Annotated in this window: 50 protein-coding genes (1 of these 50 running past the window's edge); 21 read left to right on the forward strand and 29 right to left on the reverse strand. The window is 56.8% G+C overall.

Translation table 11 applies throughout. The features are described 5' to 3' along the window. Positions 1-170: 170 nt before the first annotated feature. Together KXG62_RS22630 and KXG62_RS22635 are read right to left on the reverse strand one after the other, a co-directional pair. A complete protein-coding gene (locus tag KXG62_RS22630) occupies positions 171-1,325 on the reverse strand; it encodes a glycoside hydrolase family 88 protein (RefSeq protein ID WP_218094290.1) in 1,155 nt (384 codons plus the stop codon). Between the two features lie 111 nt (positions 1,326-1,436). Next, positions 1,437-3,932 (reverse strand): glycoside hydrolase family 2 TIM barrel-domain containing protein, encoded by a 2,496-nt coding sequence (locus KXG62_RS22635; RefSeq protein WP_218094291.1) that lies wholly within the window; start codon positions 3,930-3,932, stop codon positions 1,437-1,439. 218 nt (positions 3,933-4,150) lie between these two features. On the opposite strand from KXG62_RS22635, the gene KXG62_RS22640 reads away from it, so the two are divergent. Then, complete coding sequence (locus KXG62_RS22640; RefSeq protein WP_218094364.1) at positions 4,151-5,020, forward strand: AraC family transcriptional regulator; 870 nt, start codon at positions 4,151-4,153, stop codon at positions 5,018-5,020. Positions 5,021-5,157: 137 nt separating this feature from the next. Here the strand turns inward: KXG62_RS22640 and KXG62_RS22645 are convergent, their stop codons facing one another. Continuing rightward, positions 5,158-6,033, reverse strand: coding sequence for a helix-turn-helix domain-containing protein (locus KXG62_RS22645; RefSeq protein ID WP_218094292.1), 876 nt, complete (start codon positions 6,031-6,033; stop codon positions 5,158-5,160). Positions 6,034-6,424: 391 nt separating this feature from the next. On the opposite strand from KXG62_RS22645, the gene KXG62_RS22650 reads away from it, so the two are divergent. After that, positions 6,425-7,234 carry a hypothetical protein gene (locus KXG62_RS22650; RefSeq protein ID WP_218094293.1) on the forward strand — a complete coding sequence of 270 codons (810 nt, stop codon included), beginning with the start codon at positions 6,425-6,427 and terminating at the stop codon, positions 7,232-7,234. Between the two features lie 147 nt (positions 7,235-7,381). Beyond that, positions 7,382-7,828 carry an SHOCT domain-containing protein gene (locus KXG62_RS22655; protein ID WP_218094294.1) on the forward strand — a complete coding sequence of 149 codons (447 nt, stop codon included), beginning with the start codon at positions 7,382-7,384 and terminating at the stop codon, positions 7,826-7,828. 101 nt (positions 7,829-7,929) lie between these two features. Here the strand turns inward: KXG62_RS22655 and KXG62_RS22660 are convergent, their stop codons facing one another. Both KXG62_RS22660 and KXG62_RS22665 read right to left on the reverse strand, forming a co-directional pair. Beyond that, on the reverse strand, positions 7,930-9,495 hold the full coding sequence (locus tag KXG62_RS22660; RefSeq protein ID WP_218094295.1) for an extracellular solute-binding protein: 1,566 nt from the start codon (positions 9,493-9,495) through the stop codon (positions 7,930-7,932). Continuing rightward, the gene (locus KXG62_RS22665) at positions 9,492-10,037 is read right to left on the reverse strand and encodes an RNA polymerase sigma factor (protein ID WP_218094296.1); all 546 of its coding nucleotides are present in this window, start codon (positions 10,035-10,037) and stop codon (positions 9,492-9,494) included. Before KXG62_RS22665 ends, KXG62_RS22660 begins: the two co-directional genes overlap by 4 nt. A gap of 299 nt (positions 10,038-10,336) precedes the next feature. Here KXG62_RS22665 and KXG62_RS22670 point away from each other — a divergent pair, with 299 nt between their 5' ends. From KXG62_RS22670 to KXG62_RS22680, 3 genes are all read left to right on the forward strand, one after another. Continuing rightward, positions 10,337-10,597, forward strand: coding sequence for a GlsB/YeaQ/YmgE family stress response membrane protein (locus KXG62_RS22670; protein ID WP_218094297.1), 261 nt, complete (start codon positions 10,337-10,339; stop codon positions 10,595-10,597). A 203-nt stretch (positions 10,598-10,800) separates the two neighbouring features. Further along, entirely contained in the window at positions 10,801-11,235 is a 435-nt protein-coding gene (locus KXG62_RS22675; protein WP_218094298.1) for a YtxH domain-containing protein, read from the forward strand. A gap of 180 nt (positions 11,236-11,415) precedes the next feature. Beyond that, positions 11,416-12,018 carry a class I SAM-dependent methyltransferase gene (locus KXG62_RS22680; RefSeq protein WP_218094299.1) on the forward strand — a complete coding sequence of 201 codons (603 nt, stop codon included), beginning with the start codon at positions 11,416-11,418 and terminating at the stop codon, positions 12,016-12,018. Positions 12,019-12,189: 171 nt separating this feature from the next. Here the strand turns inward: KXG62_RS22680 and KXG62_RS22685 are convergent, their stop codons facing one another. The 7 genes from KXG62_RS22685 to KXG62_RS22715 all read right to left on the reverse strand — a co-directional run bounded on the left by KXG62_RS22685 (position 12,190) and on the right by KXG62_RS22715 (position 17,985). After that, positions 12,190-13,314 (reverse strand): hypothetical protein, encoded by a 1,125-nt coding sequence (locus tag KXG62_RS22685; RefSeq protein WP_218094300.1) that lies wholly within the window; start codon positions 13,312-13,314, stop codon positions 12,190-12,192. A gap of 247 nt (positions 13,315-13,561) precedes the next feature. Beyond that, the gene (locus KXG62_RS22690) at positions 13,562-14,917 is read right to left on the reverse strand and encodes an Nramp family divalent metal transporter (protein ID WP_218094301.1); all 1,356 of its coding nucleotides are present in this window, start codon (positions 14,915-14,917) and stop codon (positions 13,562-13,564) included. 257 nt (positions 14,918-15,174) lie between these two features. Continuing rightward, the gene (locus tag KXG62_RS22695) at positions 15,175-15,654 is read right to left on the reverse strand and encodes a PCYCGC domain-containing protein (RefSeq protein WP_218094302.1); all 480 of its coding nucleotides are present in this window, start codon (positions 15,652-15,654) and stop codon (positions 15,175-15,177) included. Positions 15,655-15,775: 121 nt separating this feature from the next. Continuing rightward, complete coding sequence (locus KXG62_RS22700; RefSeq protein ID WP_218094303.1) at positions 15,776-16,549, reverse strand: sigma-70 family RNA polymerase sigma factor; 774 nt, start codon at positions 16,547-16,549, stop codon at positions 15,776-15,778. After that, positions 16,546-16,995, reverse strand: coding sequence for an anti-sigma B factor RsbW (rsbW, locus tag KXG62_RS22705; RefSeq protein WP_218094304.1), 450 nt, complete (start codon positions 16,993-16,995; stop codon positions 16,546-16,548). The genes KXG62_RS22700 and rsbW overlap by 4 nt, the downstream gene beginning before the upstream one ends. Positions 16,996-17,024: 29 nt before the next feature. Continuing rightward, positions 17,025-17,378 (reverse strand): STAS domain-containing protein, encoded by a 354-nt coding sequence (locus tag KXG62_RS22710; protein WP_218094305.1) that lies wholly within the window; start codon positions 17,376-17,378, stop codon positions 17,025-17,027. Between the two features lie 112 nt (positions 17,379-17,490). Continuing rightward, complete coding sequence (locus KXG62_RS22715; protein WP_218094306.1) at positions 17,491-17,985, reverse strand: DUF948 domain-containing protein; 495 nt, start codon at positions 17,983-17,985, stop codon at positions 17,491-17,493. Positions 17,986-18,231: 246 nt separating this feature from the next. Between KXG62_RS22715 and KXG62_RS22720 the strand changes: the two genes are divergently transcribed. Beyond that, the gene (locus KXG62_RS22720; RefSeq protein WP_246627594.1) at positions 18,232-18,702 is read left to right on the forward strand and encodes a Dps family protein; all 471 of its coding nucleotides are present in this window, start codon (positions 18,232-18,234) and stop codon (positions 18,700-18,702) included. A 76-nt stretch (positions 18,703-18,778) separates the two neighbouring features. Here the strand turns inward: KXG62_RS22720 and KXG62_RS22725 are convergent, their stop codons facing one another. From KXG62_RS22725 to KXG62_RS22735, 3 genes are all read right to left on the reverse strand, one after another. Further along, a complete protein-coding gene (locus tag KXG62_RS22725) occupies positions 18,779-19,864 on the reverse strand; it encodes an acyltransferase family protein (protein WP_218094307.1) in 1,086 nt (361 codons plus the stop codon). A gap of 111 nt (positions 19,865-19,975) precedes the next feature. Next, complete coding sequence (locus tag KXG62_RS22730; RefSeq protein WP_246627595.1) at positions 19,976-20,443, reverse strand: bactofilin family protein; 468 nt, start codon at positions 20,441-20,443, stop codon at positions 19,976-19,978. Positions 20,444-20,469: 26 nt separating this feature from the next. Next, the gene (locus tag KXG62_RS22735; protein ID WP_218094309.1) at positions 20,470-21,456 is read right to left on the reverse strand and encodes a M23 family metallopeptidase; all 987 of its coding nucleotides are present in this window, start codon (positions 21,454-21,456) and stop codon (positions 20,470-20,472) included. 195 nt (positions 21,457-21,651) lie between these two features. On the opposite strand from KXG62_RS22735, the gene KXG62_RS22740 reads away from it, so the two are divergent. Further along, positions 21,652-22,755, forward strand: coding sequence for a ParM/StbA family protein (locus KXG62_RS22740; protein ID WP_218094310.1), 1,104 nt, complete (start codon positions 21,652-21,654; stop codon positions 22,753-22,755). A 164-nt stretch (positions 22,756-22,919) separates the two neighbouring features. On the opposite strand, the gene KXG62_RS22745 is transcribed toward KXG62_RS22740, so the two are convergent. Then, entirely contained in the window at positions 22,920-23,174 is a 255-nt protein-coding gene (locus KXG62_RS22745; RefSeq protein ID WP_218094311.1) for a MerR family transcriptional regulator, read from the reverse strand. Positions 23,175-23,415: 241 nt separating this feature from the next. On the opposite strand from KXG62_RS22745, the gene KXG62_RS22750 reads away from it, so the two are divergent. From KXG62_RS22750 to KXG62_RS22760, 3 genes are read left to right on the forward strand one after another with little or no spacing between them, the layout of a single operon-like run. Next, positions 23,416-25,026, forward strand: a complete 1,611-nt coding sequence (locus KXG62_RS22750; RefSeq protein WP_218094312.1) for a flavin monoamine oxidase family protein — start codon at positions 23,416-23,418, stop codon at positions 25,024-25,026. Between the two features lie 15 nt (positions 25,027-25,041). Further along, a complete protein-coding gene (locus tag KXG62_RS22755; RefSeq protein WP_218094313.1) occupies positions 25,042-25,602 on the forward strand; it encodes a RidA family protein in 561 nt (186 codons plus the stop codon). Positions 25,603-25,640: 38 nt separating this feature from the next. Continuing rightward, on the forward strand, positions 25,641-25,844 hold the full coding sequence (locus tag KXG62_RS22760; RefSeq protein ID WP_218094314.1) for a twin-arginine translocase TatA/TatE family subunit: 204 nt from the start codon (positions 25,641-25,643) through the stop codon (positions 25,842-25,844). Positions 25,845-25,936: 92 nt separating this feature from the next. On the opposite strand, the gene KXG62_RS22765 is transcribed toward KXG62_RS22760, so the two are convergent. The 4 genes from KXG62_RS22765 to KXG62_RS22780 all read right to left on the reverse strand — a co-directional run bounded on the left by KXG62_RS22765 (position 25,937) and on the right by KXG62_RS22780 (position 28,250). After that, on the reverse strand, positions 25,937-26,386 hold the full coding sequence (locus KXG62_RS22765) for an ATP-binding protein (protein WP_218094315.1): 450 nt from the start codon (positions 26,384-26,386) through the stop codon (positions 25,937-25,939). Further along, positions 26,383-26,718: an STAS domain-containing protein gene (locus KXG62_RS22770; protein WP_218094316.1), complete on the reverse strand. Its 336-nt coding sequence runs from the start codon at positions 26,716-26,718 to the stop codon at positions 26,383-26,385. Before KXG62_RS22770 ends, KXG62_RS22765 begins: the two co-directional genes overlap by 4 nt. A 29-nt stretch (positions 26,719-26,747) precedes the next feature. Beyond that, entirely contained in the window at positions 26,748-27,302 is a 555-nt protein-coding gene (locus KXG62_RS22775) for a hypothetical protein (protein WP_218094317.1), read from the reverse strand. Positions 27,303-27,368: 66 nt separating this feature from the next. After that, positions 27,369-28,250: a helix-turn-helix domain-containing protein gene (locus KXG62_RS22780; RefSeq protein ID WP_246627596.1), complete on the reverse strand. Its 882-nt coding sequence runs from the start codon at positions 28,248-28,250 to the stop codon at positions 27,369-27,371. Positions 28,251-28,428: 178 nt separating this feature from the next. Between KXG62_RS22780 and KXG62_RS22785 the strand changes: the two genes are divergently transcribed. The 3 genes from KXG62_RS22785 (at position 28,429) to KXG62_RS22795 (ending at position 31,433) form a co-directional block, all read left to right on the forward strand. After that, a complete protein-coding gene (locus tag KXG62_RS22785) occupies positions 28,429-29,751 on the forward strand; it encodes an ABC transporter substrate-binding protein (RefSeq protein ID WP_218094319.1) in 1,323 nt (440 codons plus the stop codon). 37 nt (positions 29,752-29,788) lie between these two features. Further along, positions 29,789-30,721, forward strand: coding sequence for a glycerophosphodiester phosphodiesterase family protein (locus KXG62_RS22790; protein ID WP_218094320.1), 933 nt, complete (start codon positions 29,789-29,791; stop codon positions 30,719-30,721). Between the two features lie 211 nt (positions 30,722-30,932). Then, positions 30,933-31,433, forward strand: coding sequence for a DinB family protein (locus KXG62_RS22795; RefSeq protein ID WP_218094366.1), 501 nt, complete (start codon positions 30,933-30,935; stop codon positions 31,431-31,433). Positions 31,434-31,569: 136 nt separating this feature from the next. Here the strand turns inward: KXG62_RS22795 and KXG62_RS22800 are convergent, their stop codons facing one another. The 9 genes from KXG62_RS22800 to KXG62_RS22840 form a co-directional block, all read right to left on the reverse strand. Then, positions 31,570-32,754 (reverse strand): glucose-1-phosphate adenylyltransferase family protein, encoded by a 1,185-nt coding sequence (locus tag KXG62_RS22800; protein WP_246627597.1) that lies wholly within the window; start codon positions 32,752-32,754, stop codon positions 31,570-31,572. Between the two features lie 217 nt (positions 32,755-32,971). Next, positions 32,972-40,648 (reverse strand): cadherin-like beta sandwich domain-containing protein, encoded by a 7,677-nt coding sequence (locus KXG62_RS22805; protein WP_218094321.1) that lies wholly within the window; start codon positions 40,646-40,648, stop codon positions 32,972-32,974. 461 nt (positions 40,649-41,109) lie between these two features. After that, on the reverse strand, positions 41,110-42,312 hold the full coding sequence (locus KXG62_RS22810; protein WP_218094322.1) for an ATP-binding protein: 1,203 nt from the start codon (positions 42,310-42,312) through the stop codon (positions 41,110-41,112). Between the two features lie 11 nt (positions 42,313-42,323). Next, positions 42,324-43,190 carry a CheR family methyltransferase gene (locus KXG62_RS22815; RefSeq protein ID WP_218094323.1) on the reverse strand — a complete coding sequence of 289 codons (867 nt, stop codon included), beginning with the start codon at positions 43,188-43,190 and terminating at the stop codon, positions 42,324-42,326. 61 nt (positions 43,191-43,251) lie between these two features. Further along, positions 43,252-46,911, reverse strand: coding sequence for a response regulator (locus tag KXG62_RS22820; protein ID WP_218094324.1), 3,660 nt, complete (start codon positions 46,909-46,911; stop codon positions 43,252-43,254). A gap of 84 nt (positions 46,912-46,995) precedes the next feature. Next, the gene (locus KXG62_RS22825) at positions 46,996-48,153 is read right to left on the reverse strand and encodes a PP2C family protein-serine/threonine phosphatase (RefSeq protein WP_218094325.1); all 1,158 of its coding nucleotides are present in this window, start codon (positions 48,151-48,153) and stop codon (positions 46,996-46,998) included. Positions 48,154-48,418: 265 nt separating this feature from the next. Next, positions 48,419-49,276 (reverse strand): sugar phosphate isomerase/epimerase family protein, encoded by an 858-nt coding sequence (locus tag KXG62_RS22830; RefSeq protein WP_218094326.1) that lies wholly within the window; start codon positions 49,274-49,276, stop codon positions 48,419-48,421. Next, positions 49,273-50,361 carry a Gfo/Idh/MocA family protein gene (locus KXG62_RS22835; protein WP_218094327.1) on the reverse strand — a complete coding sequence of 363 codons (1,089 nt, stop codon included), beginning with the start codon at positions 50,359-50,361 and terminating at the stop codon, positions 49,273-49,275. The genes KXG62_RS22830 and KXG62_RS22835 overlap by 4 nt, the downstream gene beginning before the upstream one ends. A 200-nt stretch (positions 50,362-50,561) precedes the next feature. Next, positions 50,562-51,314: an IclR family transcriptional regulator gene (locus KXG62_RS22840; protein ID WP_218094328.1), complete on the reverse strand. Its 753-nt coding sequence runs from the start codon at positions 51,312-51,314 to the stop codon at positions 50,562-50,564. A gap of 269 nt (positions 51,315-51,583) precedes the next feature. On the opposite strand from KXG62_RS22840, the gene KXG62_RS22845 reads away from it, so the two are divergent. The 7 genes from KXG62_RS22845 to KXG62_RS22875 all read left to right on the forward strand — a co-directional run. Continuing rightward, positions 51,584-52,468: a helix-turn-helix domain-containing protein gene (locus tag KXG62_RS22845; protein ID WP_218094329.1), complete on the forward strand. Its 885-nt coding sequence runs from the start codon at positions 51,584-51,586 to the stop codon at positions 52,466-52,468. A gap of 132 nt (positions 52,469-52,600) precedes the next feature. Further along, complete coding sequence (locus KXG62_RS22850; RefSeq protein ID WP_246627598.1) at positions 52,601-54,172, forward strand: spore germination protein; 1,572 nt, start codon at positions 52,601-52,603, stop codon at positions 54,170-54,172. Beyond that, entirely contained in the window at positions 54,169-55,296 is a 1,128-nt protein-coding gene (locus KXG62_RS22855; RefSeq protein WP_246627599.1) for a GerAB/ArcD/ProY family transporter, read from the forward strand. Before KXG62_RS22850 ends, KXG62_RS22855 begins: the two co-directional genes overlap by 4 nt. A 23-nt stretch (positions 55,297-55,319) precedes the next feature. Then, positions 55,320-56,537, forward strand: coding sequence for a Ger(x)C family spore germination protein (locus tag KXG62_RS22860; RefSeq protein WP_246627600.1), 1,218 nt, complete (start codon positions 55,320-55,322; stop codon positions 56,535-56,537). Further along, on the forward strand, positions 56,534-56,758 hold the full coding sequence (locus KXG62_RS22865) for a hypothetical protein (protein ID WP_218094330.1): 225 nt from the start codon (positions 56,534-56,536) through the stop codon (positions 56,756-56,758). Before KXG62_RS22860 ends, KXG62_RS22865 begins: the two co-directional genes overlap by 4 nt. Before the next feature lie 205 nt (positions 56,759-56,963). Beyond that, positions 56,964-57,536 carry an RNA polymerase sigma factor gene (locus KXG62_RS22870; RefSeq protein WP_246627601.1) on the forward strand — a complete coding sequence of 191 codons (573 nt, stop codon included), beginning with the start codon at positions 56,964-56,966 and terminating at the stop codon, positions 57,534-57,536. Continuing rightward, positions 57,523-57,671, forward strand: partial view of a hypothetical protein gene (locus tag KXG62_RS22875; RefSeq protein ID WP_218094331.1) — the 5' portion only. 1,141 nt of this gene lie beyond the right edge of the window; 149 of the gene's 1,290 nt are visible here — the first part of the coding sequence; the start codon lies at positions 57,523-57,525; its stop codon lies beyond the right edge, outside the window. The genes KXG62_RS22870 and KXG62_RS22875 overlap by 14 nt, the downstream gene beginning before the upstream one ends.

Consider the following 57,671-nt stretch of genomic DNA (forward strand, 5'->3'; position numbering starts at 1 on the left):
CTGCATCTGTTTATTCCTTTTTTGTTGTTCGGTAGGACTTACAACAATACAGGATTAGCAGATGTTTTTCCATTTTCAACCTATGAATTTTCTGTCAAGCGCTGATCTCGGCATTGAGCCATCCTCCTTACCGGGAAGATAGCCGTTTGCCGTTTCGTATGGAGCGTGTCTTAGAAAATACGGTTTTTCCAGCCGAGCAGCTTCGCCAGCGCTTCGACGTAGTAGTAGTCGCCGTAGATCAGGGAGACGTCGACGTTTTGTCCGGCCGGCTTGTTGCCGGTCCCTTCGATCAAGATGCCTTCGTGCGCCGGGTTATCCCACGTGCCGTAATGCTGCGTCAGTGCGAGCAGCATGCGCTCGGCGGCGCGGCGGTACATGGCGCCTTCGACGCCCGGCAGCGCGTCCGCGATCTCAAGCAGGCCGGAAGCGGCGCAGGAAGCGGCCGACGTGTCGCGCGGCTCGCCGTCCAGCGGATCGGCAGCGCGGAAATCCCAGTGCGCGACGTAGTCTTCCGGTAGGCACGACAGGAAATAATGCGCGACCCGCTGCGCGGCACGCAAGTAGCGCGTATCGCCGGTGTAGCGGTACGTGTTCGCCATCCCGTGCAGCGCCCAGGCAGCGCCGCGGCTCCATGAGGAGTGCGGCCCGGCGCCTTGGCCGCCGAGCGATTCGATCAGCTCGCCGGTGCGCGGGTTGAAGCTCAGAATATGGTTCACCGAGCCGTCCTCGCGGATGAACTTATCTACCACCGTATCGGCATGGGCACGGGCGATATGCTCGAACCGAGGGTCGTTAATTTCTTGCGCGGCCCAGAACAAGATGGACAAGTTCATCGACGAGTCGACGATCGACCAGCCGATCTTCTCCTGGTTCCATGCGCGCAGGAACGATCCTGCGATGTTGAAGCGGCCCGCCAGGAAGTTCGCTGCAGCCAGACCGCGACGCTTCGCGTCCTTATCGCCGGTCAGCTTGTACTTGATGACCGACGTCGGCAAAAATTGAAACCCAACGTCGTGGTGGAAGTTGTTGTCCTGGATCGTTTTGTTCTCGAACTTCTCGTCCCAGCCCCAGGCCGCTTCCTTATAGTGGTCCTTCCCCGTCATCTCGTGCATAATCCACAAAATGCCGGGCCAAAATCCGGCCGTCCACCAGTCCAGGCGCATGTCATCGTAAATGCCGTCCGCCTTGGCGACATGCGGCGATTTGTCCCCTAATTGTTCGATCATCCGGTCGACTTTGCCCTGCAGCGCTTCCCAGATCGCCGGGATCGCCTCCTGCAGGCTTGCCGCTTGGTCCCACGGGCTTGTATCCACTTTCGTTGTCATCGTATACGCCTCCTTCGTTTCGTTTCCTGCCTTTTCCCTCTTGTCCAAACGTAAAGCCCTTTTTATATGAACGTCAATCTGGTTGCTGTATGGAACTCGTACCCGCCGTACTTACAGGGTTAGCGTATAGAACGCTGTCGGCATGCTTTCTCCCGCCGCGCTGACGACCGACACCGGCAAATAACCGGATAGGCCGGCGCTTCCGTTCAGCGAAGCGGCGGGGCCGCCTGCGGAGACAAAATCCGTCACAGAGATGCCGGCGGGCAGCCCGCCGTACGGATCGACGTAAATCCCTGCACGTCCGGAAGCCAGCTGCACGAGGCGGGAGCCGCGAATCGTGCCGAGGTTGTCGATCAGGCGGCCGTCACCGGCAAGTCCGAAGCGGACGAAGCCTGCCGCATCCGGGCACAACACGCCATGCGCATCATAAGCGCAGGCTTCCACGTAAATCCGGCCGTCTTCCTGCTTCTCCGCCGTCAGCTTGAGGCTAACCGGCGCTCCCCATGCTTCCGTCTGGTACTCGAACGTCAGTTCATCCTCAACCGTAACGCCGGCCTTGCGAGCAACGACCTTCACATGGTTCGTTCCCGGCATGAGCTTCGTCTCCCAGCGCAGCCCGGCGGCCGGGAAGTTTTGCGAGTCGCGCTGCTTTACGCCAAGGCTGACGCCGTTCAGGAACAGCTCCGCCTCGGGGCAGTTCGAGTACACTTTGATCGTTTTGAGCTCGTCCGCCGCGCCCCAGCGCACCGGCATCGTATGGCCGTAAATGCGCGCCATCGGCGCTTGACCCCAGTACGATTGGAACACGTAATACGCATCTTTTTTCGTAAAATCCCGCTCGATAATGCCCTTCATGTTCAAGTACGGAATCGGCGAATCGGGACGCACCGGCGTGGAGAAATCTTTGAACGCCCACTGCGCCGCGCCGGTCAGCCAGTCCATTTGCTCCTGGCTTTTCAAATACCAGTCGATCATCTCGCAGAAGTACGTCTCCGACCAGTCACCGTCGCGGGATACGCGCGGCTCGCCGCCGGTCAGCAAGTAGTCGCCATCCCGCTCGTCCGTCGCGCCTACGCCGCGCGGAATGAATTCGAAGCCGGTGAACGTCTTCTCGACATGGCGGGTCGCCAGATTGTCCGCGCCCCATTCCATATGGAAGAACGATCCGACATTCTCGAACGCGCTGCGGGAGCTGGATTCGTAATCGGTATAAATGCCGCGATACCAGCCCGCCCAGATGGACGGCGAGTACACATCGATAATGTCTTTGCAAAATTCGCAGCGGCGAATCGCGGTCAACCGGCTCGGATCGAGAAGGTGAGACAAGTCGTGCAGCTCTTTCATGAACGCGCGAATGTCCTGCTGGTCAAAGTAGTCGAAGTCGCACTCCCAGTCGTTCTCGTTGCCGAGTCCCCACAGGATGACCGACGGGTGGTTGTAATGCTGCCCGATCATCGCCGTCAGCATATCGCGGCACTGCTGTCGGTACGATTCGCCGCCAAGGCCGCCGCGGCACCACGGAATTTCCTCCCACACGAGAATGCCGAGCTCGTCGCACAGCTCAAGCACGATGCGGGACTGCTGGTAGTGGCCCAGACGAATGAAGTTGGCCCCCATGTCCTTGATCAGCTGCATTTCATGGCGGATCATCTCTTCGGTCATCGCAGGGCCGACGCCGGCATGATCTTCGTGGCGGTGCGTGCCGCGAAGCAGCAGCCGCTCCCCGTTCAGCTTGAACGGGCCGTGCTGCACGAATTCGAAGTAACGCACGCCGAACCGCTCGGACAGCGACGTCTCGCCATGTGCGCTGCTCAGCGCAACCTCGCATGTATACAAATACGGCGCGGCGGTCGTCCACAGCTGCGGGTTCGCCAGCTCGTACACGGCCAGCTCCTTCTCGCCTTCCCATGGCGCGGAGGTGACGGCCGATTCCGCGATCACGGCGCCCTTCGCATCCTTGATCCGGATCGTCAACGTCAAGCTGTCGCTCGCGGACGCAGGATTGTACAGCTTCGCCTTCACCGTTACGCCGCATGCCGGCGTGCCCGCTTCCAGCTTGGCCGTATCGGTCGCCACATGCACCTGCGCAAGCGATACCGCCGGCACGTACACGAGGTTCAAGTAACGGTAGATGCCCCCGTTCAAGTTAAAGTCGCTCGCGTCGGACGGAATCGTCTCCAGCTCACGGCTGTTGTCGCAGGCGACCGCTACCGGCACCAAGCCTTTATACCGCTCGATTCGGGCCGCTTCCGCCGCAGCTTCGGTCATGTCGACGGTAAATTCGTCATAGCCCCCAAGATGGGAACCGATTTTATTCGTGTAAACGTATACATCGGTTCGCTGTCCTGCGCCTTCGAAATGCAGCAGTATCCGTCCGTTCGGGTACGGATTGTCGACCGCGAGCTTCGTACGGTACCAGCCTTGCCCCTGGTAATATTTGCTGTCCGGGTCCATGACGTCGAGTCCGTTGTAGCAGTGCGGCAGCTCCACCGCGTGCCACGGCACATTGTAATGGTTTTTCAGCTTGTCCGCGCGCCATACTTCCCACGGACCGCCGAGACTGCCCGTATAATGCTCCCATTGATCGTTCAACCGCCGCTTCAACATCGGGATATTCGCTCCTTTATGCTTAACCTTGTCGGAAAATGAAAATCGGTATCCATTTCATATCTGAACCGCAGGCGGCAGGCAACCTATTCGCTGATCGCCCGTCTTCGCCTTATGCATAAGCATAGCAAAAAAAACGCCCGCATAGTTTGGCGCTCTTATGATAAAATGTTGTTATATTACGGTCAGCCCGAAAGGAATGAACTCACGTGAAGCTGATGAACTACTTGAACTTGAACCAGCATCCGGTGCAGCTTTCGTATTACAAAGACCGTACGCATGAATTTGTCGAGATTTACCACGCCCATCAGGGGATGGAGCTGCTCTATGTGCATGAAGGCCATGGAACCGCCATTGTAGAACAACAAATTTTCGAGATGTCCCCGGGCACATTAATGTACTTCAAGCCGTTTCAGCTGCATCGCATCCGCATCAACGCCGATGCCGAGAAGCCGTACATTCGCTCGCTGTTCGTATTCGAGCCGACCGTCCTGGACGAAGCATTCGCCCCGTTTCCCGCGCTGCGGGCTTTTTGGGGCACGCTCTGGAAAGATCCGCTCGCCCCGCAGCTGTTCCGCAGCCCTGAGCCGGAGAAGACGGAGGCGCTGCTCCGTGCTTATTTGCCACTGCTTGCGCAGCCGTCGGCCGAGCTGCTGCTGGAGGAGCAGCTGCTGTTTCTGACCGCGTTCGTTCACCACTGGAAGACGATCGCCGACCTGTCGATGCAGAGCAGCCCCGCTCCGCTCAAGACTTCTTCCACTGCCGAGAAAGTCATGGGTTGGATCGAGGCGCATTATATGGAGCCGTTCTCGCTGGAGCGGCTCGCGCACGAGGTGCACCTGTCGCCGAACCACGTGTCCGCGGTATTCCGCCAATCGGTCGGCAGCAGCATCACCGAATATTTGACCGCCCGGCGCATCCGTCAGGCGTGCTGGCTGCTGCGGACAGGCGATATGTCCGTGCAGGACATCGGCCAAGCCGTCGGGCTCGGCAACTTCTCTTACTTTTGCCAGCTGTTCAAAAAGCATGTCGGCATGACGCCGAACCAGTTCAAGAGGCAGCCGAATGCGGCGCCAGAGCGGGCATGAAGACGGAGCTGCCCTATTTACCGGACAACCGCGGAACGGGCCGCCTCTGCCCTGAACACCCGCAGCTCCCTTCTCCTATGTCCGCTCCCCCTTTTTCCCGGCTGCGCTGAACCGCAGGCGGCCTGCCTGTGCTCCTTTTACCGTAAGACATCTCCATCGCTTGCTTCCTGTGCATGGCGTCTCTCCGTATACTTGCGGTATTCGGTCGGAGACAGGCCGCTCTGTTTCTTGAACAGCCGGGAGAAATAATACAGCTCCAGACCGATCCGATCCGCCACGTCCGTCACCGACAGGCCGGTCGACATGAGCAGCTCCTTCGCTTTGTCCATCCGTTTGCGGTTAATGTAGGCGATCGGCGACAGGCCGAGCATCGTTTTGAAATATTGCATGAAATAGTTCGGGTGAAAATGCACGAGCCGGGCCAGCTCCTCGACCGTCATCTGCTCCTGCAAGTGCTCCTCGATATATTCCAGCACCGTATTGATTTTGCCGGTCTCCGCCGTCGGCGCCAGCCGGAGCCCCCGATCCGGACCGAGCGAAGCTTCCATGTAATCCGAGACGAGCTCGAGCAGCAGCGATTTGATCCGCAGCGGCGAGGTGAGCGACGACGGGTTCTGGTACAGCGCAATGAGCGTCTGGAACTTCTTCTCCAGCGCGGGCTCGTCCTGCACGTCGATGCAGCAGGGCAGATCGAGCATTTGAAACAGATTGACTTCCCCGACCGTTGCCGTAAAATGGCACCAATATTTCCCGAATCCGTTGTCGTTCAGCCGTCCGAACGCCAGCCGCACGCCGGCGGGCAGCAGCAGCAGTTGTCCCGGCTTCGGATGGTACAGCTTGTTGCGCACCCGGATCCACCCTTCGCCTTCGCGGATATAATAGAGCCGGTTCACATCCGTCAGGTTGAAGTCGAATTTCCAGCCCGCGTTCACTTTCGTATAGTGCGCCGTTTCCAGCGTAATCTGCGTATTCTCCAAATAGCTGCGCATAATCTGCAGCTGCTGCGCATCCATGCGGCAAGCCCCCTTCCTATCCCTGTGACACGCTCACTTGACCCAAAGTGCCATATGATGATGCAAATATTTGCTATTATCATACATCCTCAGCGGCAGCCTTGCCTACTGCAATAGGTTCGAGCGGGGCAAAAGGCTGCCATTGAGCATGGCGGCGCTTCCCCAAGTTTGCGGGGACGGGGGCTCGGCCGGCCGCCGCACGGCACCGCAACGCAGCCTAGCATTCACGCATCTTGCATTGACACCTCGTGCCATGTTTTGTATAGTGAACATATATTTCCAATTGACCGCTTACGACGGAAGCACCCGTAAGAGAAGGCCGCATGCCTTTCTTACGGGTGCTTTTTGTCGTGAGCCGCCCACTTTGTACCGGTCCGAAGGAGGAAATGCAATGAAACGTTACAAATGGATTACCGCTTCGCTCGTCGCCTGGATGCTGGCTTCGCCCATGGCGGGAACCGCGACGGCCGCACAGATCGCACTCACCGCTTCCGTCAAGACATCGCTCGACAAGATGGTTAGGTCAGGTCACACGCAAGCCGATCAAGTCCGCATGCGGTATGACGAATTGCTCACACTGCTCGGTCAGGAAAAGGAATCGGACGCCAGCATCAAGTCGCTCCACGCGGAGAACCAGGCGGCGTTAACGGCGCTGAACAAACAGATCAAACAAATCGACAGCGACAAGATCGCACCGCTCGCCGATGTGCTGGCTCAAGCGAAGGAAAGGTACAAGCCGCTGTTCACCCATTACACCTCGTTGAACAAACAAATCTCGGAGGCGGGAAAGCTGAAAAACAAGGAGCTCTCCAGCATGCTTCGGCTGCAGGCCGGCATGTTGAAAATCCCTGTTCAGTTTGCCCGGCTGGACATCCAAATCAAGGAGGCAGCCTTGAAGGAAGCCAAGGACGCGGCGGCGAAAAAAACGAAACAGATTCGCGGATCCTTATCCGCCATCGATCAAGCCAACGCACGGATCAAAGCTTCGAAGAACGCGGTAAAATCCGCCGAAGCCGAGGCCTCCCAAGCGTTGAGCGCGCTCAAGCAAGCGTCGAAAGACGGTGACGTGAGCCGGGCTTCGGACATGCTCGCCTCCCTTGTCTCGCATTCCCGCCAAATCACCCGGGAGAAGCAGAACGTCTATACCGAGGAAACCGGCATCAGCCGCATTGTTTCTGACGCAAAGAAGCAATTGCCGTAGACTTTATTAAGATTACCTCTTTAACACGCATCGCTGTTTCATATCCTCACGAAATCGGAATAACCGAATTTATAACTTCCCAATGTATCAACAAGCTTAGTAATACATGGTATGATGGGAACAAATTCTTTTTTCGAGGTGATGGATTTGTTAGACAAAATCAGCGGCTTTACATCTACCCTGGAATTATACGTCGACTACCTGGTGATTAGGCCGGACAACATACAAAAGCTAGTATCCCATACTCGAATGATCCCTCTAGATGATGTCATATCCGTCAACATAGTGAAGCCGTTCTTAAAAGTTCCTTACTTACAGGTTATTACGCCTGACCTGCATGTAACTAAAAATGATGGTTTGAAGGCTGCCGATGCCAATGTTGTACTAATACAGCCCTTTAACATGAAAAAAGCAAAAAAAATTCGCGAATATATCATGAGCTATAAAATCGGTAGCATTCAGCGCAGTAAAGGGATTTCCGTCAGCCTAGTCGGTTCAATAGATGACTTAGAAAAACTGGCTCGGCTCAAAGATTCCGGCATGATTACGCAAGAAGAGTTTAACGCCAAGAAAAAACAAATCCTGGGCTTGTGAACCAAGCGCATAGCAAGTGAACAGTCTATTTCATCCAGGAAAAAAACCACAAGCGATGCTTGTGGTTTTTTTCTTTGGTATCGGAGGCGTATCCACATCGACTATCGCTTTAATGCATCGCTTCTTCCTTGCGTCAGCGTCCGCTGGCCTTGCGCTTGCAGCTCCTGCAGCGCCGCATCCAGCGTTTTCCTGCCGCTCAGCACCGCTTCGGACAGCTGCAGCGCCAGCCGCTCGACGTCGCGGTAGAAGGAGCTCGGGGGGGCTGCGGCCGGGGGGGTGCTCTTCACAGGCAGCAGCGTATAGAACGCCTCCAGCCCCTTGGCTGCCGTGCCCGGCAGGCCGGATGCGGCAAGGCTCGGCAAGCGCGAGGAGGTAAACGCGCCCGGTGAGGCCGAAAGCGCAGCCCGTGCCGTCTCTTCGCTGTTGACGAACTTGACAAGCTCCCAGGCGGCGCGTTTCTGGGCGGACTCCGCATGCACCGCATAGACCGCACCGGCCGTGAACGAAGCGGAGCGGCCCGGCATGGACGGATCGGTCGGCTCCGCAGCGGTCTGCCATGTGAAGGCGGGCAGCACAGCCAGCCTCCGCGCCTCCGCGATCTCGTACGCGAAGCCGTAGCTTTGCAGCGCCATGGCCGCCTGCCCCGTAAGAAACGCATCCGAACGGTACGTCTCCGCAGCGGCAGTCGAAGATGTTGCTTGCAGCTGAGGGTACACGACGCCATTGCGGTATGCTTCCAGCGCTTGGCTCCACAGCTGCCTCCACTGCGGCGTATCGATCGTCGCCCGCGTTCCTTCCGCATCCGTCAGCCGCAGCCCACGGGCTTTGCCCGCCAGCTGCACCAGCTCGAACGGGCTTACGCCCTGAGGAACGGACAGTCCGTATGCCTGCTGCTTCGATTTCCCGTGCGCAGGGAATGCTCCCGCAAGCTGCAGCAGCTCCTCCCAGCTCATCCCGTTCTTCGGATAGCTCACGTTATACCGGTCGAACATGTCCTTGTTGTAATAGATCGCAAGCTGTTCATACTGCGGCGCCAGCCCATAGAGCTTCCCGCCGCCGGATGAACGCAGCTGATCTACGACGCCTGCGTGCATATTGTTCAGGTCGAAGCCGTCCTGCCGGATCGCGTCGTCCAGCGCATACAGCTTCCCGTTCTTGGCCAGACGCTCGTATTGTTCCGGGGTAAGGATCAGCACGTCCGGCTTCTCCCGGACGAGCCAATCGTCCAGCTCCACGCGGGCCTTGCTGCTCCACGGCGCCAGACCTCCCGGGGCATCCGTCTGAAGCGCCACATTCGGATAGCGTTCCATGAACGCAGCCCCATAGCGTGAGCCGAACGAAATGTCGGCGATGTTGCCGACCTTGAGCGTCAGCTTCTGCTCTGAATCCAGCGGAGTCAGCGCTTCCGGCGATGCCGGCGGCCGCGTCTTGGACAGCTTCGCGACCGCTTCCGCCAGCAGGCCAGGCTGCGCCGCGATGCCGATCACAGCCGCCAAGGCCAAGGCGGCTGCCGGGCTCCACCGGAGCCACCGGCGCTCGCGCCGCTGCGGCGGGCCGGACTCCACCCGTTCCCTCACCTTCTGCATCAGCTCCTTCGAGAAGCCCCCCTGCCGCAAGGGAAGCTTGGCGAGCTGCTTCTCCCAATGCTCCGGCTCCACTCGCTTCATCGCGTTTCCTCCTTTCGTCCCAGCTTCTCCGACACCTTCGCCCGCGCCCGGAACAAGCGCGATTTGACCGTTCCTTCGGAAATGCCGAGCAGCCGGGCGATTTCCGTATGCGGCAGCCGGTGATGCGCGTGAAGCAGCAGCACCTCGCGCAGCTTGAAGGGGAGGCTGAGCACTGTGTTCCACAGCTCTTCCGCCTCCATGCCGCTCAATGCCAGCGATTCGGCCGACGGCCCGATGTCGCTGCGCTCCAGCGCGCCGAACGGAATAACGCGCCGAATCCAGGCCGACCGCCAATGGTCGCGCACCAGATTGCGCGTAATCGTGAGCAGCCACGTCCGCATGCCCGCTTCGCCGCGAAACGTGTACAGCTTCTCGTACACCCGGACAAACACGTCCTGGGCAATATCGTCAGCCAGCGCAGGCTGGCGCGTGAGGAAGAAAGCGTAATTCCACACATCCTCGCCGTACGCCTCCATAATTTCCGATAAGACGGCGTTTTTATCCAGACCGCCGGTCAAGCTTTTCAAATATTCAAAGGTCACCCGGGTTCACCTCACAACCATTGGACGAAATCGAAGCGAAAAGGTTCCCTATTTTTTCGCGCAGGCATGCGGCGGGGCCCGGACCAGATTCGGCCGTCCCTATAAGGCGCTAGGCGGCAGACGTTGGCCGCTCATGACACAGCCTGTATATGGACGCATCGTCCAACTGGCGCCGGGAATTCGCGCTTGCGGAATGCTCTCTGCTCCGGCTGGATCATGCCCCTTCCGTTTCATCGCCGCGCCAGGCGGGTAAGTAAAGGACAAGCAAGACCAGCTTCATGAAAAGGAGTGTGATGAACATGGTAAGCTTGCTGATTACAATCATCATGGCCATCGTCATTGGCGCGATCGGTTCCGCCATCGCCCCGGGCGCGATGCCCGGAGGCATCATCGGGTCGATGATCGCCGGTTTTGCCGGAGCATGGCTTGGCGCGTGGCTGCTCGGCTCTTGGGGTCCGGTACTCGGCGGTTTTGCCGTCATTCCGGCCATTGTCGGCGCCGCCTTGTTTGTTTTCCTGCTCGGTCTGCTGTCCAAAGCGTTTCGCGGTCGTGCCGTCTAATCCGGTCGATTCATTCCCGGGCTAGACAAGTCTCTCGCGTTGAAAACCTCATGACTATGAGAGAAGCTAGAGTTCGAAGTCCCTTTAGCTCCGTTAGACCGTAATCAAATTTTGCTGAACCGTTAGCATGGTTCATCTCTGCTGAAAGCTCATACATTCCGACACGATAACAAACTCAATCTAAAATGAATGGAGTGACGACGATGTCTACCACAGATACGATGTCTACCACAACGGAGCAGCCCCTGCGCAGCGGATTTCTGCTCGGCGTCATGATCGGCGCGGCCGCCGGCTCGCTAGCCGCCCTGCTGCTTACGCCCAAATCCGGCAAAACGCTGCGAAACGACCTGAAGGACAAAGCGCAAACACTCCAGTCCAAAGGGCAGGAATGGCTGCAAACGGCCAAAGAAGCGGCCGGTAACGCAGCCCAAGCGTACAAGGAGCAGAGCGGCCGTTTGCTGGACAAGGCGCACGAGGTTGCCGACCGCGCTTCCGAAGTCACGCACGAGGCGATCAGCCGCACCGCGGACGCCGTGGCCGGGACAGAAGACGCCGCTCACCGCGCGGTCGACAAGACGGCAGACACCGCGCATCAAACGCTCGACGGGGCGGAGCGAACGATCAAATCGACCGGTTGAGTTCGGCGGGAGTAACCGACTCTCGGCAGGAGCGGCGGGGCCTGCCTGCCTGCGCAAGCCGTTCCGTTATCTCGATATACAGGAAGGCGCATTCGATCGGCGAATGCGCCTTCTTGGTGTGCGGCACGGTTTGGAGGTACAATGGGATAAGCAAACAAACCGGGAAAGGGGAAGATCAGGATGTCCGCCAACAGCCGGTGGTTTCACCGCCGCTATGACCGTTTGATGGAACCGCTTGAGCGTCGCAGCTTTCTCCCCCTTCGCACCGCTTTGCTTGCACGCGCACAGGGGGACGTGCTGGAGATCGGTTCCGGCACCGGCATCAACTTCCCGCTGTACCGGAACGTACGCGTAACGGCCATCGAGCCGTCCGCAGCGATGCGGGAGCAAGCCGAGGCCCGGATTCGCCAATCGGCGGTACCGGTCACCATCCTTCCCGGCACGGCGGAACGGCTGCCGTTCGGCGCGGACGCTTTCGACACGATCGTCGGCACGCTCGTGCTGTGCACCGTGCCGGATGCCGTGCAGGCCGTTCGCGAGATGAAGCGCGTGTGCCGTCCCGGCGGCAGGCTGCTGCTGTTCGAGCATGTCCGGCTCGAACATCCGGTATGGGGGCCGCTGCAGGATGCGCTGACCCCGGCATGGAAGCGCCTCTGCGACGGCTGCCATCTGAACCGTGACACGATGCGGCTTCTGCGTTCGGAAGGATTCGAGATCATGAAGCTGCAGTCGCTTTGGGGCGATATTTTCATTGCCGTGGAAGCGGTCAAGCCAGCCGATTAGCCGCATGCCCCCGCATACCACAACGTGCAAAAAAGATAGCCTCCGTTGTCATGATCACGGAAGCTATCTCTCCGGCTTGCGCCAATCCCAGGCGCGCGTTGCGGCGCTGCGCGGCGGTCGGTCGAACCCCATATCAGCCGCAGCTCACTGCCCTGCTTAGTACGCCGCCGACTATTTCGACTCGGAGAATCGTTTGTTCAGCCAATACACGCCGGTCGGCCGCTTTCCCCGGTCTTCTATATCGACTACCATCACTTCCGGAGCGTTGCTGATTCGTTTCAAGTCCTCCACGCTTGCCGTGCCCTCCAGCTCCGAAGACTGTAAAGCGGTATAGCGGCCAACCGCCTTCAGGATCAGCGGAAATGGGCGATCCCATTTCGAATCGAACCAACTGATCGTATATTCATCCTTGCTTCCCTCGCGTTCCGCCGACGCGTAGTACTGCGTAATATTCAGCCGGTAGTCTTTGGCGAGCTCCGCTACTTTATGAAACCCGACATTTTTGTTCAATGTGATCGCAAAACGTACCTGACCGCAGCAGTCAGGGGTCGCTTTCAACCGTTTGGCCGCGTCGCTTTTGTACTGATCGAGCGCAGACTTCGAATCGATCGAGGAATAGCCTTTCATGATCGCATCGCTTGCGAAGGTTTCGTCGTATTCTCTGGTAAAGTAGAATGGATTATCCCGTGTGAATGGCGATGTAAGATTTTTATCGTATGGGGTCAACTCCGGTTCGAATTGCTTCCAACTCAGCCGGGTCAACGCACGCTCTGTCTCGATCTGCTCATAGATTCCGCCGCCCGCGCCCTGGTCGAATTCTTGAAGCGAGCTCAGCGTCACCTGCGGATTGCCGTCCTTCGATCCCGAGTACCTCCAGCCCGTATAGAACGTATACTCCTTATCCGCCTTCAAATACGACGCTCCCAGGACGGATACCTTGATCCGGTCGCCGCCATCCTTGTCCGCGGGCGTTCTTGTAAATTTCGCCCCCGGTAAATCGCTCACCATGATTTGCGGCTGCAGCTCTCTGCCTTCGTCTACTTGATAGACGAACGAAGGGAGAAAGCGTCCGACGCCAAGCTGGCCTGTGGGCGGAAATCCGCTAAGCTGGTCGGCAGTCCAGCTTAAATCCGTCTTCGTATCCAGAATGACGTCCGCTCTATTGATGCCTTCCACGCGCACCTCATCCGGCGTAGCCCAGCGGGCCAAGTCCGGGGTATAAGCGGCAAAGGCGCCCGTACTCCATAATAAGCTTGCCGAAACACATAAAGCCAGGATCGTTTTTGTACTTCGCATACGTCTCCTCATTCCTTCACTCATTCTCTGTCCTGATCCGGCCCGATATCGACGTGCATGCCCCCGGATGGATGTGTCTGTTTACAACCATAACGTATGAATCTCGCATTATATGACGCAAGAACAACCAATAACGTTTCGTTTTTCCAGCAAAAAAAAGAACAAACCGCGGCTCCCGACGGCAACGTTCCCGTTCGGACGGCAGCAATTTGCTCTTTGCTTGAATCAGGCTCTATTTTCTTAATCATTATACGAACCAGCCGATGACCGTCTGCACGAGCAAATACAAGTTCAGAACGGCGATCAGTACGCCGACAATCCAGGCCAGCCATTTGAGCCAACGCGGGTTGACGAATTCGCCCATCTTGGCGCGGTCGCTCGTGAACATGACGAGCGGAATGACGGCAAACGACAGCTGCAGCGAGAGGACGACCTGGCTCAAGATGAGCAGCTGCGCCGTCCCGCTCTCTCCGGCGATGGCGGTGACGATAACTGCCGGAATAATCGCGATCAGCCGCGTAATAAGCCGGCGCAGCCAGGAGGGCAGCCGGATGTTCAGGAAGCCCTCCATCACGATTTGCCCGGCGAGCGTGCCGGTCAGCGTGGAGTTTTGGCCGGAGGCGAGCAGCGCGACCCCGAACAATATACTGGCCAGCGTCGTACCGAGCAGCGGGGCCAGCAGATGAAACGCATCGCCGATTTCGGCTACGCCGGTATGACCGGTCTGGTGAAACGTCGCCGCGGCGATGATCAGGATGGCCGCATTGATGAACAAGGCGAAGAACAGCGCGATGCTGGAATCCCATGTCGCGTACTTGATCGCCTGCTTCTTCCCCTCCCGCGTCAGCTCGAACTGCCGCGTCTGTACGATGGAGGAGTGTAGGTACAAATTATGCGGCATGACCGTCGCTCCGAGAATGGCGATCGCGATGTACAGCATCGCCGGGTTCGTGACGATTTCCGAGCTCGGCACAAACCCTCTCAGCACCCCGCCGGCATCCGGCCGGGACCAGATGATCTCCGCCAGAAAACAAAGGCCGATCGTGGCGATCAAGACAATCACCATCGCTTCTATGTAACGGAAGCCTTTGTTTTGCAGCAGCAGCACGATCAGCACATCGACCACGGTAATGATAACCCCGATCAGAATCGGGATGCCGAACAGCAGCTCGAGCGCAATCGCGGTGCCAATCACCTCCGCCAAATCGCACGCAGCGATCGCCAGCTCGCAGAGCACCCAAAGCGCCATAGCTACCGGCCGGCTGTAATGGTCCCGGCATGCCTGCGCCAAGTCCCGTCCGGTCACAATCCCGAGCTTGCCCGCGAGCGCTTGCAGCAGGATGGCCATCAGACTGGACAGTAAAATAACCGATAACAGCGTGTAGCCGAACATCGAGCCTCCGGCCAGGTCGGACGCCCAGTTGCCGGGATCCATATACCCGACGGCCACCAAATAGCCCGGACCGGCGAAGGCGAGAAACTTTTTGATCCAGGAGCCGTGCTTCGGAATGCGCATCGACCGGTATACTTCCGGCAGGCTGGTGCCGCTTCGCTCTTTGCGCCAGCCGTGGTCGTTGTCGCCCGCAGCCATTTCTTCACTCATGAAACCACCTCCGCTTTGCATGGAACCGGCGAAACCGATTGCCCGAATACAGCTTCCGGAGAAACGGATGCACCTTCGGAATGCAGCCGGTACGCCGTATTTCATTCATCCTGTTCGGGCTTTCGTCCGAATCGAAGGGACCTGAACGCATCCCTATCTTCGCCGCGGCTTCCAGCATTTGAAAAAAAGCACCGGGCTTCCGCCGCCGTGCTTTGCATTTACGTGATATGATATGCGGCATGGGCGGAAGGGTTCCGCTATGCCGAAGGCATCGGTGTAGGCGTAGGCTTCGCATACCCGGTTTTGTACGTTTGGTCGATGAACTTGCGGATCTCCAGATCCGACTTCCCGTCCTGCTTCATGCGGATCGACTGCACGGCGATTTCCAGACAGACGTCGCAGCGCGTGCCGTGGTCGTCCCATACGATCGAGCCGTCCGTGTTCTTCTTCTGGATAAAGCAGTTCAGGTTGCTTTGATGGCCGGCGCTCTCGCCGCAGCCGCAAAAGCAAGGAATCCACTGCAGCAGCTCGGTCGCTTGTCCCGCCGCCTGGTAGACTACCCGAATCGGCTCCGGTTTATTCTTCAGAAAGTCGGGCAGTACGCTGGCCGAAGCCGTCTGCTCTCGAATATCGCCATTCGGCGCTTGATGCTGATGATGCTGCTGCGCTTGTTCCTTCGGGCTGCACGCGCTAACGAGCGTCGCCGTCAATACGAGCAGCAATGCCGCTTTTTTCATACGAAAGGTCACCTCAGTCATCACTATACCACGCGCCGTTATCCATGGCAAAACGAGCCTGCCTGCACCATCCGGCCGCTCGCGAACGCACGAATAAAGCGCGCCCACGTTGGACGCGCCTTCAGCCGAAGCCTTCCTCTTCCTTAAAATAATGTTTCAGTTTATCGAGCGCGCGCTTCTGGATGCGGGAGACGCTCATCTGCGATACGTTCAACTGCTGTGCGATCACGCGCTGCGACTGCCCTTCGACATAGGCGAGCTGAAGCACCTTCTGCTCCTCGGGCTTCAAGTGCACGAGCGCTCCCCGAAGCACGAGCCGGTTCTCCACCTGCGTGTACGCATCGCTCGGACTGCCGATCACATCGCCGATGGTGGAGCCGTTATCCTCGGACGACAGCGGCGTATCGAGCGAGACGTAATGGTAATAATCGCGGCCGGCCAAAATTTCAATCGCTTCTTCGACGGAAAGCTCCATCTCGGCCGCAATTTCGTCGACGTTGGGGGAACGCTCGAACCGGACCGTCAGCGTGTCGATCACCTGCTGAATCTGGTTGCCCTTCTCCTTGATGCGCCGCGGCACCTGCACATACCATGATTTGTCCCGCAAATAATTTTTCATGTGGCCGATGACGCTTTTCATCATATAGGCTTCAAACTGCACGCCCATCGACAAGTCGAACTGCGACAGCAGCTTCAGCACGGACATTTGCCCCACCTGGTACAAATCCTCAAACAGATCGGGGCGATTGCGGGACATTTTGCCGGCGGCCATTTTCACCATCGGCTCATACTGCTGCAGCAGCACGGTCGCAATTTCGTTGCAGCCCGTTTGCTGATATTGTACGATAAGCTCTTCCGCGCTTACGTTAGCGAATCGCTCCGAATTGATTTTCATACCATTTCCTCGCTTTTGTACACCCGCTTGGTCATGACCACTTCGGTACCTTCACCGGTGTGTACTTGAACGTCATCCATGAGCGCCTGCATCAAATAAATGCCGAGACCGCCCACGCGAACTTCATCCAGGCTCTTGCCGAGCAGCGGCTCCGCCTGACGCGCTTTTTCCGCGAAATCGAAGCTCGGGCCCGAATCTTTGACCGATATGCGCAGCCCGCCCTCGATCCGCTCGAACCGCACTTCCAGCTCTCCGGGCCGTCCCGGATCGTACGCGTGCACGACGGCATTGTTGCATGCTTCCGCAACCGCTACCTTCATATCCTCGATCTCCTCATAGGAGAAACCGAGCTTCGAACAAATACCGTATAGCGTCAGCCGAACGAGATCGATAAATTCCGCTTCGGCCGGTACAGTGAGACGAACGACTTGAGATTCACGTGTCATGTTCTTCGCGTCTATCCTTTCTGTATGCATTAATGAATGTTGCTGCTGGAAACAACCGACGTGCCGGCAGGCTGCAGAAACGGCGTAATTCCCGTCAAATCGAACAGCCGCTTGATCTTCAAAGGAATTTCCTCCACGGCAAAATGCGCGTTCAGCACATCCCTGGCTTTTAATACCGATACAATCACACCGATGCCCGTACTGTCAATATACTCCAGCTTCTTCAAATTCAAGAAGAGCTTGCGGCCCGTATCCGCAATGAGCGGATCCAGCGACCGGCGCAATTCCGCCACCTGCGATAAATCGAGCTCCCCCCCAATCCACACGACGTTCCGATCTTCCTTGCGCATCATATTAATTTGAAAAGACTCGCGCCTTGTCATCGCAACTCCTCCTTCAAAATACGGCCTGTCTCGTCCGGATTGCCGGGTGCATCCGTTATTGTTTGTATTCATTACCCGCCTATCCGCAGGTTGAAACAGCCGGGCCCGATATTTACGATTTGGCTCCGTTCGCCGCACCGCCTCCGGCACTCTGCGAACGGGGAGACATCGGCCCGGGCTTGTCCTTGGCACGGCGCAGCGAACGCCATAGATCGAGCAGAACAGGAACGCTCTGCAGGATGGCGCCGGCCTTGCCTCCCGGCGAGACGGAAGCGCCGCCAGCCTTGCGGATCGTGCCGGCCGCAGCCGTCGAAACCTGCTTCACCGAGGAGGTCACTTCGCGTACCGCGTCCCCGATATGCTTGACCGAATACATCACGGGATCGAAAGCGTACAGCTTGTTGCGCACATCGACCGCCACTTCGTTCGTGTGCCGCAGCAGCGTGGTCGCCTCCATGCCGATCGCATGCAGCTGCTGCTGCAGCTCCTTGATGGTGACGCTCGTTTGCGCGAGCGTATTCGATACGGTGTGCAGCGTTCGAATTAAATAGACGACAAGAACGATGAACCCGATGGCGGCGACGGCCGCACTGATCTGAATAAGCATGGACAACATCCTCCTTGATCGTAATGGCGTGTCCGCTTTTTTACCCTCCCGGCGCCGGACTGAAACTTGGCTATCTCGCAAGCTTCACCGGGGCGATCGTTTCAGCGGTTGACAGCCGGGGTAATACAGAGACAAGCAGGCACCGCCAGGCGCTTGCTTTGCAGCGGAAGCCGGAGCGGTCCGTTCGCTCCGGCGGTCCGTCTTAAGTGACCATGACACCGAACCAAACACGGGAGGGATTCGACAATGGCAAAACCGATGGAGAAAGCTTCAATCAAAAAGGCCGATCTGCAGCAGCTGCTGAACACGCAGGTTGCCAACTGGGCGCTGCTGTACATAAAAATTCACCAGTATCACTGGTATGTGAAAGGGCCGCATTTTTATACGCTGCACCAAAAGTTCGAAGAACTGTATAAAGAAGCGGATCAATATATGGATGAGATCGCGGAACGTATCCTTGCGCTCGGCGGATCGCCGGTATCCACGACGAAAGAGCTGCTGGCTTCGGCGACGATCAAGGAGGATAAGCCGGGACTGGACGCGGAGCAAATGGTGACGAAGCTGGTCGACGATTACGAGCGGATGATCAGCGAAATGGGCCACGCGATGGAGGTTGCAGAAGATCATGGAGACGAGGGGACAGCCGATATGCTGCTCGGCATGCGCTCCAGTCTTGAAACGCATGTGTGGATGCTGAAGTCGTTCCTGGGCCAATAAGCCGGGCGGGCTTGCATTATGCATACCGCAGCCTTGCAGGCACCGCCCGATCCAAACGAAAAGCCGCTCTCCGTATTTACGGAGTTGCGGCTTTTCGTTTGCCATAGCTCAGCTTGTGCTGCGATGCGGGGACGAGTGTCCGTTTCAACCACGCTTGCAGCGGCCTCTCGATCCACCGGTAGACGAGCAGGCAGAGCAGCAGGGCAACAATATAGCACAGCGCAACTGTCGCCGGCGCGCCGATCAAGCGCTGCATATGCGCAGCGCTTGCCAGCTTGAGGGAAATGGACAGCGACGGCAGACTGGCGAGCAGGATGGAATAGGAGGCGTCGCCGCAGGCGGCCAGCGGCTTCATGAACCGGGAGCCGGCCGCCTTCCATTGAACGACTCCGGTCAAGATCAAGGCGGAGCCGGCCGTATAGAGCAAATCGATGTAAGGAAAATTCGGGAACCGCAGCTTGAGCTGCCAAAGCGCCGGATACATCGCTGCGCCCGCCAACAGCCAGATGAGGCTATTGCCCCGAATATGATTGCGCCGAACTAGATAGGCGACAAGCACACCGGAGAAAAACTCCAGATGAATTTCGCTGAACAAAAATTGGAGAAACAACGTGTCCTTCACTTGAATCCATCCGAGCGCATGCAGCACGATCATGGACAGCCAAGAGGAGAACACGGCGACCGCCAGTTTCTCCCGCAGGACAAAGAGCAGCGAGAAGACGAGATAAAAGCAGATGACATAGCTTAGCGACCAGGCAACGCCCAGAATCGGGGCGTGCGCTTGCGGCCACAGCAGCATCGACCGGATGATGACCGAAGGCTCTCGTTCGTACCCAAGCCCGAACGCCGGGTACATGAAGTAGATCGGGACGACGGCGATCATGATCAACCAGTATAGCGGATACACCCGCAGCAACCGCTTGACCAGGAAAGGCGCCGCCTCCGCCTGCTGCCCGAACCGGTCCCGGTACAGCATGTACATCAAATAGCCGGTCAGGGCAAAAAAAAATGTGTACGCGCCGGACTTTCCGAGCGAGCTGACGCCAAGAAAATTGTATTCAAAATATTTTTGTCCCATTTGCGATGCGTGAAAAAGCATGACGAGCATGACGGCGATCCCGCGCGCCGCCTGTATCGGCACCATTTGCAGCTTTGGTTTCATTTCTCCAGGCCATCCTTCTCTTTCTAAATGTATGCGCCTAGTATCGCACGGCAAGATGAAGAAAAGATGACCTTAAGCTGAAAGGGGCCTTAAAGTTTGCTTAAAATAGGACTACAGCACGACCGGATTGCCTCCAAAGGAAGGCGCTGCGGGTTGCGCCACAGCAGCCGGCTGTTGCGGCAGTTCAGGCGAGGCCGCGGCCGGTGTGCCGGACGATCCGCCCGTCTGCGCCGCCTGCTCCATCTTGCTGATGCCCTGGAATACGCCGCCCTCGTCGATAATGAGCGAAGCCGCGTTCGCGTTACCGAACAGCTGGCCCTTGGAAGTAATCGTCAGCTTGCCTTTGGCCGTCACGTTGCCGTGTACGACGCCGGCGATCACAATATCGCGGGCGGCGATATGCGACTTGACCTTAGCCTGTTCCCCGACGATCACGTCGCCCTCGCTGCGCACGTCGCCGGTGAGCTGTCCTTCGATCCGGACGCCTGCAGCTGAGCTGATTTTTCCTTCGAACACCGTTCCTTCCCCGATCAACGTATCGGTCCCATTCGGGTTGATCGTTTGTTTCTTCTTAAACATTACTTTCATCCCCTTCCATACGGTTGCTATTTCAAATAAGGCCGCGGATCGACGCTTTGCCCTTGTTTCAGCACTTCGTAATGCAGATGCGAACCTGTGCTTCTCCCGGTGGAACCGACAAGGCCGATGTAGTCGCCCTTGCTCACTTTGTCGCCCTGCGACACCAGTATTTTGTTCAGATGCATGTACCATGTCTTGATCCCGTTCGAATGATCGACGAGAATGTTGTTCCCCCGGCTGTTGTCGTATCCGGTGGATTCGACGACGCCGTCCGCCGTCACCTTCACCCTCGTATTCTCGCGCTCGGCGATATCGAGCCCGGAATGAAAGCTGAGCCGAAAGGTGAACGGGTCTTTGCGGTAGCCGAAAGGCGAGGTGATCGTTCGCGAATCGATCGGCCACATATCCGGCGTAATCCGCTGCAGATGCTGCTTGTGCAGCACTTCTTCGCGCGTCTGGGCCAAATGCACCTGGAGCTCGCTCATTTGCTCAGTCAATCCCCCGAGCTGTACCATCGTTTCCTCCGACAGCTTGACGATATCCTCCGGCTTGACCGGAATCATCTCCCCGCCGAGTCCCAGCCCCCTTGAAGCGTAGTCAGAATTCCCGGGGGTTGCCGATGCAACCGCTTGCGAAGGTTCGCCGCCGGTGATCGAGCGCAAATCTTCTTCGAGCTTTTTGACCTCCTCGATCTTCGTCTGCACCTCCTTGGCCTGCTCGGACAAGCGGATCACCTCGGTTTGCAGCTGCTCGATCGTCTTATTTTTGACCGCCATCTCCTGCACGAACTGCGAGGTTTTCCCGTTCAGATCGGTCTGCAGCATCATGGCATTGGCCGACAGGCTTTCGATGCGGAGCCCGTACACGTACAGCGACCAAAGCAGCAGCCCGAGCAGCACTACCGCTGCGCCATATAGGACAAGAGGGGTAAACCGCAATTGTACGACGGGGCGGTGCGCATTGTCAGGGATGATGACAAATGTCAGTTTGTTCTTTCCCCAATTGAGTTTCATAACATCTCCTCTGTCTTTGGGCATAAATGCCAATATGTCTTCTTTCCCTGCATGTATTCTCCATTTTCCCGAAATTCCCTTTCGATTTTTGTCGAACAAGCGAAAAATAGGAAAAAAGTAGCAGAGGAATCTCCCGTAAAAAATCGAAAATAGTAGAACTATCGAGGCAATTTTTTACATGAGGGGAGCAAAATAATGAGACTTGCTGGCATCGATTTGGGCAATGACAGCATCAAGATCGTGTATGACGGCACGAATGAACCGATTACGGTGCCGAATATCGTGACGCCGGGCTATGACCGGCATATATTCCAGGAGGAGGACGCGCCGCACAAAGCGCTGGATGTGACGGTATACAGTCCCGCACTGACGCTGAACAACCGCCGCTGGTTCGTCGGCCAGCTCGCGACGGAGCTGGAGGACAGCAGCGAGCTGGAAGAGACGGACAACAAGGCGCTGTCCGATCAATCGCTCATCGTCGCACTGACGGCGCTGGCGTACAGCGGGATAACCGCCCCGTCCTACAGCCCTCCCTCCTATTCGCAGGCCGACGAGGTCGAGCTGGTGATCGGGACGGGGCTGCCGGTACGCACATATGCCAAATACCGCGAGTCGTTCGAACAACGTCTGGTCGGCGAGCATGAGATCGTCTTCCATTCGACGCCGCAGCTGCACGGCCGCAAGGTGAAGCTGCGCATCCGCAAAGCGGTCGTCTCCATCGAGGGAGCGGCAGCGATATTCAATCTGGCCACTCACGATAATTTGCAGGTGCGGGACGAGGAAATTTACGGCGGCGTGATCGGCGTCTGTGAGATCGGGGCCTTAACGACCGATCTACCCGTCATTCGGCGCATGGCGATCGACAACCATTTCAGCTACGGCGAACAGATGGGTCTGGCCAATTACTTGGACCCGATCCGGCGCGAGGTCGAGGATCAGTTCGGGTATGCGTTCCCGAGCCGCGCCAAGCTGGCGCAGCGCATCAAGCAGCGCGAATTCGTCATTCAGCGTATTGGCGAAGGGCAGGCGACGATCAAGCCGATCGTCGATACGTATTTCTCCCGCGCAGCCGTCCGCATTGTCGATCTGATCAAGAAGCGGTGGAAGAAATGCCCGGACATTCAGTGCTTCTACGTCATCGGCGGCGGGGCGGCGGCGCTTAAGCCGTACTTGATCGAAGCGGCCGGGCCGGTCAAGCTGCGCTTCGTGCCGGACAGCGAGCTGCAAAACGTGCTCGGGTACGTCAAGGTAGCCCGCAGCCGGATGAATCAAGGCGCTTTCGCAGAAATGACCAACTAGACGAACGACCCCGCCGGGAGAGGATCCCGTGCGGGGTCGTTCTATGCTATCCGGCGGACGAGCCGGAGCGAAACCGTGCTTGATGCGACGCATTCACAGCGGAAAGGGGCACGAGAGGCCAGCCGAACCGCGCTACATTACAGTTCCCCCTTTGGACCCGCGTATTAACTGCCGTTGCCGCTTAATCGCATGCGCTGTCCCGTATGCGGCTTCTTCCTCAGCTCCAACGTCCGAAATCCGTCCTGCAGCTTCTGATGAATTTCCTGAATTCGCTTCACGTCTTCAAACGAATACTTCCGAACCCCGCCCTTCGTGCGCTCGGGAAAAATAAGCTTGCGCTCCTCGTAATAGCGGATTTGCCGCTCGGATAATCCGGTTAAGTCCCTCACTACCCCAATGTTCATCACTTTATCTTCCATACCATTCACCTCGTATGTAATGTATAATCACAGTAAAAAGACGAACGATGCGATGAAAAGAGATGCTTTTGATTCGTATCTACCCCTCATCTTAGCAAGAGACACCTGATTATTGCAAATATTTTCGTTCGACAAAAATTTTATGTAAGGAATTCTTACACATTTGAAGTCAAAGCAAAAAATCTCTGCTACGATTTACGGTAAAGAGGCGACCCCACTTCACGTAAAGGAGCAGAGGCGAATGGATAAAAAAGAACCGGTAATGGAGATGACGCGAAGGCAGTTTCTAACGAAGGTGGGCAAGATCGGCGGAACCGCCGCCGTATTCAGCATGATGGGCACGCTCGGCCTGCTCTCTCCCGAGACGCTGAAGGCAGCCGAGTTCACTCCCCCCAATCAGGGAGACTTGACCTCCGCGCACCGGAAAGGCAAGAAGGTCATTATTCTCGGCGCCGGCATCGCGGGTATGACGGCAGCTTACGAGTTGGGGCTGGCCGGCTACGATTGCACTATACTCGAAGCGCGACCCCGCTCCGGCGGCCGCATCTGGACCGTGCGTCGGGGCACGGCAGAGACCGAGATCGGCGGCATCAAGCAAGTCGCCCGCTTCGACGAAGGGGAGACGATGTACCTGAACGCCGGCCCGATGCGGATTCCGCAGTTCCACTCCACGATGGAATACTGCCGCAAGTTCGGCGTAGCCATCGAGCCGTTCAACAACGTCAATGAGCACGGCTACTATTACAACGAGAACGTCGGGGCGCTGTCAGGTCAAAAAGTGAGGAAACGCGCGGCTAAGGCTGACGTCCGCGGCTACGTTGCCGAGATGCTCGCCAAAGCGGTGAACCAGAATGCGCTCGATTTGCCCCTCACGCCGGACGAGAAGCTAAAGCTGGTCGACTACCTGAAGCGCGAAGGCGATCTCAGCGCCGATCTGTTCTACAAAGGCTCGGAGCGCGGAGGCTATATCGAGGAACCCGGCGGCAAGCTGGATGCCGGCGTGCGGCGCGATCCGTTCGATATGAAGTCGATTATCACCTCCGGCTTCGGCATTTTCTTCGCCAGTGAATACTCCTACGACCAGCAAATGATGATGTTCCATCCCGTCGGCGGCATCGACGCCATTCCCCGAGCGTTCGAGAAGCGCGTCGGCCACATGATCGAGTTCAACTCCGAAGTGAAGGAAATCCGGCAAAACGACAGCGGCGTCCGCATCGTGTATACGAATGCGAAGACAGGCGCAACCCAAGAGCTTACCGGCGAATACTGCATATGCACCATTCCGCTATCCGTGCTGAAATCGATCCCGGCCGACTTTTCCAAGGAAATGGCCGATGCAATCGGCAAGGTCAACTATGCGTCCGCAGGCAAAATCGGCCTGCAATTCAAGCGCCGCTTCTGGGAAGAAGACGAGCAAATCTACGGCGGCAGCTCGTTGACGAATATGGACATTACGCAAATGTACTACCCGCCGACGGGCTATTTCGGCAAAAAAGGCGTACTTCTGGGCTATTACGTTACCGGAGCCAATGCGGATAAAATCGGCAGCATGCCGGTGGCCGACCGCGAAAACTACGCGCTCAGCCAAGCCGCCAAAATTCATCCGCAGGTGTATCGGGAGTTCGAGGCCTCCTTCTCCGTCCACTGGAAAAACATCAAATACAACGTCGGCGCGTGGGGCTCCTACTCGGCGGAGGAGCGGAAAACGATCTATCCGACGCTCTGCAAGCCGGACGGCCGCATTTATTTATGCGGCGAGCATATCAGCTACATTCCCGCCTGGATGGCCGGCGGCATCGATTCGGCGCGGAAGGTCGTAACGGAAATCCACGAACGCGTCATGAAAGAATAGAGAAGGGGCGATCACATGAACAAGTTCAAGTCTTTGAAGACAATGCTGGCGGCCGGCGCGCTTTCCGTCTTTTTGGCGGTCAGCGTCTATGCGGACGACACCGACAAGCCGAACAAATACCCGGCCGAGCCGATCCACGAAGCGGAATTTTACGGCAATCCATCCTCGGCGATATCCGGCGGCGTCTCTGTCCCCGCCGGGGCGGCCTACTTATATACGAGCGGCACGACGCCTCCGCAGCTCAATAAAGAAGGCGCGACCGTATATGAACGCTATGGAGATACGAAGACGCAAGCGACCGGCGTGCTCAAAAACATCGAGAACCAGCTCAAGGAAAAAGGATTGACGATGAACGACGTCATTTATTTGCGGGCTTACTTGACCGCCGACGCGGCCAAAGACAACAAGTTCGATTACGCCGGTTGGAACGAAGCGTACGGCCAGTTTTTCAACACGGAAGCGAATCCGGTGAAGACGGCGCGTTCCACGGTCGGCGTCGCCAGTCTTGTCAATGCCGATTGGCTCATCGAAATCGAAGCCGTCGCGATATACCCAAAGAAGCCAAGCGCCGAATAACGAGCCGAACCCGGCTGCACGGAAAGGATGGATGACCTTTGCTGCACAATATCGGATTACCCGGACTTCTGATGATTGTCGTTGTCGTCTTGATTTTATTCGGACCCTCCAAGCTGCCGGAATTCGGCCGGGCGGTCGGACGCACGCTGCATGAATTCAAGTCGTCGGCAAGAGAGCTCGTGTCCGAGACCAAGAATGAGGAGGACGACACGAAAAACTCCGCTGAACGCAAACCCGCTTGATCCCCCCACCACAAAGAACCCGTCAGGCTCCTCCCTGGCGGGTTCTTCTTACGTATGCGCGCTTACAACCGGCCATAACGCTAAGCCAACGTTCAACCCGGCTGCGTCTCGCGGTACTTGATCAATACGATTTCTTCCGCACCGTCCTCCGCCGAAGCGACCAGCACCTCGTCGACCAGCGCTTGCATCAGGAACAATCCGAGCTGCGAAGCGTCCGTATCGCCCAGCTTGCTCGATTCCATCGGCGCGGCAGCCTCCATCGCCCGGCCGAACTTCAGCACCCCCTGCTCGGCGCCGATCCGCACGCGCAGCCCTTCGTCGTTCATCGCATACACGATGCAAAGCCGGGCTTGCGCTTCGTTCTCCAGCTGCAGCAGCGCGTGGTTACAAGCCTCCGTAACGGCCACCTTCAGATCTTCGATCGATTCGTACGAATACCCCATGCGTACAGCCACCCCGTATAATGACAGCCGGATCGTATCCAGATGCTCGGCATCGGCCGGTACGGATAACCGGACTTCCTTGCCGCTCTCCGCGCTCATCCTCCTCCCCCTTCCACGTTCAGGAATTGGGATAAGCCCGTCATATCGAACAGCCTGCGAATTTTGGGAGAAACCTCCTGCGCAGTAATTTGCCCGTCCGAGGCTTGCCGCTGTTTCAGCAGCGACACGATAATGCCGATTCCGGTGCTGTCGATGTAGGTCAGCTCTCTCATGTTCAGCTTTAGCGGTACGCCTTCCTGCGCGGCAAGCGGCTCGACGGCCGATTGGAACAGCTCTGCCGTTCCCAAATCAAGCTCGCCCGTCATGTACACGATATGCGCCTCCGGCGCGGAAAGCACCTTCACATGAAACTTCTGGGTATCCCGTTTCATGATGCATCTCCCCTTTCCATGGAATCCACTTATGGCTCGGTTCTGTTCTTTTCGCTTGGCAGCGGCGGAGACATCAGCTCGAATGCGTTATGGTTATTGACAACGACCTGCTCGATTTGGTCGCCCTTTGCGACCCATCCCCTTGCAATAAGCGACGCCGTTCCCGAATTGACGAGAATTCTGCCCAGGTACGCGCGGTCCCCGCACTTGATATGATTGCCGAAATTAATGTGATACAGACCGGTGGCATAACCCGGCAGCGAGAACGGCTTGCCTGGCAGAAGGGTTGAGTTGATCTCGCGGTACGAGGAGCCTTCCGCGTTAAATTTAGTGCCGTCCTGTTTATAAAAGAACAGCGTAATATCCGCTGCATTCGCCGATGTATTGGATAATTGAAACGAGAAGTCCAGCGAATCTTCGGGGCTGCAATAATTGTTGACCGGAAGCTGAAATGCGATCGAATCCGGCAGGGCGCGCAGCTCGCCAGTCGCGGCGGTAGGCTCTACCGCTTTGGCCGGAAGCATGAGCATGAAGCTTAATGCGAGTGTTGGAATAGCGATTCTTTTGATCATGTTGTTCATCATGCAAATCTCCTTTAATCTTTACTGCCATTATAACGTATATGGCGGCTTTGGGCGGATATGACGCCGTCAATCGCGTCCCCACCGCAGCTGCTTTTCGCGGAACTCCTTCGGGGAGCATTGATTGAACTTGCGGAAAATTTTATAAAAATGGCCCATATTCGTCATGCCGATCTTCTCCCCGATCTCCTCAATGCTCAAATCCTGCGTCAGCAGCAGGCGCTCCGCCATCTTGACCTTATTGTAATTGACATAATCGACGAAGGACATGCCGATGACCTTCTTGAAATACTTCACAAAATGGTGGTAGCTGATATTCGCGATTTGGCTCGCTTCCTTGACGACGATTTTGCCGCTGATGTTTTTATTGACGTAATCGAGCACCGGCTTCAACCGGATAATATCCGCATGATCTTTGAAAGGCAGCACCTGACGCGTATCGTTGCGGATCAGCGTGAGCAGGATTTTACGGATCAGCATGCTGACGGCCATTTCGTAGCCTGGCGCTTTCCGCTTTTCTTCCTCGAAGATGTCCTGTATGCTCCTGGCAATCTCCGCTTTGGCGGCCCCGTTTTCGTTGAAAATATAATTGAGCTTGCTGAGCGGCGCGTTCACCCGTTCGAACAATTTCATGTACGTCAGCGTGGACGGGTCCAAATATTGATGACAGTCGAACTGGAAGACGATATATTCCACGACCCGGGACATGTCCCGGTGCAGCTGGTTCGGCCCGATCAGCACAATATCGCCGTCTTCGAGCGGGTACATCTCCTTATCGACATAAACGTCGAGCCGCCCTTTCAAAATATACAGCAGCTCGATTTGCTTGTGATAGTGCCATATATTCCAAAACCCGTCAACCTTTTTGTGAATGAATATTTTGAGCGGGATCAGCGGATTGGCATATGAAATTTTTTCGTGGTACGGGTTGTCTTCGTCGTAAATGACCAATATGCCTAGTCTCCTTTGCCGCCTGCACAAAATCGCGTAGGAAGTAACCCAAATCGCGCATAAAATTTTCGCTGCTTCTATTATAAGATAAAACTGAAACCGCTTAAAACCCATAAATCTTAAAGATCTTATGAAGCGGCATGGCAATACGGCATACAAAAATAAGGAGGGTTACTCGATGTTGCGCAGTAAACACAAATCGATTGCAGGGATCGTCATCTTGGCCGTTATGCTCGCGGCCTGCGGCAAAACGAATCCCGCCACGAATTCGACTCAGGACGCGCCGAATGCAGCGGCACCGAAACCTTTAAGCACGGAGCCGGCAACGATCGTCCTATATAACCAGCAGCTGTACAGCAAGGAAGAGATGGAACGCATCTTTATCGAACCGGTCAAAAAGAAATTTCCGCATATAACGCTCGATATCATCTATCCCGGAAAAGGTACGCAGCTGGCCGACCTGATCGCGGCCGGGACGATCCCCGACATGTTCTTCTTCAAGCCGTACATCGAAGAGCTGATCGATGCCGACATTCCGCTCAGCCTGGACGATCTGATCAAGCAATCGCAATATGATTTGAACAAAATCGATAAGGTATATCTGGATGCGATCCGCTCGTATTCGCCGGACGGCAAGCTGCTCGGCGTTCCGGTAACTTCGCAGTTTTATGCGCTGTGGTACAACAAGGACATCTTCGATAAATTCGGCGTACCGTATCCGAAAGACGGCATGACGTGGGAAGAGACGATCGAGCTGGCCAAGCAGGTCACCCGCAATGTCGACGGCGTGCAGTACCGGGGCATCGATCCGAACAGCTATTTCAACTTCTCGTCGGCGCTGTCCTTGCCGCTCATCGATCCGAAGACGGAAAAGCCGATTATTTCGGACAAATGGAAATACGTGTTCGAAACGATGATGAAGGTATATAACATCCCCGGCAACAAGCCGGCCAAGCTGGTCGACAATCAGCTGAACTCCGTGTTTGCCAAAGACATGACGCTGGCGATGATTCCGTCCTTCAACATCTTGTCCTCGCTCAAGGACGCGTCGGCCAAAGGCTTGAACTGGGATGTCGCCCAGGCGCCGAGCCACAAGGATGCGCCGAACAAATATTACCAGGTTGACTCCCACATTCTTGTCGTATCGAAAACGAGCAAATACAAGGAGCAGGTGATGCAGGTCATCATGGCCGCCACCGCGGAGGATACGCAGGTCGCACTCTCGAGAGCGGGCCGCATGGCGGCGATCAACAGTCCGGAAGTGAAGAAGCAGTTTGCAGCCGACCTGCCGTACGCGCAGGGCAAAAACATGCAGGGCATCTTCAAAAGCCAGCCGTCGGCCTTCACCCTTCAGCATAAGTATAACGGTTTGATCCGGGGACCGATCAAGAGCGCGTTCCAGGACGTGTTCGACGGCAAGACGGATATCAATACGGCGCTGCGTACGGCGGAGGAAAAGGCGAATGCCGCCGTTCAGCAGGCGAAGGAAACCGGCAAGTAACAGACGATTGAACCGATAGAAAGGTTGTGTATTCGTTTTGAACAGAAGTGCCATTCGATCCCTCGGATGTACGCTGACGATCCTGCTGCTCTCGCTTGGGACCGGCTGCGCGTCTTCCTCCTCCCTTCCAGCAGCAAAAGGCGCCGAGCCGCCGGGCGGCAAGCCGCTGCGCATAGGCCGGGCCGCCTTTACGGACAAGAACAGCGGCGTGTGGGTCGTCGCCCACATGTCCGATTGGCGCAATCATGCGGCCAATTCGCTGAGCGGCATACAGGGCGCCATCGATATGGGCGTTCATATCGTCGAGGTCGACGTGCAGCTCACCAAAGACAACGTGCCGATTCTGATGCATGACGAGACCGTGGATAAAACGACGAACGGAACCGGGAAAGTGGCCGAGATGACGCTGGCCGAAATCAAATCGCTGTACCTGAAACAGCGGCAGGGCGGCGACAACGAGCCTCTGACGAGCGAGCGCGTGCCGACACTCAAGGAAGCGATGGAGCTGGCCAAAGGGAAAGTGATGGTCAACCTCGATAAAGGCTGGGCTTACCGCGACGCAATGTGGGACGTTCTCGTGCAAACCGGGACGACCGATCACGGAATATTCAAAAGCGCAGCCAACAATGTGGAGGTGGAGAGCTGGCTCAAGTCCAAATCGCCGAGGCCGCTCTACGTCCAAGTCATGCTCGACAGCCACCTGGATAAGCTGGACGCGCTGCTCCGCGGCGCCAAGCCCGATGCGTTCGAGTTGGTGTTCCCTTCGAGGAATGCGAAGGTGATCGCCGACGAGACGTTAACGAAAATTCGCCAATCCGGGGCGAAGCTGTGGGTCAACACCATGATGCCGTCGCAAATCGCCGGCATGAAGGACGTCGAGACGACGTGGGATTGGAGCATCGGCAAGGGAGTTCAGCTCATCCAGACGGACGCCCCTTCGCGGCTGCTCCGGCATTTGAAGAAGGAATAATTGGATCATCATTCGGCTAAAGCATGCCCGCATCTTTGCGAGCAAGCCTTCGGCACCGCCCTTGAGGCGGTTGCCGGAGGCTTTTTTTCATAAACGCTGACATACAGCTGTCAACGTTCCTGATGTACAGTAATGACATACAAGGAGCTGCGCCCTTTTGTAACGGCTGCGCTCCACAACTTATGAAACGATGGAGGCTGGTTACCCGATGATGTATGTGACAATACAAGACTTTATTGACGATTACGAAAATGAAACGAAGACTACACAAAGGCTGCTGGACGCACTGACGGACGAATCCCTCAGACAGGAGATCGCTCCCGGCTACCGAACACTAGGCCATCTGGCATGGCATCTTGTCCCCGGCGCCAGTATGCTGCAGCAAGCCGGCTTGCGCTTTGAAGTGCCCGCGGAGCGGAAGGAGCCGCCGGCATCGGCGGATACGATCGCGCAAGCGTACCAGCGGACGACGCGGGCGCTGATCGAAGCGGTGCGAGCTCAGTGGATGGATGAAACATTACAGGAAACCAATCTTGTATATGAAATGCCGTGGAAAAACGGACTGACACTGGCGATTTTCCTGCGGCATGAAATTCACCACCGCGGACAGTTGACCGTGTTGATGCGTCAGGCCGGCCTGCCGCTCAGCGGCGTGTACGGCCCGACCAAGGAAGAGTGGGCTGCCTTCGGGATGGCAGCCCCGGCGATATAGCGATCGATGTCCTGACCGTCAGCGGCGTACAGGATGTAAAAGGCCTTGTCGTTTGGCTTCTATTCTGCCAACGACAAGGCCTTTTAATTGATTGGAACAGCAGGAACCCTGGTAAAACCGCGTTTCAGTATTCTACCTACCGGACAGAAACGCCCTCCATCGCAAAAGCGCCGGGCGTTATGTATATGCCGGGCTGAAACGCCCCCTGCTTCCGGACCACCTCGGCGTCTCCGACGACTTCGACGGTGCGTGCCGAGACGCTTCCGATCGTAACCCCGTCTTCAATGACGGCGCCCTCGCCGATCATCGCATTGCAGATCGAGACGTTGCGGCCAATCCGGGCATTCGGCATCACAACGCTGCGGCGGAGCGTGCTGCCTTGACCGACGATGACACCGGCGGAAACGACGGACTGCTCGACCGTTCCGTAGATCGTACAGCTGCCGGCCAGCAGCGAACGGCTCACGCTTGCAGCAGGGTCCACATACGAGGAGCCGGATGGTGACGCCGGCGTTCTTACGCTCCAGCCGCGGGACGCGCAGCTGAACTTTGGCTTGTCGCCAATCAAATCCATATGTGCTTCCCACAAGCTTTCCACGGTGCCTACATCCCGCCAGTAGCCTTCATAAGCGTATGTCTGCAGCTTTGCCCCTTGCCCGAGCATAGCCGGAATGACATCCTTGCCAAAGTCATGGCTGGAGTCGAGTCGCCTTGCGTCGCTTTCCAAAATTTGCTTCAAGTACGAACGCTTGAATATATAAATGCCCATCGATGCGAGATTGCTGCTAGGCCGGGCGGGTTTCTCCACAAATGTGGTGACTTGTCCATCTTCGCCCGTACACATAATGCCGAAGCGGTGTGCCTCTTCCCATGCGACCGGCGTAACCGCGATTGTCGCATCCGCGCCGGTCTGCCGGTGGCGTTCGAGCATCTTGCGGTAATCCATCCGGTATATATGGTCTGCCGACAAAATAAGGACATGGTCCGGCCGGTGCCGATCGAGAAAAGCCAAGTTTTGGCGTACGGCATCGGCTGTGCCGGTATACGCCCCTTCACCCGGAGGCAGAAGGTCGACTCCGTTCCCATGCTCCGACCAGACGCGGCCTGCCCCGATATGGCGGTGCAGGGAAGCCGCCTTGTACTGCGTCATGACGCCTACCTGCCTGATGCCAGAATAGGTGCAATTGCTGAGCGCAAAATCGATGATTCGGAATGCACCGCCGAAGTGAACGGCGGGCTTCGCCTTGCTGCGGGTAAACACGCCAAGCCTGCGGCCTTCGCCGCCGGCAAGCAGCATTGCTGCGCATTCATCGTAGTTCATTTTGTCATCTGCACCTCTTTCTATTGGAATGGTTGGTTCAGCGATCCCCTTCTTCAATAGTTATGTTTTAACCGAATTCAGGGAATTTGAATCAACGCTGTACCGGGTTCCTCCAAGGCGAGTGCCGACAACCGCTTTAGAACGAGCCAGCGGCGCTCCGTTATTTGGATCGCCGCTGGCTGGCTTGCCTTTAAAGTTGATATAGATATTTTATTTGTTACTTTATAGTAATATTAGCTTCAACTTCACCTGGTAAGTTCGTGACCATCTGTATGCCCATTGATTCGGCATAATAAACTACCAGCAATTTGCTTCCCGCTGTAATCGGAACCTGAAGACCGGTACTTTGAGCGGTTATAGTCTCTCCAATGGGCACAAGTCCCGTATATGCAGGCGCCAAGGTGACTCCAGTCGCTTTCTCATAAATGTTATCGTTATTGTGATCCACGTAGATGTCGGCATATACAGTTATCGTAGAACCGACCAGCGATTGGGCAATTGTGTTCTTAAAGCTTGCCTCCACCTGCGTCAACGTGCCATTTCGCGTTATGGGTTGGGCAACGGCCGTGAGCGCAGGTTCCGCGGATAAATTCAGCGGTCCCGTTGAATAGAGCGTTTGACTGTTAGCGCCGCCCCCGCTTCCAAGCACACTGTATATTCCTGACCCGCCGATAATCGTGCTGACCATGGCCGATGTGCTCGTAAATGTAAAGGTTTGAATTCTATTAACGGTAAGCGTATAAACCGTATATGTGCTGTCCGCGGCTGTTACTTTTACGTTAATGGTCGTTGGGCCGCTGCTCGCTAGCGTTACCGAGCTGCCAGTGACGCTGGCACCCGTACCGGTCGCGGTAATCGAAATCAGCGCACCGCTGGCACTTGCGGTTGCATTCACCGTCACAGCATACACTGCCGAGGTCACAGATGTAGCGTATGCATATGTTCTAGCCTTGAAGACCGGCGTCAGCGTTGCCGTTCCCGTATCCGGCGTCAGGCTGAGCATGCTCAATCTCGAATTGCTGCTCGGGTTCGGATCCTGCACAAACGACAGCTTAGCCTCCAGGTTGCCTGTCACCGTATTGAGCAAACTTAATCCTGCAGCATTCATATAGTAGACGACCAGCAGCTTGCTTCCCGCCTCTACCGGAATACTCAGCGAGTTATTCACCCCTTGCGTCGTCGTGCCAGTTGCAAGAATTCCTGTATATGGCGGCGCCAGCGGAATACCCGACGTCTTCTTCTCATATACACCGTCATTGTCATCGTCGACGTAGATGTCGGCACTGATGCTCAGCGTTGTACCGACCAGCGACAGAGCCAGCGTGTTCGACAGCCTGATGTCCGCCGCCTTCAATATGCTGTTCTGTGCCACCGTGTGCGCTACCGCCGTGACGGACGGCATCGCGGATAAATCCAGCGTGCCCGAGCCGTTATACACTGTTAAACTATTGGCGGTGCCGCCGCTCCCCAGCGTACTGTACAATCCCGTCAGCCCTCCGGCGATTGTGGTTAACGTCGCAGACGTTCCCGTGAACGTCACCGTATCCAGCTTCTCTACCGTTACCGTGTAGGACGTAGAGCTGCTGTCCGCCGCCGTCACCTTCGCGGTGATCGTCGTCGTACCGCTGCTCGCCAGCGTCACCTCATTGCTCGTCACACTTGCTCCTGTGCCACTTGCCGTAATGGTTACCGATGCTCCCGGATTCGCTGCGGCAGCACCCACCGTCACCTTCGTTGCCGCAGTCGGCACCGTCGTTGTATAGGCCGTCGTCGCCGCCTTGAAGACCGGCGTCAACGCTGCCGTTCCCGCGTCGGGCGTCAGACTGAGCGCGTTCAATTTCGAATTGCTGCTCGGGTTCGGGTCCTGCACAAACGACAGCTTGGCCTCCAGATCGCCTGTCACCGCATTGATCAGACTTAATCCTGTAGCATTCATGTAATAAACAACCAACAGCTTGCTTCCCGCCTCTACCGGAATATTCAGCGAGTTATTTTGTCCCTGCGTCGTCGTGCCGATTGCAAGAATTCCTGTATATGACGGCGCCAGCGGAATACCCGACGTCTTCTTCTCATATACGCCGTCATTGTCATCGTCGACGTAGATGTCGGCACTGATGCTCAGCGTTGTACCGAGCAGCGACAGAGCCATCGTGTTCGACAGCTTGATGTCCGCCTGCTTCAATATGCTGTTCTGCGTTACCGTGTGCGCCATCGCCGTGACGGAAGGCATCGCGGAGAAATCCAGCGTGCCCGAGCCGTTATACACTGTTAAACTATTGGCAGTGCCCCCGCTCCCCAGCGTACTGTACAATCCTGTCAGCCCTGCGGCGATTGTGGTTAACGTCGCCGACGTTCCCGTGAACGTCACCATATCCAGCTTCTCTACCGTTACCGTGTAGGACGTAAAGCTGCTGTCCGCCGCCGTCACCTTCACGGTGATCGTCGTCGTACCAGTTGCCAGCGTCACTTCATTGCCCGTCGCGCTCGCTCCTGTGCCGCTTGCCGTAATGGTTACCGATGCTCCCGGATTCGCTGTGGTAGCGCCTACCGTCACCTTCGTTGCCGCAGTCGGCACCGTCGTAGCATAGGCCGTTGTTGCCGCCTTGAAAACCGGCGTCAGTGCCGCCGTTCCCGTGTTCGGCGTCAGGCTGAGCGCGCTCAATTTCGAATTGCCGCTCGGGTTCGGGTCCTGCACAAACGACAGCTTGGCCTCCAGATCGCCTGTCACCGCATTGATCAGACTTATTCCTGCAGCATTCATGTAGTAAACAACCAACAGCTTGCTTCCCGCCTCTACCGGAATATTCAGCGAGTTATTTTGTCCCTGCGTCGTCGTGCCGATTGCAAGAACTCCTGTATATGGCGGCGTCAGCGGAATGCCTGACGTCTTCTTCTCATAGACGCCGTCATTGTCATCGTCGACGTAAATATCGGCACTGATACTCAGCGTTGTGCCGACCAGCGACATAGCCACCGTATTCGACAGTTTGATGTCCGCCTGCTTCAATATGCTGTTCTGCGTCATTGTATACGCCACGGACGTGACGGACGGCATCGCGGAGAAATCTAACGTGCCCGAGCCATCGTATATTGCCGGAATATTCGCAGTACCGCCGCTTCCAAGCGTGCTGTATCCTCCAGGTAGACCCCCGAGCAGCGTCGTTACTATTCCGAATGTCCCTGTGAACGTTACCGTATCCAGCTTCTCTACCGTTATCGTGTAGGACGTAGAGGTGCTGTCCGCCGCCGTCACCTTCGCGGTGATCGTCGTCGTACCGCTGGTCGCCAGCGTCACTTCATTGCTCGTCACGCTTGCTCCTGTGCCGCTTGCCGTAAGGGTTACCGATGCTCCCGGATTCGCTGCGGCAGCGCCCACCGTCACCTTCGTTGCCGCAGTCGGCACCGTCGTTGCATAGGCCGTCGTCGCCGCCTTGAAGACCGGCGTCAACGCTGCCGTTCCCGCGTCGGGTGTCAGACTGAGCGCGCTCAATTTCGAATTGCCGCTCGGGTTCGGGTCCTGCACAAACGACAGCTTGGCCTCCAGATCGCCTGTCACCGCATTGATCAAATTCAGACCCGCGGCATTCATGTAGTAGACAACTAGCAGTTTGCTTCCCGCCTCTACCGGAATATTCAGCGAGTTATTTTGTCCCTGCGTCGTCGTGCCAATTGCAATAATTCCTGTATATTCCGGCGTCAGCGGAATGCCCGACGTCTTCTTCTCATATACACCGTCATTGTCATCGTCGACGTAAATGTCGGCGCTGATGCTCAGCGTTGTACCGACAAGTGACATAGCCAGCGTATTTGACAGTTTGATATCCGCCTGCTTCAATATGCTGTTCTGCGTCACCGTGTGCGCCACCGCCGTGACGAACGGCATCGCGGAGAAATCCAGCGAGCCTGATCCATCGTACATCGTCGGAAGATTGGCAATACCGCCACTACCGCTTCCAAGCACACTGTATCCTCCAGGCAGGCCTCCGAGCAGCGTCGTTAATATCCCGGATGTTCCCGTGAACGTCACCGTATCCAGCCTCTCCACCGTTACCGTGTAGGACGTAAAGGTGCTGTCCGCCGCCGTCACCTTCACCGTGATCGTCGTCGTACCGCTGGTCGCCAGCGTCACTTCATTGCCCGTCGCGCTCGCTCCTGTGCCGCTTGCCGTAATGATTACCGATGCTCCCGGATTCGCTGTGGTAGCGCCTACCGTCACCTTCGTTGCCGCAGTCGGCACCGTCGTCGCATAGGCCGTTGTTGCCGCCTTGAAGACCGGCGTCAGCGCCGCCGTTCCTGCGCCCGACGTCAGACTGAGCGCGCTCAATTTCGAATTGCTGCTCGGGTTCGGGTCCTGCACAAACGACAGCTTGGCCTCCAGATCGCCTGTCACTGCATTGAGCAGATTTATTCCTGCAGCATTCATATAGTAGACGACCAGCAGTTTACTTCCCGCTTCTACTGGAATATTCAGCGAGTTATTGTACGCTTCCGTCGGCGTTCCGATTCCAAGAATTCCTGTATATGGCGGCGTCAGCGGAATGCCTGACGTCTTCTTCTCATAGACGCCGTCATTGTCATCGTCGACGTAGATGTCGGCGCTGATGCTCAGCGTCGTACCGACCAACATCATGGCCACCGTGTTCGACAGCTTGATGTCCGCTTGCTTCAATATGCTGTTCTGCGTCATTGTGTACGACACGGCCGTAACGGCGGGCATCGAGGAGAAATTCAGCGTGCCCGAGCCATCGTACATTGCCGGAATATTGGCAAGACCTCCGCTTCCAAGCGTGCTGTATCCTCCAGGCAGACCTCCGAGCTGCGTCGTTAATATTCCGAATGTCCCTGTGAACGTTACCGTATCCAGCTTCTCCACCGTCATCGTATAGGACGTAAAGGCGCTGTCCGCCGCCGTCACCTTCACGGTGATCGTCGTTGTACCACTGCTCGCCAGCGTCACTTCATTGCCTGTCACGCTCGCTCCTGTGCCGCTTGCCGTAATAGTTACCGTCGCTCCCGGATTCGCTGCGGTAGCGCCTACCGTCACCTTCGTTGCCGCAGTCGGCACCGTCGTTGCATAAGCAAGAATTCCTTGCGCGAAGGCCGGCGATAGTGCCGCCGTGCCCGCATCCGGCGTCAGGCCGAGCGTACTCAGGCTCGAATCATGGCTCAGGGTCTGGCTCACTGTCATAACGTATGCGGTCGAACTGCTGTCGGCCGCCGTAACGGTAACCGTTATCGTTGTCGTACCGCCGCTTGCCAGCGTGACCTCGCTGCCCGTAACCATCGAGCCTGCGCCGCTTGCCGTAATGGCCATCGTCGACGTTGCGTCGACTGCCGCAGCATTCACCGTCACCTTCGTTGCTGCCGTAGACACGGGAACAGTATAAGCATAAACCGCCGAAGCGAAAGCTGGCGATAGCCCAGACGGGCCTGTATCCGCCGCAAAGCTGAGCGCACTCAGGCTGGAGTTATAACCGAGCGTTGCCGAAACGCTCACCGTATACTCGGATGCCGTGCCGTCCGCCGCCGTTACTTTGACCGTAATCGTCGTCACGCCGCCGCTTGCCAGCGTGACTTCATTGCCGGATACGACGGCTCCCGTACCGCCTGCCGCAATGGTCACTACAGCTCCGGCATCCGCCGCTAAAGCAGTAATAATAACTTTCGATGCTGCGGTAGAAGCGGCCACCGTATACGCATAGGTCGTCGAAGCGAAAGCCGGCGACAATACCGCTGCACCCGAATCCGCCGTGATGCCCAGCGCATTTAGGCTGGAGTCATGGTTCAACGTGTTGTTCACCGTAAGCGTATAGGTGCTGGAAGCACCGTCCGCCGCCGTCACCTTCACGGTAATGATCGTAGCACTGCCGGCTGCGAGCGTGATTTCATTGCCCGATACGCTTGCACCCGTGCCGCTCGCTGTCATCTCCACCGCTGCCGTAGCATCGGTGGCCGAAGCGTTCACGTTTACTTTCGTCGCTGCCGACGATACTGCAGCCGTATACGCGAACGTGTCGGATGCAAAGACCGGGGATAATGCAGTAGAGCCAATATTCGCGCTGAAGCCAAGCACGCCTAATCTGGAGTCATGGCCGAGTGTCTTCGATACGGTTACTCTGTACTCGGACACCGTACCGTCCGCAGCCGTAACCTGTAACGTGACCGTCGTTGGTCCGCTGCTCGCCAGCGTCACTTCATTGCCGGTCACGATGGCTCCCTCGCCGCTTGCCGCTAGCACCACCGTTGAAGCGGCATCGACTGTTGCCATACTTATCGTCAGTTTCGTGGCCGTCGTGGACACGGCCGCGGTATAGGTATGATTGTCCGGCGTGAAAGACGGAGACAACGCCGCAGCGCCGGAATCCGTTACGATACCGATGGAGCTCAGTTCGGAATGATGGCTTAAACGTTTGGAAAACGTCGTCACATATTCTGTGACATCGCCACTCTCCGCCGTCACCTTCACCGTAACGGTCGTATCCCCGCTTGCGGCAAGGGTGACTTCATTGTCGGTCACAACGGCGCCCGCACTAGCTGCGATTTGGACGGATGCGAACGCATCCGCCGCCCCCGCGCTCACCGTAACCTTAGTCGCCGCCGTAGATACGGCAGCTGTATATTGTCGGATTTCCGCTGCGAAAGCAGGTGATAATGTCATGCGTCCCACATCTGTGCTGAAACTGAGCGCACTCAGGTTCGAATTGTTACTGCGGCTTTCACTGCTGCTGCCGCTGCCAACGCTGCCGGAACTTCCGCTCCCCCCGCTCACCGGTTCGGAAACCGGTGTAACGGTTACATCCGAAGGCTGACTGTTCGTGTAGGGCTTCCCTTGAATGACGGCTTCCGCACCGGAGCCCATAACGACCTGTGCCGGCCAGTTGTTCAGGCGAGCGCCGGAGCCTTCCTTGGCGATATGCGCTTTATCGACTTTTCCATCACCTTCGATCGTTAACGGAGAGGTAATGAGAAGGTCGCCAATATGCACATTCGCCTCCGCCCGGATAGCAGCGTTTGCTGCCGTCATGGCATGAATGCTCGAATTCCCTTGCAGTACCAGAGAACCGCCGCCTTGGATAAATGCCGTTCCACCCACATGGATATTGTCAAAAGCGGTGACCCCATTGATTCCGGGAGCTACATAAAGATTCCCGTTAATCGTCAACCCGCTAATCGTGACGCCGTCGGCATTAATCAGCACATTGCCATGCAAAGCGCGGTCCGGCGCTTTGTACTCGCCCGGCTGATGATAGTAGCCCGCGATCATGTTGTCGAGAATCTGAACAACCTCAGCGCGCGTGATCGTATCTTGCGGGTAAAAGTTACCGTCGGGACGACCGCTCACATAGCCTTTGTCGCTCATCTGCCTGATGATCGGCGCGGCCCAATCAGAGATGCGCCCGGCATCGGCAAATGATGCGGCAGAACCGGTTCCACCCGTCATCTGAAAGGCTCGTCCGAGCATAGCGACCGTTTCTTCACGCGTAGTCGCGTTGTCCGGGTACAGCATGTCCCCCGCTCCCTGCATAACGCCGGTAGCTGCGACGCGGCGCACGCTATTGTAGTACCAGGCATCGGAGGAAACATCGCTGAAGCGCTGATCCGTAGCCTGCCTATACTGAAGCATCCGGTCAATAACCGTTGCCAGTTCGGCGCGCGTGATCGAGGAATCGGGACGGAATCGTCCGTCACTGCCCTCCAGAACGCCATTGTCCGACCAGCGCTCAATAGCGGCTCCTGCCCAATGACCGTTCGTATCGTTATAATAAGGAGCGGCTTGTGAAGCTTGCTGTGTTTCTGCCGGCTCCGCCGCCAATGCAACGATAGGCAATAAATTGAATACCAGCGAAAGAGATAATACGAAACAGACCGTTTTGAACCATGAGTAATTGTTCATTCTGCACCTCTTACAAAGAATATGACCGTTTGCGCGAACGTTTTATATAACGAACAAATAGAGCTGAACGCGCTGTATTCCCTTTTCATCGGACTACTTCGCCTATCCGATGTTCCACATCCACCTCTCCCAGAAAAAATTCCTCGTAAAAAGATGCCAAGGCGAATTTCACTTGATGTAGAGGAACGTGGCACCATCCGTCATACCATTCAATGGTACCACATCCGGTATAAACAAAATCTAAACAACTTCACAGCGTTTCTGATTCCCTATCGTTTCTCGCTGCACCGTCTTCAACTTGTCACATAATCGTCAAAATCACTTGTCGAAGCCGGCCTCTATGTCTGACCGCAATCACATGCACGGCGGAGGCCACCCCCGCAGCTCCACAACAAAAAACCTGCGATCCGCCGAGATCCCAGGCCACTGCTCCTTAATTGAGTAAAATCCGAACCTTCCGTCTACTCCACTCCGGTCAGGCACAGCTGCTCTTCGCAGCGCTTGGCCTGTATCGTGAACACAAACTCCGCTCCCGCTCCGTTCCCGTCCGCCAGCGAAATCGACCCGCTCATCAGCTGCACCAAATTTTTACAGATCGCAAGACCAAGGCCGGTTCCCCCGTGTTTGCGCGTCATCGAGGAGTCGACCTGCGTGAACGGCTGGAACAGCAAGCCGCGCTTCTCCTGCGGAATGCCAATCCCCGTGTCGATGACGCGAAATTCAAGCGACAAAGGGCCGACCGATGGTTCCTGCCGCATCACTCCTACCGTCACGTGGACGCCGCCTTCTTCCGTAAACTTAACGGCATTGCCGATCAAATTAATTAGAATTTGACGGAGCCGCGGCTCGTCGCCAATAAGGCAGCCAGGGACCGCGGCATCGATATCGGACGTAAGCTCCAGCGATTTGCAGCGGCATTCCGGCAAAAACATCTCGATCGTTTCCAACAAGCAGGCGCGAAGATCGAAGGGCTCCTTCTTGATCTCCATTCTCCCTGACTCGATTTTGGACAAGTCCAAAATGTCGTTAATAATGTACAGCAGCGCGGTCCCGCTCCGCCGAATCGTATCGGCGTATTCCTGCTGCTCGGAGGTCAGCCGCGTCTCCAGCAGCAGGTCGGCCATGGCCAGCACCCCGTTCAACGGCGTCCGGATCTCGTGGCTCATGATCGCCAAAAACTGCGCTTTGGCGATCGCCGCCTGCTCTGCGGCTTCCTTCGCCTTTTCCAGCTCGCGCGTTCTTTCGTTCAGCAGCGCCGTCTGCTCGCGAAGCTTGACCTGCGCGATATGAATGCTGACGAAGCCTTGAATTTTGGATTTCAGCGTACGCGGCGAGAACGGCTTCACGATATAATCGATCGCTCCCACCGAATAGGCAGTGAACGAATAGTCCTGTTCGTCCGGCGCGGCCGTCACGAAAATGATCGGCACCGCCTTCGTCCGCTCGCGCGATTTAATCCACTGCGCGGTTTCGAAGCCGTTCATACCCGGCATCTGCACATCGAGCACAATGACCGCGAAGTCATGCTTCAGCAAGCAGCGCAGCGCCTCCTCCCCGGAAGACGCTTTGACCAGATCATAATTTTCATCTTCCAGCACCGCTTCCAGCGCAAGCAAATTTTCAGGCTGGTCATCGACGAGCAGAATGCGGATCGGTTGTTCCATACCAATCCTCCTCACTTCATCTTGCGAAATATTTTTTCCTGTGTATCGAGCGTTTCGTAACCATCGGCATGCTTCGTAAACGTAATCGATTCCTTGGACCCCAGTACCAAATAACCGCCCGGCGTCAAGCTTTCATAGAACAGCCCGTGCACTTGATTTTGCAGCGTCGCGTCGAAGTAGATCAGCACATTGCGGCAAAAGATCACATGAAATTCGTTAAACGACCGGTCGGTTACAAGATTGTGCTGGGCAAACACAATATGCTCCTTCAGCATCGGATGGATGACGGCCGTGTCGCCTGAAGCCGCGTAATACTCCGAGAACGCCTCCTTGCCCCCCGCCAGCATATAGTTCTTCGTATATTCCTGCATCTTCTTGAGCGGATAAGACGCTCGTTCGGCTGCATGCAGCACCTCTTCGTTAATGTCGGTGGCATAGATCGTCGACCGTTCGTACAGCCCTTCCTCATACAGCAAAATCGCCGTGGAATATACTTCCTCTCCGGTCGAACAGCCGGCATGCCAGATGCGGATGGCAGGCAGCTCCTTCAGCAGCGGCACCACCCGCTCGCGAAACGCGGCGAACATGGACGGGTCGCGGTACATCTCGGTGACGTGAATGACGAGATCGCCGATCAGCCGCTTCATGCAGCGCTTATCGTGCAGAACGCGCTCCAGCAGCCCCGAGACGCTCTGCAGCCGCTCGGCGTAGATGCGGTGCCAAATACGCCGGCGCAGCGAAGGATACGCATAATTACGGAAATCATATCCGTAAAACCGGTACAGCCCTTCGAGCAGGAGCTGAATCTCCAGCCGTTCGCGCTCCTCTTCCACTTTTTCGTTGCGATCCCCCGAATCGAGTCCCTTATCTCTATCCATATCAACGAACTGCCCCTCTGGGCGGGTGCCCTTTATTTCTCTTCGTTGTACTATTCACCGATTATTTGCACAGCCAAACTCTCATTAGCGAAAGCAGCTGTTCCGTATGAACCGGCTTCGTAATATAGTCGGATGCGCCCGCCCGGATGCATTTCTCGCGGTCCTCCTTCATCGCCTTCGCCGTCAGCGCGATGATCGGCAGCTTATCGAACTGTTCGTCCGAGCGAATCGCCTGCATGGCTTCATAACCGTCCATCTCCGGCATCATGATGTCCATCAGCACGAGATCGAAGCCCGGCTCCCGCTCCAGCAGCTCCAGCGCCTGCCGACCCGTCTCTGCGAAGGCCACCTGCATGCCGAGGCCTTCCAGCAGATTGGACAGCGCGAACACGTTGCGAATGTCGTCGTCCACCAGCAGCACCTTCCGGCCCGAGAAGACCGCTTCGATGCTGTGCAGCTTTTGCAGCAGCTGCTTCTTCTCGTCCGGCAGCCGTTCTTCTACCCGGTGAAGGAACAAAGCCGTCTCGTCGAGAAGCCGCTCCGGCGATTTCACGTCTTTGATGATGATCGATTCGGCATACTTTTTCAGTCGCAGCTGCTCGTCTTTGCCGAGCGTCGTGCCCGTATACAGGATGATCGGGATGCGGCGCAGCGTTTCGTCCGCCTTGATCCGGTCAAGCAATTCGTAGATCGGTATATCGGTCAGCGCGTAATCGAGCACTATGCAGTCGTACAGCTGCTCCGCCAATCGCGCAAGCGCCTCTTCCCCGCCGGCCGCCGCCGTAATGCTGACGTCGTCGTGCGCGATCAGCTCGGTCAGTCGGTTGCGCTGCGCTTCGTCCGGCTGGACGATCAGCAGATTTCCGATGCTCCGGTCGACAAACTTCTGGATATGCACGAACGCCTCCTCCAGGCCTTCTCTGCTCGTCGGCTTCTGCAGCCAGGCGATCGCTCCGAGCGCGAGCCCCTGATGGATTTCGTCGACCACCGAGATGACATGGACCGGAATGTGCCGGGTAGCTGCATTGTTCTTGAGCTGCACAAGCACGGACCAGCCGTCGACGACCGGCAGCTGCATATCGAGCAGAATCGCGTCCGGCAGCCGCTCTTTGGCGAGCTGCAGCCCCGTATCGCCCTGCAGCGCGACGATCGCTTTGAAGCCGCGGCCCCGTGCCATATCGAGCAGGATCGTTGCAAAATGCGGGTCATCCTCGATGATGAGCAGCACCTTGTCGCCCTCGCCCACCGCATCGCGGTCATCGGCAATGGAGACGCTCTTCCCGGCGGAAGGCGTCGTGCCGGGAAGGGCCAGCGACCGCTCGTGCCGAGCCTGCGCTGCCTCCATCGGCCGCGGCTCGACAGCCGGCGGAAGCTGCACGAGCGCCGTCGCCGCCTCGCGCGACGCAGGACCATAGCTCATCGGCAGCCACAGCGTGAACACGCTGCCTCGGCCTTCTTCGCTCGCCAGCTCGATCGTGCCGCCCATGAGCGAGGCGAGCTGACGGCTGACCGACAGCCCGAGGCCGGTTCCTCCGTATTTGCGGCTCGTCGTGCCGTCCGCCTGCTGGAACGCTTCGAAGATCATTTGCTGCTTCTCCGGCGGAATGCCGATCCCGGTATCCTCGACGGCGAACGCGACCATCGGCCGCGGATCGGACACATGCCGGACGACAAGGCGAACCTCGCCGTCAAGCGTAAACTTGAACGCGTTGGAGAGCATATTCTTCAATATTTGCATCAGACGGGAACTGTCCGTATGAATATGGAGCGGCACGCCTTCTTCGACCCGGATATCAAAGCCGAGCGCCTTGGACTGGGCAAGCGGCTCGAACGATTTGTTCACGTATTCGGCAATTTCCCCGATGCTGACCTGCTCCTGGCGAATATCCATCCGCCCCGATTCGACCTTCGCCATGTCCAGCACATCGTCGATCAGTTTGAGCAGATCGCAGCCGGAAGAATAGATCGTATCGGCATATTCCACCTGCTTGTCAGTCAAATTGCCGTCCTTGTTCTCCTTCATCAACTGGGACAAGATCAGCAGGCTGTTGAGCGGCGTGCGGAGCTCATGCGACATGTTCGCCAAAAACTCGGACTTGTAGCGCGAAGCGATTGCCAGCTCCAGCGCATGCTTCTCAAGCGCTTCCTTCGCCATCTCGAGCTGGCCGTTGACTTCCTCCGTCTCCCGGATTTGCACCTCGAGCTCGGCCGTCTTCCGCATCAGGGCGTCGTTGGCCTGCTCCAGTTCTTCCTGCTGCCGCTGCAGCAGCTCCTCCGAAGCCTGGAGCACCTTCGTCTGCTCCTCCAGCTTCTCGTTGGACGCCTTCAGCTCATCCTGCTGCGACAGCAGCTCCTCGGACTGGCTTTGCAGCTCCTCGGTCAACGCCTGGTGAATGCGCAGCAGCTCTTCGTTATGCAGCCGGCTCTGCAGCGCATTGAGCAGCGTGCCGAATGTTTCGCTCATTTGGTGAATCAGCGTCTGCTCCAGCTCGGACAGCTGTTTCACCGAGACAAGCTCGAACACGCCCAGCACATCGTCGCTGTATAGAACCGGCTGCAGCGTCAGGGTGAGCGGCTCGATCTCGCCGAAGGCAGAACGAATGCCAGCATAGTCTCCGGCCGGAATCTCTACGCGAATCGGCTGCCCGTCCTTGGCGCATTGGCCCGCCAGGCCTTCGCCGATCCGGAATTGCGGTGCAGGATTCGCCTGCGTGTAAGCGTACGTTCCCGTAAGGTACAGCAGTTCCTCCCTCGCAGATTTCCTAACGACATAGAACGCGCCGCTTTGCGCGCCGACAATGCGGGCAAGCTCGCTAATAAAAATCGTCGTCATGGACTCGACCGAATCGGCCTCCTGCATCTGAAACCAGACGCTGGCCGACTTCGATTGGAGCCAGATCGTATCTTCGTTAATGCGCTGAAGCGCCTCTTCTTTCTTGCGCGTAGCGTGCAGGTCGTCCGCCAGCTGGCTGAACACTGCGCCGAGCCGTCCGAGCTCGTCACTGGAGTTCGTCTGATACCGGAACGCATTGGCCTCCCAGTCCCCGTTCGTAAAATGGCTCATCATCGCGGACAGCAGCGACAGCCCGCGCGTCATGCTGACGAGAATCCATAGAATGAGAGCCATTCCGATCAGCACGCCGGGGATGGTCAGGATCAGCACGTAATTCGTCGTCCGTTTATTGTCGCTGAGCGTGCTCGCGATCTCCTTATCCATCGCTTCTTCCTGATACACGCTGATCGCTGTCATGCTGCTGAGGAAATCTTCCAGCAGCACAGCGCCGGTCGTATTGCGAAGCGCGTTAGCCTCCTCCGGCTTTCCTTGTTGATGCAGGCTGACGGCTTGATCCTTGAATTCCAAATATTTTTTGCCGGCACTCATCAATTCGGAGGCCAGCCTCTTCTCTTCATTGTCTTGAAACAACGTTTCGATTTGACTCATTTGCGTCGTTACTTTTTTGCTCAGGCTGCGAATCGAATCGGAATTTTTTTTCTCGCTGTCGGCGCTCGCAGCCAGCAGCAAATTGCCGACGGCCCTTGTCAGATCGGCGGCATCGCTGCGCATCTGCCCCGTCAGCTTTACTTTTTGGTACCGGTTGTCGTAAATATCCCGAATGGAGGCGTCGCTGCTGGCCAACTGGTTCACACCAATAGCAGCAAGCACGAACAGCAGCACCAGCATGATGCCGAATCCCAGAATAAGCTTTGTTTTCATTTTCATATCGTCTTGGTTCACTCCCCGTACATGAAAAAACTCGGGCCGCTCCTTGCCTGCCCGGTCGCCGCCGGTCCCTCCGTCCTCTCCTCAGGTCGCCCGGATCAGCACCATGCAAATGTCGTCGCTCTGCTCCTCCCATGCTTGCGCGGGCAGCAGCTTGTCGACGAGAACGCCCGGGTCCTGCTCCTGGCTGATGCTGTCGCAGAGCCGACCGGCCAACACGTCGTATTCCGGCACCTCGTCCGGATGGTTATCGGGCAGTGGAATCGATTCGAGCAGTCCGTCGGTATACAGCGCGATGCGAATGGGCCGCTCGTACGTAAAGCTGCTGCTTACGATGTCCATTTGGTCGAAAAAGCCGACTGCGCAGCTTCCCTGATTGAGTAAAATCGGCGATTGTCCTTCCTCGAACAGCAATCCGGGCGGGTGTCCGGCGTTGACGTATTCAACTTTTTTATGCTTTGTATCAATGAGCAGGTAGATCGCCGTAAAGTAATAATTGACGGAAGGTTTCTTGCGGTTGAGCTGATTCATATAGCGGTTCAGCTCCGCGATGACGAACTCAGGAGAAACGAAGCGGATAATGGTGTCCTGCATCACCGAGGAGATGAACATGCACACAAGCGAAGATGAGATGCCGTGCCCCATCATATCGAGCAAAATAACGCCGTACCGGTCGTCATCGATCCGGTACCAGGCGTATAAATCCCCGGCCAGCTCCGAGGAAGGGTAGTAAGCGGCGCGAATGTCGAGCTGCTCCCTGTGAAGCGGCGGGCTGAGGACGCTGGACTGCACTTGCTTGGCCAGTTCCAGCTCGCCCCGCAGCCTTGTCTCGTATTCTTTATGCCAGTCTTTCTCGTACTTGAGCCGCAGCGCGGCGCGAATGCGTGCGATCAGCTCCACCTTATTGATCGGCTTCATGACATAATCGCTGGCGCCCGCCTCCAGCGCCTCCGCCAGCTTGATCGAATCCCCTACGGCCGTCACGATGATAACCGGAATATCCTTCAGCCGTTCATTCTGCTGGATGCGCCGGCATGCTTCGATGCCGTCCAGCTCGGGCATCATCATGTCCATCAAGATCAGATCGACCGGAATGCTGCCTGTCTCGGCATGCTCCTGAAGCCGGTCCAGCAAATCGCCGGCGGATGCGAATTTCCAGAACGAGTCATAACCCGCGCTCATTAATATTTTTTCGATCACGATCAGATTGATCGGATTGTCGTCTACAATCGCAATATTCATCCTTGTTGTCGCTCCCCGCTCTATCGGCTGTACGGTCGCGAAGACCGCCTGCGGTACGTGCCTATGTTTCATTATAACGGCTTTATCACCTTTATGTAACCGTAAAGACAGGACGATGAATCAGTTAAGCCGCATGGAACGGGCCGGAGAAAGATGGAAAAGACCCGGCGGCTCGCTCTGAGGTCCGTCAGGTCTTTTCCATTAAAAGCGATTAAAATCGATGTGCGCACGGGTCGCTCCGCGCAACGAATGCTGGCGCAGCCTCTTAAGCTTCGTCCCACAAGCGGCGCACATTGTCGAGGCCGAGTTTGGCGCCGGTCTTGCATTCTTCCATGCCTTCGAACTCGATGGACACGTAGCCGTCATAGCCGGATTGCTTGATAACGCTAAGCACCTGCCTCATCTCGATATCGCCGTGGCCGACGATCGCTCCGCGCAAGTAGTTGCCCGACGCCGTCTGAAACCAGCCGGTCCCCGGATTGCGGTCGAACGGGCGGCGGTAAAAGTCTTTAATATGCACCATCGAGGCGTAGGCGATATTTTTCCGCACCGCAGACACCGGGTCTTCATCCACGCACAGGAAGTTGCCGATGTCGAGCGTCGTCCGGAAATTATCGCGGTCTACAGCATGAATAAGCGCCTGCACGCGGTCGCTGGCTTGAATGTAATAACCATGGTTCTCCACGCTCGTGACGATGCCGTACTGAGCGGCGTAGTCGGCGATTTGCCTGCAAGCCGAGGCAAGCTTCGCGAGATCCTCGTGGAAGCGGGCAATCGAAGTGTCCTTGCGCGAAGCGACGTCGTGCCGCATCCGCTTGACGCCCAGAGCGTTCGCGATGTCAACCTCCCGCTTCACCCGCTCGATCTCCGCCTCGTATTCCTCTTGCGTATCTTTAATAAAATTGGCGCCGATCGCATAGTTGGAAACGTCGATGCCCGCAGCAGCCGCCTTTTCCCGAATGACATCGATCAGCTCGGGATTGTCGGTCAAGCTGAAGCCGAGCGGCACAATTTCAACATGCTCGCCTCCGTTCTCGGCGATCCAGTCAATGACCCCGGCGATATCCATTTCACCTGACCGCAGCGCGCGGACGAGACTGTAGGAGCTTAATCCGAGCTTCATGGGGACACAACCTCCTCGCGGGAACCATCGAACCGGATCTCGATGCCCTTCTCGGCGGATTCGTAAATGCCGCACAATATTTTCATAATCTCCAGGCCATCCTCTACCGGACTGATCGGCATACTGCCCGTTTGGCAGCAGTCGACGAAATGGTTGATCTCATTCTGAAACGCCGCCGTGACGTTCAGCGCTTTGTGATCGGTTTGCGGCACGACGTTCAGAATCGTATTGTGCTTCTCCGCGACGATTGTCACGGCAGGCTCCAGCTCGACGCCGCCCTTGTCGCCGAACAGCTTGACGACCGTCTCGTCCTGCTTCGCATGCAGCGTGAAGCTGACGTCGACCATAAGCGATGCGCCGTTCTCGAAACGAATAACCGCGTTGGCCATATCCTCCACCGTATTTTTGCTCGCATCGTAATCGGCCGCTTTATAGAAAGACAAGTTTTTGACATTAGAGCGATTGCCGAGCTTCCGGTATGTATTGCCCGTGATGGATGCCACTTTCGGCCGTCCCATTAAATACCAGCACAAGTCGATCACATGCACACCGATATCGATCAGCGGACCGCCGCCGGAACGGTCTTGATCCGCGAACCATCCGCCCGGATTGCCGAGCCGTCGGATGCTGCTCGCCTTGGCGAAATAAATGTCGCCAAGTTCGCCGTTCTCGATAAACTGCCGGATCAGCTGCGCATTGGCATCGTATCGGCGCACGAAGCCGACCTGCAGCAGCTTACCTGTCTCCCGCACCGCCTGCTGTACGTTCAGCGCTTCCTCCACCGTGCGGCACAGCGGCTTTTCGACCAGCACGTTTTTGCCGGCGCGCAGCGCGGCGATGCTGATCTCCGCATGGGTATTGTTCCAGGTGCAGATGCTGACGGCGTCCACGTCGGGATCGGCCAGCAGCTCATGATAATCGGTATACACTTTGGCTGCGCCGTATTTGGCAGCTTTGGCCTGTGCTCTCGCTTCATTCAAATCGCAGATCGCATAAATGACCGCTTGCGTGTTTTTCTGATAAGACTGCAGGTGATGCTCCGATATGGAGCCCGCCCCGATGACGCCAATATTCAATGTGCCCATGCAATAAGCCACCTCCGGGTAATATAAATTGAAAATGTACTATATCGTCAAATTACCACTACGCATGCGAGGATGGAATGCACGTTATGATCAGTTGTATGGACTATAGCGTCAAGGTGAAGCTTTTCTTGAAAAAGAAAACCCGCCGCCGGCAATAGCCGGATCGGCGGGTTCCACACACCGGCAGCATGCCGGACAGTCTACATCTTGTCTTCCAATACAAGAACGATTTCCTTGAGACGGGCTGCGTATTCCTTGATCTTCTCGTCATCGTAACGCAGGGACGGCCCCGACATGCTGATCCCCGCGACGACCTGCTTCTTCTTGTTCAGGATCGGCATCCCGACACATTTAATGCCGAATTCATGCTCCATATTGTCAATCGAATAACCGCGGGTCCGGATCTCCTCGATTTCCTGAAGCAGCATCTCGGGCTCCGTAATCGTGTGATCCGTGAACTTATTGAGTCCTTTGGCGATAATCGATTGCAGCACTTCCTCGGGCAAGTGCGCCAGCATGGCCTTGCCGATGCCGGTACAGTACAGCGGCGCTTTGACCCCAAGCATCGACCTTGTCGACAGCTGATGCTTCGGAGAGGAAGAGTCGAGATAGATGACTTCGCCCTCGTTCGGAATGCCCAGGTAGACGGTCTCGTTGGTGAAATCCGCCAGCTCCTGCATATACGGCAAGATGAGCTTGCGCAAATTGATATTGCTGGAGATGACATGCCCGAGCTCCAATATTTTCATGCCTAGCCTATACTTCTCGTTTTCCGGATTTTGCTCCAAATACCCGGCTTTAACGAACGTATCGACGATATTGTGGACGTTGCTTTTATACAATCCGAGCCTTTCGCTAATTTCGGTAATACCGAGTTCCGGCTGGTTGACGCTGAAACAATCCAGCACCCGAAGCGCTTTATATAACGACTTTACTTTAATTTCTTCCGGCATCGCTTTCGACCTCTTCACCTTATGATTGAACACTCGCATGTTCCTTATTGCATAACCAGGTTCCCGAAAAAAACTATATGTTATATCATAAGGGAGTCGATGTAATTTTACAACTCGTAATTTCGGAAGCCGATTACCATACACCGGCCGTTCACCCGGCGGCTTTCCGGCGAATGCCCCTTATCGTACTGCCTATCGCTTCCTAGGCAGTACGCTTTTTTTCATGGTATTCTAATAGGAACCGATACGGACGAAAGGAACATCAGGCCATGTCCTCGCAAATGGAAGATTGGACCGGACAGCCGGTCCGCATCGTCGAAAACCGCCATATTAGCAACCGGCCGACGCGCATCGTCGATCTGAAGGTCGATCCGAGCCGGCTCATGCTGAAGTCGCTGACGATTCTCAATGTCGGGCATATCCCGGAGCGAATTCATTACCGGGAGCATGCCCGGTTCGCCTACTGGGCGATCGTCTATATTGCCGAAGGCGCGGGCAGCTATCGGTATAATGACGGCGAGCCGCAGCAGGTGAGAAAAGGAAGCCTGTTTGTTTTATCCCCGGACGCCTCGTATCATTACGGTCCCGGCGCCGGGGAGTCGTGGGATGAGCATTACTTCACGATTCAAGGCGAGCGGATCAGTGAATGGCTGGAAACGGGGCTGATCGAGCCCGGCAAGGTCCAGCAGACATCCGGCGATCACCACGCCAAAATAAGCCGCATCGGCCTGCTCATGGCCAGCGGCATCCCGGGCCATATCGACCAAGCGGCGCTTCTGCTCGAATCGCTGCTGCTCGACCTTGCGTTAAGCGCCCGGCTGGCGCCGCATGCGGCGGAGGACGAGAGCAAGAACGCGCTCATGGAAGACATCGCCGCCTGCCTCTACCGGCCGTTTGACGCCAGGGCGCTATGCGAGAAGCATCACATCTCTGCCTCCACGCTCAGACGGTCGGTCGCCAAATATACCGGCTACCCGCTGAACGAATTCATACACCGGCTGAAGATCGCCGAAGCGAAAAACATCCTGCTCAACACCGGTCAGCCGGTCAAGGAAATCGCCTCCGCCTTAGGCTACGCCGATGCCTTCTACTTCTCCCGCCTGTTCAAGAAATTCGTCGGCGTCTCCCCCGACCACTATCGCCGCTCCCTGTAACCCCCCGCGGCCATGGCATGCTGTGCTATGGCCTTCTTCCCGCTCAAGCACGAGATTCGCCATAACGCACCGCTTCCTTGGATAAAAAGGCCCTAGCTGGGGAAAATGAAAAAAAAAGGAAGAGGCTGCGCCATGGACTTATTCAAGCGGATGAGCCGCATGTTATTTCGATCCCAGCGCCGGCATGCGGAGGCGAGAGAGACGGTTATCGCCGATGCGCAGATGCTGTCTTCGGATTTCCCGCATAATGTGAAGGTGCTCGAAGACCTTTTTGCGGAGTGCGCGGATCTGGTGTTCCACCGCTTTCAAGCGTTTCACAGCTTTCATGCCGTGCTCGTCTATTTCGAAGGCATGTCCAACAAGGAGCTGACGAATGAGCACATCATGGCGCCGCTGCTGCGGCCGCAGGAGAAGCCGGAGGAATCGGTCCGCACGGCGGTCCTGAATGCCATCTCCTCTTCCCAGGTCAAAGAACTCGTCACGTATGCCCATACGATCGAAGAGCTGCTGGTCGGCAACCCCGTGCTCCTCGTTCAAGGCAATCCGTATGCCGTCTCCATCGGCCTGGCCGATGTCAAGAAGCGCGCCATCGACGAACCAGTCGCCGAATCCGTCGTCCGCGGCCCCCGCGAAGGCTTCACGGAGGCGCTCAGCGTCAATACGACATTGATCCGCAAAACGATCAAAAGCCCGGCGCTCAAAATGAAATCGGTCAAAATTGGCCGCTACACGCAAACGCAAACGATGATTGCCTTTATGGACGGCATCGCCGATCCAGCCCTGATCGAGGAAGTCGAGAAACGCTTGCGCCGGATCGATATCGACGGTGTCCTGGAAAGCTCCTATATCGAGGAGCTGGTCGAGGACAACCCGTATTCGGTCTTTCCGCAGCTCATCTCGACGGAACGTCCCGATGTCGTCGTAGCCAATCTGCTGGAGGGACGCGCGGCCATTCTGGTGGACGGGACGCCGTTTGCTTTGGTGGCGCCCGTCACAATCTTCTCCTTGCTGCAGTCGCCTGAAGATTATTACGAGCGGTTCTGGTCAGGCTCAGTCATCCGATGGCTGCGCTATTTATTTTTTATGATCGCGCTCATCATTCCTTCGGCCTATGTCGCGATATTGACGTACCATCAGGAGATGATCCCGACGTCGCTGCTGCTCAGCGTGGCGAAATCGCGGGAAGAAATTCCGTTCCCGGCCCTTGTCGAAGCGCTCGTGATGGAAGTGACGTTCGAGGCGCTGCGCGAGGCGGGGGTTCGCCTGCCGAAGCAGGTCGGCGCCGCAGTTAGCATCGTCGGCGCGCTCGTAATCGGACAGGCCGCCATCTCCGCCGGACTCGTCTCCGCTCCGATGGTCATGGTCGTGGCGATCACCGGCATCGCCTCGTTCACGATTCCCCGGTATGCGCTGGGTATTTCCGTACGCATCCTGAGGTTTCCCCTCATGTTCTTGGCCGGGATGCTGGGGCTGCTCGGGCTAATGCTCGGACTCATTACGATATTCGTGCACTTGAGCGCGCTGCGCTCGTTCGGCGTTCCTTACTTGAGTCCGATGGCTCCGGCCAATCCGCGGATAGGCCGGGTGTTCTCCAAGCTGCCGCTCTGGACCCGCGACGCGCGTCCGGAACAGCTCGCTCCTCATAATTTGTACCGGCAGGCTCCCGGATTGAAGCCTGGACCGGAGCAAGGAAATGGATCATGATGCTCGAAAAAGGTAAAATATCCGCACTCCAAATGGGCATATTGATGTACCCGACGATCATGGCAACCGCCATCCTGGTCGTCCCTTCCATTACGTTCAGGCATGCGGAACGGGATATGTGGATCTCCCCGATCTGGGGCTCGGTGGTCGGCTTTGCGCTAACATTCATCACCTACCAGCTTCATAAGCTGTATCCCGGACAAAACCTGATTCAATACAGCGAGCAGGTTTTCGGAAAAATAGGGGGCAGAGTCTGCGGGCTGCTCTTTCTCCTGATGCAGCTGCATGATGCCGGGTTTGTGATCCGGGAATACGGTGAATTTGTCATCGGCAACTTCCTCTCGCGCACGCCGGTCGTCATGGTCATGGGCTGTCTGGTGGCCGTATGCGCCTTTGCCGTCCGCAGCGGCGTGGAAGTGATTGCCCGATGCGGGCAAGTATTCGTCCCGCTGTTCATTTTGCTGCTGGTGATGGTCATGCTGCTGCTGGGCCCGGAATATACGCCCCACAATATGATGCCCGTGCTGGAGAACGGGATCGGCCGATCCTTCCGGGGTGCGCTGGCGGTTCACAGCTGGTTTAGCGATTTCATGCTGCTTTCCTTTTTGCTGCCCGCTGTATCCGACGGGCAAAATGGGCGCAAATGGGGGCTCATCGCGGTCGTTTCCGTTATGCTGACGATGGTGACGACGAACATTGCCATTCTGATGCTGTTCGGCGACTTGACGGTCGCTTTCAACACCCCGTTCATGGTCGCTTCGCGTTATATCGGTCTGGCGGATTTCGTCGAGCATCTGGAGGCGATGACGATGGCCATCTGGGTGCTCGTCATCTTCGTCAAGATGTGCATCTACTATTATGTATTCGTGCTCGGCTCCGCCTGCTGGCTGCGGCTCGAAGACTATCGGCTTATCGTGTTTCCCGCCGGCATCTGCATCGTGGTGCTCGGCGTTTGGGCCGCTCCCAACATGCAGGAGATGTCGAGCTTCTTCGATTCGTCCGGATTATTGTACAGTTTAACCTTCAAAGGGCTGCTGCCTGCGCTGCTGTGCGCGGTAGCGCTAGTCCGGCACAAATTCCGCTCTCCGTCCGGTACCGGCGGCCGGCGGAATGGCAGCAGATGAGTCCGCAGAGGAGGATCATGCATATGACGCTAAGCGCCGCCGCAACCATGCTGAGACGGTTCTTGCTCGTTCCCGCCGCATCTTCCGTCCTGCTGCTGGCGGGCTGCTGGGATCGCACAGAGGTGAACGATTTGGCGATCATTATGGCCGCGGGATTGGACAAGCCGACGGATAGCACCGTCGAGCTGTCTGTTCAGGTGTTCGTGCCGAGAACGGCCGGCTCGGGAGGTGAAGATATCGCCTCCACCAGCAGCTCGGGCGGGACCGGGCAGACACTGGTCCGATCGGCGGAAGGCTATACGCTGGCCGACGCCATATCCAAGCTGCAGGAGAAGCTGCCGCGGCTCATCTTCTGGGGCCATGCCGAAATTTTCATTTTCGGCGAACAGATGGCCAGGGCCGGGCTGCGGGAACATATCGACTTCCTCACGAGGGCGCCCGGGCCCCGCGAACGCGCCAACCTGTTCATCAGCAAAGGGACGGCCAAAAGCATTCTGAGGCTTCTGCCGCCGCTGGAACGCAGCTCGGCTGAAGTGCTGAGGGAGCTTGCCCGCACGCAGACTGGACTCAGCATTACGATCAAAGAATATGCCCAGATGATGGTCGGAGGCTCCGATGCTTCGGTGCTGCCGTGGGTCGAGATCACCCCGGCCGACCCCGAATCGCCTCCGACGCAGACAATCGGATATATTAACGGCTCCGCCGTCTTGAAGAAGGACCGCATGGTCGGCTGGATCGACGACCGGCTGACCCGAGGGCTGCTCTGGCTTCGCAACGAGGTCAAGACAGCTACGGTCACCATCTCGCCCAAGGAAGCGAAGGGGCGCGTGTCGCTCTCCCTGCTGCGCGCCCGGTCGGAACTCGTCCCGCGGATTGAGAACGGCGTATGGAGCATGACGGTGAAGATCGAGACGGAGGATGATATTATTCAAAACACGACGAATCTGGATTTGTCCAAACCGGAGCTATCCCATAGTCTGGAGCGGCAGCTCGCCGAATCGATCGAAGCGCGCATCCGAGCCGCGCTCGTCAAACCGCAAAAGCAGTGGAACGCAGACATTTTCGATTTTGCCGACGCTTTTCGCAGAGCGTATCCGAAGGAGTGGAAGCAGTCCAAGGCGCGCTGGAACGAAATTTTTCCCGACGTCGAGGTCCGCATCGAATCCAAAGTGAAAGTTTTGCGCACCGGCTTATCCTCCTCAGGCGTAATCAGCCTGGAAAGAGAGCGGAGGACCGAATGAAATGGGGCTCCTTCATCGTAGTGACGCTGGTCGTGCTGTTCATCATTTTGTTTGAAAAGCCGCGGATGGCCCGGTATCCGGCCAAAGACAAGCTCGCCTTCGCCGTGCTGCTCGCCTTCGGCTGGGGCATAACGCTGCTGCTTGTCCTTTATCCCGAAGTGCCGGGTCCGACGGATGTGGTGGAGGCGATCTACAGGCCGCTGGGACGGCTTCTCCGATAAGAATCTGCCGCACGCACTGCCGGCTGTCAGCCAACTGTTGCTTATTTATCACTTTCCTTATTGCCGTGCAGGGGTTACACTGGAGATAACCTAACAGCGCCGGAACTCCTTTTGCTATCGGGGGGCCGGTTTTTTTTATCGAATTTTTACATAACTTTGAACTGACCATGAACCTGCATCGTCAAAAGGATTAGAGGTGGCCCCGTTGGAATCCGAAGCAAACTTCGAATATTTGAAATACTTGACGGAAACTTCCGATAAGAAGGCGATCGTATCGGAGCTCATGACCGCCTACGGAAAAGACGTATGGAACTACGCATATAGCATTACGCACAAGCGGGATCAGGCGGACGACATTACACAGGAAGTGTTTATTAAAGTGTTCCGCAACCTCTACACGTTTCGCAGCGAATCGTCCGTGAAGACATGGCTGCTCGCCATCACCCGCAACATGGCGCTCGATTACCGCCGTTCGGCATTTTTGCGCAGAGTGACGCTGGTCGGCTTCCTGCACACATCGGCTGAGCAAGGGAAGAGCACGTCCGGCGCGGAAGCGCAGGTCATGGAGAAGCTGGCCGTGGGCGACATGTGGAATTTGGTGATGAAGCTGCCCGCCAAGTATCGGGAGGTGCTTATTTTGTACGCGCATTACCAGCTGTCGATGAAGGAAATGGCCGAAGTGCTCGGTGTTAGCGAAGGAACGGTGAAATCGAGGCTTTTTCACGCACGAGGCAAAATTTCGAAGCTGAAGGAGAGTAAGTCCCGTGGATCCGATTGACAAGGAGCTTAAGGAAGGACTGTCCGACGGCCCGCTCGGACATCAGGACGCGTTTTCGGATAGCTTAAGAAAGCGAATCGAGAGAAGGATCGAGGAAAAGGTAAGACCGCGCCGCTCCCGAGCGCCCTGGTTCGC

It is taken from the genome of Paenibacillus solanacearum, from assembly GCF_910593845.1.
GTDB lineage: Bacteria > Bacillota > Bacilli > Paenibacillales > NBRC-103111 > Paenibacillus_G > Paenibacillus_G solanacearum.

Coding starts and splice junctions, on each gene's coding strand:
- KXG62_RS22645 (WP_218094292.1), bottom strand. CDS start 6,033: ATGGATGCGCAGCAGCTGCAGATTATGCGCAGCTATTTGGAGAATACG.
- KXG62_RS22675 (WP_218094298.1), top strand. CDS start 10,801: ATGTCTACCACAGATACGATGTCTACCACAACGGAGCAGCCCCTGCGC.
- KXG62_RS22640 (WP_218094364.1), top strand. CDS start 4,151: ATGAACTACTTGAACTTGAACCAGCATCCGGTGCAGCTTTCGTATTAC.
- KXG62_RS22660 (WP_218094295.1), bottom strand. CDS start 9,495: ATGAAGCGAGTGGAGCCGGAGCATTGGGAGAAGCAGCTCGCCAAGCTT.
- KXG62_RS22775 (WP_218094317.1), bottom strand. CDS start 27,302: ATGATGAACAACATGATCAAAAGAATCGCTATTCCAACACTCGCATTA.
- KXG62_RS22650 (WP_218094293.1), top strand. CDS start 6,425: ATGAAACGTTACAAATGGATTACCGCTTCGCTCGTCGCCTGGATGCTG.
- KXG62_RS22635 (WP_218094291.1), bottom strand. CDS start 3,932: ATGTTGAAGCGGCGGTTGAACGATCAATGGGAGCATTATACGGGCAGT.
- rsbW (WP_218094304.1), bottom strand. CDS start 16,995: ATGACACGTGAATCTCAAGTCGTTCGTCTCACTGTACCGGCCGAAGCG.
- KXG62_RS22850 (WP_246627598.1), top strand. CDS start 52,601: ATGGACTTATTCAAGCGGATGAGCCGCATGTTATTTCGATCCCAGCGC.
- KXG62_RS22740 (WP_218094310.1), top strand. CDS start 21,652: ATGAGACTTGCTGGCATCGATTTGGGCAATGACAGCATCAAGATCGTG.
- KXG62_RS22810 (WP_218094322.1), bottom strand. CDS start 42,312: ATGGAACAACCGATCCGCATTCTGCTCGTCGATGACCAGCCTGAAAAT.
- KXG62_RS22805 (WP_218094321.1), bottom strand. CDS start 40,648: ATGAACAATTACTCATGGTTCAAAACGGTCTGTTTCGTATTATCTCTT.
- KXG62_RS22840 (WP_218094328.1), bottom strand. CDS start 51,314: ATGCCGGAAGAAATTAAAGTAAAGTCGTTATATAAAGCGCTTCGGGTG.
- KXG62_RS22680 (WP_218094299.1), top strand. CDS start 11,416: ATGTCCGCCAACAGCCGGTGGTTTCACCGCCGCTATGACCGTTTGATG.
- KXG62_RS22630 (WP_218094290.1), bottom strand. CDS start 1,325: ATGACAACGAAAGTGGATACAAGCCCGTGGGACCAAGCGGCAAGCCTG.
- KXG62_RS22710 (WP_218094305.1), bottom strand. CDS start 17,378: ATGACAAGGCGCGAGTCTTTTCAAATTAATATGATGCGCAAGGAAGAT.
- KXG62_RS22730 (WP_246627595.1), bottom strand. CDS start 20,443: ATGTTTAAGAAGAAACAAACGATCAACCCGAATGGGACCGATACGTTG.
- KXG62_RS22765 (WP_218094315.1), bottom strand. CDS start 26,386: ATGAGCGCGGAGAGCGGCAAGGAAGTCCGGTTATCCGTACCGGCCGAT.
- KXG62_RS22695 (WP_218094302.1), bottom strand. CDS start 15,654: ATGAAAAAAGCGGCATTGCTGCTCGTATTGACGGCGACGCTCGTTAGC.
- KXG62_RS22715 (WP_218094306.1), bottom strand. CDS start 17,985: ATGCTTATTCAGATCAGTGCGGCCGTCGCCGCCATCGGGTTCATCGTT.
- KXG62_RS22820 (WP_218094324.1), bottom strand. CDS start 46,911: ATGAAAATGAAAACAAAGCTTATTCTGGGATTCGGCATCATGCTGGTG.
- KXG62_RS22830 (WP_218094326.1), bottom strand. CDS start 49,276: ATGAAGCTCGGATTAAGCTCCTACAGTCTCGTCCGCGCGCTGCGGTCA.
- KXG62_RS22795 (WP_218094366.1), top strand. CDS start 30,933: ATGTATGTGACAATACAAGACTTTATTGACGATTACGAAAATGAAACG.
- KXG62_RS22815 (WP_218094323.1), bottom strand. CDS start 43,190: ATGGATAGAGATAAGGGACTCGATTCGGGGGATCGCAACGAAAAAGTG.
- KXG62_RS22785 (WP_218094319.1), top strand. CDS start 28,429: ATGTTGCGCAGTAAACACAAATCGATTGCAGGGATCGTCATCTTGGCC.
- KXG62_RS22720 (WP_246627594.1), top strand. CDS start 18,232: ATGGCAAAACCGATGGAGAAAGCTTCAATCAAAAAGGCCGATCTGCAG.
- KXG62_RS22835 (WP_218094327.1), bottom strand. CDS start 50,361: ATGGGCACATTGAATATTGGCGTCATCGGGGCGGGCTCCATATCGGAG.
- KXG62_RS22825 (WP_218094325.1), bottom strand. CDS start 48,153: ATGAATATTGCGATTGTAGACGACAATCCGATCAATCTGATCGTGATC.
- KXG62_RS22865 (WP_218094330.1), top strand. CDS start 56,534: ATGAAATGGGGCTCCTTCATCGTAGTGACGCTGGTCGTGCTGTTCATC.
- KXG62_RS22750 (WP_218094312.1), top strand. CDS start 23,416: ATGGATAAAAAAGAACCGGTAATGGAGATGACGCGAAGGCAGTTTCTA.
- KXG62_RS22685 (WP_218094300.1), bottom strand. CDS start 13,314: ATGCGAAGTACAAAAACGATCCTGGCTTTATGTGTTTCGGCAAGCTTA.
- KXG62_RS22725 (WP_218094307.1), bottom strand. CDS start 19,864: ATGAAACCAAAGCTGCAAATGGTGCCGATACAGGCGGCGCGCGGGATC.
- KXG62_RS22770 (WP_218094316.1), bottom strand. CDS start 26,718: ATGAAACGGGATACCCAGAAGTTTCATGTGAAGGTGCTTTCCGCGCCG.
- KXG62_RS22860 (WP_246627600.1), top strand. CDS start 55,320: ATGACGCTAAGCGCCGCCGCAACCATGCTGAGACGGTTCTTGCTCGTT.
- KXG62_RS22800 (WP_246627597.1), bottom strand. CDS start 32,754: ATGAACTACGATGAATGCGCAGCAATGCTGCTTGCCGGCGGCGAAGGC.
- KXG62_RS22700 (WP_218094303.1), bottom strand. CDS start 16,549: ATGAAAATCAATTCGGAGCGATTCGCTAACGTAAGCGCGGAAGAGCTT.
- KXG62_RS22855 (WP_246627599.1), top strand. CDS start 54,169: ATGATGCTCGAAAAAGGTAAAATATCCGCACTCCAAATGGGCATATTG.
- KXG62_RS22670 (WP_218094297.1), top strand. CDS start 10,337: ATGGTAAGCTTGCTGATTACAATCATCATGGCCATCGTCATTGGCGCG.
- KXG62_RS22755 (WP_218094313.1), top strand. CDS start 25,042: ATGAACAAGTTCAAGTCTTTGAAGACAATGCTGGCGGCCGGCGCGCTT.
- KXG62_RS22845 (WP_218094329.1), top strand. CDS start 51,584: ATGTCCTCGCAAATGGAAGATTGGACCGGACAGCCGGTCCGCATCGTC.
- KXG62_RS22745 (WP_218094311.1), bottom strand. CDS start 23,174: ATGGAAGATAAAGTGATGAACATTGGGGTAGTGAGGGACTTAACCGGA.
- KXG62_RS22690 (WP_218094301.1), bottom strand. CDS start 14,917: ATGAGTGAAGAAATGGCTGCGGGCGACAACGACCACGGCTGGCGCAAA.
- KXG62_RS22735 (WP_218094309.1), bottom strand. CDS start 21,456: ATGAAACTCAATTGGGGAAAGAACAAACTGACATTTGTCATCATCCCT.